Origin of the sequence: Pseudomonas sp. (assembly GCF_017744435.1) — a bacterium.
GTDB lineage: Bacteria > Pseudomonadota > Gammaproteobacteria > Pseudomonadales > Pseudomonadaceae > Aquipseudomonas.
In genome coordinates this window covers 1-55,345 of the sequence record NZ_JAGIBG010000005.1, presented here as the reverse complement: position 1 = coordinate 55,345, position 55,345 = coordinate 1, and the positions used below count along the sequence as shown (strand labels likewise).

The 55,345-nt window shown below is 62.6% G+C and carries 56 protein-coding genes (1 of these 56 cut by a window edge); 31 read left to right on the top strand and 25 right to left on the bottom strand.

Going from position 1 to position 55,345, the window contains the following annotated elements:
• The 4 genes in view from dnaA to gyrB are tightly spaced (at most 40 nt apart) and all read left to right on the top strand, a layout consistent with a single transcriptional unit that may run on beyond the window.
• Positions 1-431 carry the 3' portion of a chromosomal replication initiator protein DnaA gene (gene dnaA, locus J7573_RS05580; protein ID WP_294326960.1) on the top strand. The gene continues 1,108 nt to the left of window position 1, outside the view, so only the last 431 of its 1,539 coding nucleotides appear in the window; its start codon lies beyond the left edge, outside the window; the stop codon is at positions 429-431.
• A gap of 40 nt (positions 432-471) precedes the next feature.
• Positions 472-1,575, top strand: a complete 1,104-nt coding sequence (gene dnaN, locus J7573_RS05575; RefSeq protein ID WP_294326959.1) for a DNA polymerase III subunit beta — start codon at positions 472-474, stop codon at positions 1,573-1,575.
• Between the two features lie 15 nt (positions 1,576-1,590).
• Positions 1,591-2,694, top strand: coding sequence for a DNA replication/repair protein RecF (recF, locus tag J7573_RS05570; protein ID WP_294326957.1), 1,104 nt, complete (start codon positions 1,591-1,593; stop codon positions 2,692-2,694).
• A 4-nt stretch (positions 2,695-2,698) separates the two neighbouring features.
• Entirely contained in the window at positions 2,699-5,119 is a 2,421-nt protein-coding gene (gyrB, locus tag J7573_RS05565) for a DNA topoisomerase (ATP-hydrolyzing) subunit B (protein WP_294326955.1), read from the top strand.
• Positions 5,120-5,237: 118 nt separating this feature from the next.
• On the opposite strand, the gene J7573_RS05560 is transcribed toward gyrB, so the two are convergent.
• From J7573_RS05560 to J7573_RS05550, 3 genes are all read right to left on the bottom strand, one after another.
• The gene (locus tag J7573_RS05560) at positions 5,238-5,984 is read right to left on the bottom strand and encodes a carbonic anhydrase (RefSeq protein WP_294326954.1); all 747 of its coding nucleotides are present in this window, start codon (positions 5,982-5,984) and stop codon (positions 5,238-5,240) included.
• Positions 5,985-6,244: 260 nt separating this feature from the next.
• On the bottom strand, positions 6,245-6,649 hold the full coding sequence (locus J7573_RS05555) for an RcnB family protein (RefSeq protein ID WP_294326952.1): 405 nt from the start codon (positions 6,647-6,649) through the stop codon (positions 6,245-6,247).
• Positions 6,650-6,776: 127 nt separating this feature from the next.
• The gene (locus J7573_RS05550; RefSeq protein ID WP_294326951.1) at positions 6,777-8,066 is read right to left on the bottom strand and encodes a sigma 54-interacting transcriptional regulator; all 1,290 of its coding nucleotides are present in this window, start codon (positions 8,064-8,066) and stop codon (positions 6,777-6,779) included.
• A gap of 223 nt (positions 8,067-8,289) precedes the next feature.
• Between J7573_RS05550 and J7573_RS05545 the strand changes: the two genes are divergently transcribed.
• The 3 genes from J7573_RS05545 to J7573_RS05535 are packed head-to-tail and all read left to right on the top strand — an operon-like array spanning position 8,290 to position 11,286.
• On the top strand, positions 8,290-9,174 hold the full coding sequence (locus J7573_RS05545) for an MBL fold metallo-hydrolase (RefSeq protein WP_294326949.1): 885 nt from the start codon (positions 8,290-8,292) through the stop codon (positions 9,172-9,174).
• 22 nt (positions 9,175-9,196) lie between these two features.
• The gene (locus J7573_RS05540; protein WP_294330347.1) at positions 9,197-10,471 is read left to right on the top strand and encodes an FAD/NAD(P)-binding oxidoreductase; all 1,275 of its coding nucleotides are present in this window, start codon (positions 9,197-9,199) and stop codon (positions 10,469-10,471) included.
• On the top strand, positions 10,468-11,286 hold the full coding sequence (locus tag J7573_RS05535) for a sulfite exporter TauE/SafE family protein (RefSeq protein ID WP_294326947.1): 819 nt from the start codon (positions 10,468-10,470) through the stop codon (positions 11,284-11,286). The genes J7573_RS05540 and J7573_RS05535 overlap by 4 nt, the downstream gene beginning before the upstream one ends.
• Here J7573_RS05535 and J7573_RS05530 read toward each other — a convergent pair.
• Positions 11,275-12,162 (bottom strand): LysR family transcriptional regulator, encoded by an 888-nt coding sequence (locus J7573_RS05530; RefSeq protein ID WP_085676566.1) that lies wholly within the window; start codon positions 12,160-12,162, stop codon positions 11,275-11,277. The genes J7573_RS05535 and J7573_RS05530 overlap by 12 nt on opposite strands.
• 119 nt (positions 12,163-12,281) lie before the next feature.
• On the opposite strand from J7573_RS05530, the gene J7573_RS05525 reads away from it, so the two are divergent.
• Together J7573_RS05525 and J7573_RS05520 are read left to right on the top strand one after the other, a co-directional pair.
• Positions 12,282-13,928 (top strand): GMC family oxidoreductase N-terminal domain-containing protein, encoded by a 1,647-nt coding sequence (locus tag J7573_RS05525; protein ID WP_294326945.1) that lies wholly within the window; start codon positions 12,282-12,284, stop codon positions 13,926-13,928.
• A gap of 97 nt (positions 13,929-14,025) precedes the next feature.
• Positions 14,026-15,645, top strand: coding sequence for an MFS transporter (locus J7573_RS05520; protein WP_294326944.1), 1,620 nt, complete (start codon positions 14,026-14,028; stop codon positions 15,643-15,645).
• 177 nt (positions 15,646-15,822) lie between these two features.
• Here J7573_RS05520 and J7573_RS05515 read toward each other — a convergent pair whose 3' ends face one another.
• From J7573_RS05515 to glyQ, 4 genes are all read right to left on the bottom strand, one after another.
• Complete coding sequence (locus tag J7573_RS05515) at positions 15,823-16,593, bottom strand: lysophospholipid acyltransferase family protein (protein ID WP_294326942.1); 771 nt, start codon at positions 16,591-16,593, stop codon at positions 15,823-15,825.
• Between the two features lie 63 nt (positions 16,594-16,656).
• On the bottom strand, positions 16,657-17,184 hold the full coding sequence (gene gmhB, locus J7573_RS05510; protein WP_294326940.1) for a D-glycero-beta-D-manno-heptose 1,7-bisphosphate 7-phosphatase: 528 nt from the start codon (positions 17,182-17,184) through the stop codon (positions 16,657-16,659).
• Between the two features lie 3 nt (positions 17,185-17,187).
• A complete protein-coding gene (gene glyS / locus J7573_RS05505) occupies positions 17,188-19,239 on the bottom strand; it encodes a glycine--tRNA ligase subunit beta (protein WP_294326938.1) in 2,052 nt (683 codons plus the stop codon).
• Entirely contained in the window at positions 19,236-20,183 is a 948-nt protein-coding gene (gene glyQ / locus J7573_RS05500; RefSeq protein ID WP_060507781.1) for a glycine--tRNA ligase subunit alpha, read from the bottom strand. Before glyQ ends, glyS begins: the two co-directional genes overlap by 4 nt.
• 83 nt (positions 20,184-20,266) lie before the next feature.
• On the opposite strand from glyQ, the gene J7573_RS05495 reads away from it, so the two are divergent.
• Together J7573_RS05495 and J7573_RS05490 are read left to right on the top strand one after the other, a co-directional pair.
• The gene (locus J7573_RS05495) at positions 20,267-20,818 is read left to right on the top strand and encodes a DNA-3-methyladenine glycosylase I (protein WP_294326936.1); all 552 of its coding nucleotides are present in this window, start codon (positions 20,267-20,269) and stop codon (positions 20,816-20,818) included.
• Positions 20,819-20,858: 40 nt separating this feature from the next.
• Positions 20,859-21,746 (top strand): lysophospholipid acyltransferase, encoded by an 888-nt coding sequence (locus J7573_RS05490; protein ID WP_085676573.1) that lies wholly within the window; start codon positions 20,859-20,861, stop codon positions 21,744-21,746.
• 152 nt (positions 21,747-21,898) lie between these two features.
• On the opposite strand, the gene J7573_RS05485 is transcribed toward J7573_RS05490, so the two are convergent.
• From J7573_RS05485 to def, 5 genes are read right to left on the bottom strand one after another with little or no spacing between them, the layout of a single operon-like run.
• Positions 21,899-22,213, bottom strand: a complete 315-nt coding sequence (locus J7573_RS05485) for a tetratricopeptide repeat protein (protein ID WP_294326933.1) — start codon at positions 22,211-22,213, stop codon at positions 21,899-21,901.
• Between the two features lie 11 nt (positions 22,214-22,224).
• Complete coding sequence (gene trkA, locus J7573_RS05480) at positions 22,225-23,598, bottom strand: Trk system potassium transporter TrkA (protein ID WP_294326932.1); 1,374 nt, start codon at positions 23,596-23,598, stop codon at positions 22,225-22,227.
• A gap of 23 nt (positions 23,599-23,621) precedes the next feature.
• Entirely contained in the window at positions 23,622-24,932 is a 1,311-nt protein-coding gene (rsmB, locus tag J7573_RS05475; protein ID WP_294326930.1) for a 16S rRNA (cytosine(967)-C(5))-methyltransferase RsmB, read from the bottom strand.
• Positions 24,929-25,861, bottom strand: coding sequence for a methionyl-tRNA formyltransferase (gene fmt / locus J7573_RS05470; RefSeq protein WP_294326929.1), 933 nt, complete (start codon positions 25,859-25,861; stop codon positions 24,929-24,931). The genes rsmB and fmt overlap by 4 nt, the downstream gene beginning before the upstream one ends.
• A 60-nt stretch (positions 25,862-25,921) precedes the next feature.
• Positions 25,922-26,428, bottom strand: a complete 507-nt coding sequence (def, locus tag J7573_RS05465; protein ID WP_003260000.1) for a peptide deformylase — start codon at positions 26,426-26,428, stop codon at positions 25,922-25,924.
• Between the two features lie 207 nt (positions 26,429-26,635).
• On the opposite strand from def, the gene dprA reads away from it, so the two are divergent.
• The 4 genes from dprA to J7573_RS05445 all read left to right on the top strand — a co-directional run bounded on the left by dprA (position 26,636) and on the right by J7573_RS05445 (position 29,835).
• A complete protein-coding gene (gene dprA / locus J7573_RS05460; protein ID WP_294326912.1) occupies positions 26,636-27,733 on the top strand; it encodes a DNA-processing protein DprA in 1,098 nt (365 codons plus the stop codon).
• Between the two features lie 42 nt (positions 27,734-27,775).
• The gene (locus J7573_RS05455) at positions 27,776-28,333 is read left to right on the top strand and encodes an L-threonylcarbamoyladenylate synthase (protein ID WP_011953122.1); all 558 of its coding nucleotides are present in this window, start codon (positions 27,776-27,778) and stop codon (positions 28,331-28,333) included.
• Positions 28,334-28,608: 275 nt separating this feature from the next.
• Positions 28,609-29,052, top strand: coding sequence for a hypothetical protein (locus J7573_RS05450; protein ID WP_294326898.1), 444 nt, complete (start codon positions 28,609-28,611; stop codon positions 29,050-29,052).
• A gap of 465 nt (positions 29,053-29,517) precedes the next feature.
• Positions 29,518-29,835: a hypothetical protein gene (locus tag J7573_RS05445; protein ID WP_294326896.1), complete on the top strand. Its 318-nt coding sequence runs from the start codon at positions 29,518-29,520 to the stop codon at positions 29,833-29,835.
• A 142-nt stretch (positions 29,836-29,977) separates the two neighbouring features.
• Here the strand turns inward: J7573_RS05445 and J7573_RS05440 are convergent, their stop codons facing one another.
• A complete protein-coding gene (locus J7573_RS05440; RefSeq protein ID WP_294326894.1) occupies positions 29,978-30,955 on the bottom strand; it encodes an NADPH:quinone reductase in 978 nt (325 codons plus the stop codon).
• A gap of 135 nt (positions 30,956-31,090) precedes the next feature.
• On the opposite strand from J7573_RS05440, the gene hemF reads away from it, so the two are divergent.
• The gene (hemF, locus tag J7573_RS05435) at positions 31,091-32,002 is read left to right on the top strand and encodes an oxygen-dependent coproporphyrinogen oxidase (protein ID WP_294326893.1); all 912 of its coding nucleotides are present in this window, start codon (positions 31,091-31,093) and stop codon (positions 32,000-32,002) included.
• Between the two features lie 25 nt (positions 32,003-32,027).
• Positions 32,028-32,852, top strand: a complete 825-nt coding sequence (gene aroE / locus J7573_RS05430; protein ID WP_294326891.1) for a shikimate dehydrogenase — start codon at positions 32,028-32,030, stop codon at positions 32,850-32,852.
• A gap of 136 nt (positions 32,853-32,988) precedes the next feature.
• Here the strand turns inward: aroE and choX are convergent, their stop codons facing one another.
• Together choX and betC are read right to left on the bottom strand one after the other, a co-directional pair.
• Positions 32,989-33,924 (bottom strand): choline ABC transporter substrate-binding protein, encoded by a 936-nt coding sequence (choX, locus tag J7573_RS05425; protein ID WP_294326889.1) that lies wholly within the window; start codon positions 33,922-33,924, stop codon positions 32,989-32,991.
• A gap of 14 nt (positions 33,925-33,938) precedes the next feature.
• Entirely contained in the window at positions 33,939-35,456 is a 1,518-nt protein-coding gene (betC, locus tag J7573_RS05420) for a choline-sulfatase (RefSeq protein WP_294326887.1), read from the bottom strand.
• Between the two features lie 108 nt (positions 35,457-35,564).
• Here betC and J7573_RS05415 point away from each other — a divergent pair, with 108 nt between their 5' ends.
• On the top strand, positions 35,565-36,464 hold the full coding sequence (locus tag J7573_RS05415) for a LysR family transcriptional regulator (RefSeq protein WP_294326885.1): 900 nt from the start codon (positions 35,565-35,567) through the stop codon (positions 36,462-36,464).
• 124 nt (positions 36,465-36,588) lie between these two features.
• On the opposite strand, the gene J7573_RS05410 is transcribed toward J7573_RS05415, so the two are convergent.
• A complete protein-coding gene (locus J7573_RS05410) occupies positions 36,589-37,134 on the bottom strand; it encodes an NAD(P)H-binding protein (protein WP_294326883.1) in 546 nt (181 codons plus the stop codon).
• A 55-nt stretch (positions 37,135-37,189) separates the two neighbouring features.
• On the opposite strand from J7573_RS05410, the gene J7573_RS05405 reads away from it, so the two are divergent.
• Positions 37,190-37,522: a DOPA 4,5-dioxygenase family protein gene (locus J7573_RS05405; protein WP_103448362.1), complete on the top strand. Its 333-nt coding sequence runs from the start codon at positions 37,190-37,192 to the stop codon at positions 37,520-37,522.
• A 58-nt stretch (positions 37,523-37,580) separates the two neighbouring features.
• Here the strand turns inward: J7573_RS05405 and trpA are convergent, their stop codons facing one another.
• Both trpA and trpB read right to left on the bottom strand, forming a co-directional pair.
• Entirely contained in the window at positions 37,581-38,390 is an 810-nt protein-coding gene (gene trpA / locus J7573_RS05400; RefSeq protein WP_294326879.1) for a tryptophan synthase subunit alpha, read from the bottom strand.
• Entirely contained in the window at positions 38,387-39,604 is a 1,218-nt protein-coding gene (gene trpB, locus J7573_RS05395) for a tryptophan synthase subunit beta (RefSeq protein WP_085676592.1), read from the bottom strand. Before trpB ends, trpA begins: the two co-directional genes overlap by 4 nt.
• Before the next feature lie 110 nt (positions 39,605-39,714).
• Here trpB and J7573_RS05390 point away from each other — a divergent pair, with 110 nt between their 5' ends.
• Positions 39,715-40,611: a LysR family transcriptional regulator gene (locus J7573_RS05390; protein WP_294326876.1), complete on the top strand. Its 897-nt coding sequence runs from the start codon at positions 39,715-39,717 to the stop codon at positions 40,609-40,611.
• On the opposite strand, the gene J7573_RS05385 is transcribed toward J7573_RS05390, so the two are convergent.
• Positions 40,608-40,931 (bottom strand): DUF883 family protein, encoded by a 324-nt coding sequence (locus J7573_RS05385; protein ID WP_027917148.1) that lies wholly within the window; start codon positions 40,929-40,931, stop codon positions 40,608-40,610. The two genes, J7573_RS05390 and J7573_RS05385, sit on opposite strands and share 4 nt — an antisense overlap.
• A 150-nt stretch (positions 40,932-41,081) precedes the next feature.
• Here J7573_RS05385 and J7573_RS05380 point away from each other — a divergent pair, with 150 nt between their 5' ends.
• Together J7573_RS05380 and J7573_RS05375 are read left to right on the top strand one after the other, a co-directional pair.
• Positions 41,082-41,297 carry a dodecin gene (locus J7573_RS05380; RefSeq protein WP_103448359.1) on the top strand — a complete coding sequence of 72 codons (216 nt, stop codon included), beginning with the start codon at positions 41,082-41,084 and terminating at the stop codon, positions 41,295-41,297.
• Positions 41,298-41,402: 105 nt separating this feature from the next.
• Positions 41,403-41,624 (top strand): DUF1161 domain-containing protein, encoded by a 222-nt coding sequence (locus J7573_RS05375; RefSeq protein WP_294326870.1) that lies wholly within the window; start codon positions 41,403-41,405, stop codon positions 41,622-41,624.
• A gap of 37 nt (positions 41,625-41,661) precedes the next feature.
• On the opposite strand, the gene J7573_RS05370 is transcribed toward J7573_RS05375, so the two are convergent.
• Entirely contained in the window at positions 41,662-42,666 is a 1,005-nt protein-coding gene (locus J7573_RS05370) for an LLM class flavin-dependent oxidoreductase (protein ID WP_294326868.1), read from the bottom strand.
• A gap of 154 nt (positions 42,667-42,820) precedes the next feature.
• Between J7573_RS05370 and J7573_RS05365 the strand changes: the two genes are divergently transcribed.
• Both J7573_RS05365 and J7573_RS05360 read left to right on the top strand, forming a co-directional pair.
• On the top strand, positions 42,821-43,246 hold the full coding sequence (locus J7573_RS05365) for an OsmC family protein (protein ID WP_294326866.1): 426 nt from the start codon (positions 42,821-42,823) through the stop codon (positions 43,244-43,246).
• Positions 43,247-43,319: 73 nt separating this feature from the next.
• Positions 43,320-43,553 (top strand): DUF1161 domain-containing protein, encoded by a 234-nt coding sequence (locus J7573_RS05360; RefSeq protein WP_027917153.1) that lies wholly within the window; start codon positions 43,320-43,322, stop codon positions 43,551-43,553.
• A 31-nt stretch (positions 43,554-43,584) separates the two neighbouring features.
• Here J7573_RS05360 and J7573_RS05355 read toward each other — a convergent pair whose 3' ends face one another.
• Both J7573_RS05355 and J7573_RS05350 read right to left on the bottom strand, forming a co-directional pair.
• The gene (locus tag J7573_RS05355) at positions 43,585-43,998 is read right to left on the bottom strand and encodes a hypothetical protein (RefSeq protein WP_294326862.1); all 414 of its coding nucleotides are present in this window, start codon (positions 43,996-43,998) and stop codon (positions 43,585-43,587) included.
• 55 nt (positions 43,999-44,053) lie between these two features.
• Positions 44,054-44,467 (bottom strand): hypothetical protein, encoded by a 414-nt coding sequence (locus tag J7573_RS05350; RefSeq protein WP_294326859.1) that lies wholly within the window; start codon positions 44,465-44,467, stop codon positions 44,054-44,056.
• 67 nt (positions 44,468-44,534) lie between these two features.
• On the opposite strand from J7573_RS05350, the gene J7573_RS05345 reads away from it, so the two are divergent.
• Positions 44,535-45,617 carry an aminopeptidase gene (locus J7573_RS05345; RefSeq protein WP_294326857.1) on the top strand — a complete coding sequence of 361 codons (1,083 nt, stop codon included), beginning with the start codon at positions 44,535-44,537 and terminating at the stop codon, positions 45,615-45,617.
• Positions 45,618-45,657: 40 nt separating this feature from the next.
• Here J7573_RS05345 and J7573_RS05340 read toward each other — a convergent pair whose 3' ends face one another.
• Both J7573_RS05340 and J7573_RS05335 read right to left on the bottom strand, forming a co-directional pair.
• Entirely contained in the window at positions 45,658-46,308 is a 651-nt protein-coding gene (locus J7573_RS05340) for an HAD family hydrolase (RefSeq protein WP_294326855.1), read from the bottom strand.
• Positions 46,309-46,328: 20 nt separating this feature from the next.
• Positions 46,329-46,877 carry a gamma carbonic anhydrase family protein gene (locus J7573_RS05335; protein ID WP_152958462.1) on the bottom strand — a complete coding sequence of 183 codons (549 nt, stop codon included), beginning with the start codon at positions 46,875-46,877 and terminating at the stop codon, positions 46,329-46,331.
• A gap of 102 nt (positions 46,878-46,979) precedes the next feature.
• Here J7573_RS05335 and prlC point away from each other — a divergent pair, with 102 nt between their 5' ends.
• From prlC to J7573_RS05305, 6 genes are all read left to right on the top strand, one after another.
• The gene (gene prlC, locus J7573_RS05330) at positions 46,980-49,031 is read left to right on the top strand and encodes an oligopeptidase A (protein ID WP_294326851.1); all 2,052 of its coding nucleotides are present in this window, start codon (positions 46,980-46,982) and stop codon (positions 49,029-49,031) included.
• On the top strand, positions 49,028-49,309 hold the full coding sequence (locus J7573_RS05325) for a YheV family putative zinc ribbon protein (RefSeq protein WP_294326850.1): 282 nt from the start codon (positions 49,028-49,030) through the stop codon (positions 49,307-49,309). The genes prlC and J7573_RS05325 overlap by 4 nt, the downstream gene beginning before the upstream one ends.
• 93 nt (positions 49,310-49,402) lie before the next feature.
• Positions 49,403-51,412, top strand: coding sequence for a M3 family metallopeptidase (locus J7573_RS05320; protein ID WP_294326848.1), 2,010 nt, complete (start codon positions 49,403-49,405; stop codon positions 51,410-51,412).
• A gap of 79 nt (positions 51,413-51,491) precedes the next feature.
• Complete coding sequence (locus J7573_RS05315) at positions 51,492-52,550, top strand: PA0069 family radical SAM protein (RefSeq protein WP_294326847.1); 1,059 nt, start codon at positions 51,492-51,494, stop codon at positions 52,548-52,550.
• A 293-nt stretch (positions 52,551-52,843) separates the two neighbouring features.
• The gene (locus J7573_RS05310) at positions 52,844-53,563 is read left to right on the top strand and encodes a carbonic anhydrase (RefSeq protein ID WP_294326845.1); all 720 of its coding nucleotides are present in this window, start codon (positions 52,844-52,846) and stop codon (positions 53,561-53,563) included.
• 189 nt (positions 53,564-53,752) lie between these two features.
• A complete protein-coding gene (locus J7573_RS05305) occupies positions 53,753-55,288 on the top strand; it encodes a SulP family inorganic anion transporter (RefSeq protein WP_294326843.1) in 1,536 nt (511 codons plus the stop codon).
• Positions 55,289-55,345 lie beyond the last annotated feature (57 nt).

The window sequence follows — 55,345 nt, the reverse complement described above, 5'->3', positions numbered from 1 at the left end:
TCGCCCAGCGCATTCGCTCCAACGTACGTGAACTCGAAGGCGCCCTGAAGCGGGTGATCGCTCACTCGCACTTCATGGGCCGTGACATCACCATCGAGCTGATTCGCGAGTCGTTGAAGGACCTGCTGGCGCTGCAGGACAAGCTGGTGAGTGTGGATAACATCCAGCGCACCGTGGCCGAGTACTACAAGATCAAGATCGCCGATCTGTTGTCCAAACGCCGCTCGCGCTCCGTAGCGCGCCCGCGTCAGGTGGCCATGGCACTGTCGAAGGAGCTGACCAACCACAGTCTGCCGGAGATCGGCGACATGTTTGGCGGCCGCGACCACACCACCGTGCTGCACGCCTGCCGCAAGATCAACGAATTGAAGGAATCCGACGCGGACATCCGCGAGGACTACAAGAACCTGCTGCGGACGCTGACGACCTGATGGTCGCCAGCGCAGCTAATTGAAGGCAAGGGACTAGACCATGCATTTCACCATTCAACGCGAAGCCCTGTTGAAACCCCTGCAACTGGTCGCCGGTGTCGTCGAGCGCCGCCAGACCTTGCCGGTGCTGTCCAACGTCCTGCTGGTCGTGCAAGGCCAGCAGCTGTCGTTGACCGGTACCGACCTGGAAGTCGAACTGGTTGGCCGCGTGCAACTGGAAGAGCCGGCCGAGCCAGGCGAGATCACTGTCCCGGCGCGCAAGCTGATGGACATCTGCAAGAGCCTGCCGAACGACGTCCTGATCGATATCAAGGTCGACGAGCAGAAACTCCTGGTCAAAGCCGGCCGCAGTCGTTTTACCCTGTCGACCCTGCCTGCCAACGATTTCCCTACCGTTGAAGAAGGCCCGGGCTCGCTGACCTGCAACCTGGAGCAGAGCAAACTGCGCCGCCTGATCGAGCGCACCAGCTTCGCCATGGCCCAGCAGGACGTGCGTTACTACCTCAACGGCATGCTGCTGGAAGTGTCGCGCAACACCCTGCGTGCGGTTTCCACTGACGGTCACCGCTTGGCGTTGTGCTCCATGAGCGCACCGATCGAGCAGGAAGATCGCCACCAGGTCATCGTTCCACGTAAAGGTATTCTTGAGCTGGCACGCCTGCTCACTGATCCGGAAGGCATGGTCAGCATCGTTCTCGGTCAGCACCACATCCGTGCGACCACCGGTGAGTTCACCTTCACCTCCAAGCTGGTCGACGGCAAGTTCCCGGACTACGAGCGCGTACTGCCGAAGGGTGGTGACAAGCTGGTGGTCGGTGATCGCCAGGCGCTGCGCGAAGCGTTCAGCCGTACCGCCATTCTTTCCAACGAGAAATACCGCGGTATTCGCCTGCAGCTGGCCGCTGGCCAACTGAAGATCCAGGCCAACAACCCTGAGCAGGAAGAAGCGGAAGAAGAGATCAGCGTGGACTACGAAGGTAGCTCGCTGGAGATCGGCTTCAACGTCAGCTACCTGCTGGACGTGCTGGGCGTTATGACTACCGAGCAAGTTCGTCTGATTCTGTCTGATTCCAACAGCAGTGCCCTGCTGCAGGAAGCTGGCAATGACGATTCTTCCTACGTTGTCATGCCGATGCGTCTGTAATCTGTAGCAGGCGAAATGTCCCTTCGACGTATCATGGTCACCGCGGTGCGCAATCTGCACCCGGTGACTCTCTCACCTTCCCCCCGCATCAATATCCTCTACGGCGCCAACGGCAGCGGCAAGACCAGTGTGCTCGAAGCCGTGCACCTGCTTGGCCTTGCCCGGTCATTCCGCAGTACTCGGCTGAACCCGGTCATCCAGTATGAGCAGCCGGCTTGCACCGTGTTTGGCGAAGTTCAGTTGGCTGAAGGTGGCACCAGTAACCTGGGTGTCTCCAGGGAGCGGGCGGGCGAATTCACTATCCGAATCGACGGGCAGAATGCCAAGAGCGCCGCTCAACTGGCTGAACTGCTGCCGTTGCAACTGATCAACCCGGACAGTTTCCGGTTGCTGGAAGGCGCACCGAAAATCCGCCGGCAGTTTCTCGATTGGGGAGTGTTTCACGTGGAACCTCGGTTCCTGCCGGCCTGGCAACGTCTGCAGAAGGCGCTGCGGCAGCGGAACTCATGGTTGCGGCATGGTACACTTGACCCAGCTTCGCAAGCCGCCTGGGACCGGGAGTTATGCCTGGCCAGCGCGGAAATAGATGAATACCGTCGCAACTACATCAAGGCCTTGAAGCCCGTCTTCGAGCGAACCCTGAGCGAGCTGGTCGAGCTGGACGGGTTGACCCTGAGCTACTATCGAGGCTGGGACAAGGACCGGGAACTGCAAGAAGTACTCGCCTCCTCTCTCCTTCGCGATCAGCAGATGGGCCATACCCAGGCCGGCCCGCAGCGTGCTGATCTGCGTCTTCGTCTGGCTGCCAATAACGCAGCCGACATCTTGTCGCGTGGTCAGCAAAAGCTGGTGGTGTGCGCGCTGCGCATTGCCCAGGGCCATCTCGTCAGTCAGGCTCGCCGCGGCCACTGTATTTATCTCGTTGACGACCTGCCGTCCGAGCTGGATGACCAGCATCGCCGCGCGCTGTGCCGCTTGCTTGAAGAATTACGCTGCCAGGTGTTTATCACCTGTGTAGATCACGAATTACTGAGGGAAGGCTGGCAGACGGAAACGCCAGTTGCCTTGTTCCACGTGGAACAAGGCCGTATCACCCAGACCCACGACCATCGGGAGTGAAGGCATGAGCGAAAATCAAACGTACGACTCCTCCAGCATCAAGGTGCTGAAAGGTTTGGATGCCGTACGCAAGCGTCCCGGCATGTACATTGGCGACACCGATGATGGTAGCGGCCTGCACCACATGGTCTTCGAGGTGGTCGACAACTCGATCGACGAAGCCCTCGCCGGTCACTGCGATGACATCACCGTCATCATTCACACGGACGAATCCATTAGCGTGCGCGACAACGGTCGTGGCATTCCGGTCGACGTGCATAAAGAAGAAGGCGTTTCCGCAGCCGAGGTCATCATGACCGTGCTGCACGCCGGCGGTAAGTTCGACGATAACTCCTACAAGGTATCCGGCGGTCTGCACGGTGTAGGTGTTTCGGTAGTGAACGCCCTGTCCGAGAAGCTGGTGCTGACCGTTCGCCGCAGCGGCAAGATCTGGGAACAGACCTACGTTCACGGTGTTCCTCAAGCGCCGATGGCCGTTGTCGGTGACAGCGAAACCACCGGTACCCACATCCACTTCAAGCCTTCGGCTGAAACCTTCAAGAACATCCACTTCAGCTGGGACATCCTGGCCAAGCGGATTCGCGAACTGTCGTTCCTTAACTCGGGTGTCGGCATCCTGTTGAAGGACGAGCGTTCGGGCAAGGAAGAGTTCTTCAAATACGAAGGCGGCTTGAGCGCATTCGTTGAATACCTCAACACCAACAAGACCCCGATCAACTCGCAGGTCTTCCACTTCAACGTCCAGCGTGACGATGGCGTGGGTGTCGAGATTGCGCTGCAGTGGAACGACAGCTTCAACGAAAACCTGCTGTGCTTTACCAACAACATTCCGCAGCGTGACGGCGGTACTCACCTGGTTGGTTTCCGCTCCTCGCTGACCCGTAGCCTGAACAGCTACATCGAGCAGGAAGGCCTGGCCAAGAAGAACAAGGTCGCCACCACCGGTGACGATGCTCGTGAAGGCCTGACCGCGATCATTTCGGTGAAAGTGCCGGATCCGAAGTTCAGCTCGCAGACCAAGGACAAGCTGGTCTCCTCGGAGGTGAAAACCGCCGTGGAACAAGAGATGAACAAGTACTTCGCCGACTTCCTGCTGGAAAACCCGAACGAAGCCAAGGCCGTGGTCGGCAAGATGATCGACGCTGCCCGTGCCCGTGAAGCGGCGCGTAAAGCCCGTGAAATGACTCGCCGTAAAGGCGCGTTGGATATCGCAGGCCTGCCGGGCAAACTGGCGGACTGCCAGGAGAAGGACCCTGCCCTCTCCGAGCTGTACCTGGTGGAGGGTGACTCCGCAGGTGGTTCGGCCAAGCAAGGCCGTAACCGTCGCACCCAGGCTATCCTGCCGCTGAAGGGCAAGATCCTCAACGTCGAGAAAGCACGCTTCGACAAGATGATCTCGTCCCAGGAAGTGGGCACGCTCATCACTGCACTGGGCTGTGGCATCGGCCGCGAAGAGTACAACATCGACAAGCTGCGTTATCACAACATCATCATCATGACCGATGCTGACGTCGACGGTTCGCACATCCGTACCCTGCTGCTAACCTTCTTCTTCCGTCAGTTGCCGGAGCTGGTCGAGCGCGGCTACATCTACATCGCCCAGCCACCGCTGTACAAGGTCAAGAAAGGCAAGCAGGAGCAGTACATCAAGGACGACGAGGCCATGGAAGAATACATGACCCAATCGGCCCTCGAAGATGCCAGCCTGCACCTGGACGAATCGGCGCCAGCCGTTTCCGGCGTACAGCTGGAAACCCTGGTGAACGAATTCCGCGCGGTGATGAAGACCCTGAAGCGCCTGTCGCGCCTCTACCCGGAAGACCTCACCGAGCACTTCATCTACCTGCCGGAAGTCACTCAGGAGCAACTGGGCGACCACGCCGTGATGCAAGCCTGGCTGGTGAAGTTCCAGGAGCGTCTGAGCAACAGCCAGAAATCAGGCCTGGTCTACCAGGCCAGCCTGCGCGAAGACAAGGAGCGCAATGTCTGGCTGCCGGAAGTGGAAGTTACCTCCCACGGTCTGGCCAGCTACGTCACCTTCAACCGCGACTTCTTCGGCAGCAACGACTACCGCTCGGTGGTCACCCTGGGTGCCAAGCTGTCTACCCTGCTCGGCGAAGGTGCCTACGTGCAGCGCGGTGAACGTCGCAAGGCAATCACCGAGTTCAAGGAAGCCCTCGACTGGCTGATGAACGAAAGCACCAAGCGCCACACCATCCAGCGATACAAAGGTCTGGGTGAGATGAACCCGGAGCAGCTGTGGGAAACCACCATGGACCCAACCGTCCGCCGCATGCTCAAGGTCACCATCGAAGACGCGATTGCCGCCGACCAGATCTTCAATACCCTGATGGGCGACGCGGTGGAACCACGCCGTGACTTCATCGAAAGCAATGCGCTGTCGGTATCGAACCTGGACTTCTGATCAGGTTGCAGCAGCCGTTCAAGCACTAAGGCCCGCTCAAGCGGGCCTTTTTTTGCGCACAGCCAGGCCCTGATGGCTGGATGGGGTAAGCGCGCGCAGACCCCACCCAGACACTTGCTCAGGCAATAAGCTCCACCTTCCCAGTGGCCAGCCGATACACGCCACCCACAACCTTCAACTTGCCTTTGCTGATTGCATCGGTAAGCAGCGGTGTGGCCTTCTTGAGCGCCTCGACAGAGTCCGTGACGTTCTGCGCGATGGCATTGTCCATCAGATTGCCAGGCTGTTTGATCACCTTCTCGATTGAGCCTTTGAGCGCATCCGTCAGCTTCGGAATATGCCCGGGGAACTTGGCGTTGTCCTTGACTGCTTTGATCCCTGCTTCAATGGCGCCGCAGCTTTCATGGCCGAGTACCAGAATCAGCGGCGCCCCCAGCACCGCCACGCCATATTCAATACTGGCCAGGCCCTCGCCAGTCACAAAGTTGCCTGCCACACGAATCGCAAACAAATCACCTCGCGCCGTATCAAACGCGTACTCAGGTGCAATACGCGAATCGGAGCAACTGAGCACGGCTACAAATGGGTTTTGCCCAGACACCAACGCCTCGCGCTCGTCCTTGAAATCGTGCGAGGTTGAATCACCGCTGATGTAACGCGCATTACCTGCCATCAGCCGTTTCAGCGCTTCGTCTGGGCTGATGGCGTTTTGCGGTTTAGGGGGCGCTGTCGACTTTTCTGCAGCCTGCGAAAGCCGTGCAGGAAGCGCACCGGCTAGCAGCAGGGCACCGGCTCCGAGTCCGGCAAACTGAAGAAATCGACGGCGATCTGTTGGGTGGGGAGTTGAATCACATGATTTACACATGATGGTGTGTCCTCAGGACACTTCGGTGGGAGTAACTACTGTTGGATGAACGAGTACCAAACAGAACGTCCGGTACTGGAACCATGGAGTTTAGTTGATCCCCAACATCAAGCGATTCGCGGCCTATACGCGCAGATGCGCGGCAGTCCTGGCGCCATGTTCCACGTGGAACCAACTTTTCATCCTTTGCTGAACACCTGAGTGGTCGGCTCGGCAGAAACAAGAAAGCCCGCTGACGCGGGCTTTTTTGGCTATCGGAATCAGTAACCGGAGAGCACGCTGACGACCACGCCAGAGGCAATCGCTACCAGCACATAGTCACCGTTCACGTACAACCAGCGGTGATCGCGTGGTGGTGCGTACAGATGACGCGCGCGCCAGTCGGTCACCCAGTAGCGGTCGGCGCGATAACGCGGTTCTACTACATAGCCACGATGCCACTGTTGATGTGGCATCGGCATACCCGCTTCAGGTCGGAAGTTCGGGTTGTGGTAGGCCGGGTAGTGACCGTTGTCATGGCGGTCATAGCGCTCGGGTTGGCCATGTGGCGGGTAGCCCTGATGGGATGGACCACCGTCGTAGTGGTCTGGGCCCGGTTGAGCGAAGCTGGCCAAGGGTGTGCTGAGCACAAGCGCGGCGCAGAGCACGGTTAGGGCTTTCTTCATTTGCGGATCCTCTGCCTGTTAACGCCCGGCAGGTAATACGGTCTGCCTGGTGCGGTTAACTGATCAGACCACAAACTTTTCCACATAATGTAAGGGTAGAGGTAAAGGTCCGGTAAAGGTCGGCGGACTACAAACCCAGCGCTTTCAGGCGGCGATACAAGGTTCGTTCACTCATGCCAAGGTGACGGGCCAGCTCGCTGCGTGATCCTTGGAACTGCTCCAGCGCCTGCGCCAGATCACTCAGGTCGTTTCGTCCTCTGCTCATGCCCAATGCTTGCTGTGGCCCAACCTCATCCGGCAGATGCTCAGGCCGGATCAACCCGTCATCGGCAAACAGCCGAGCCCTTTCCAGGATGTTGCGCAACTCGCGAATGTTCCCGGGGAACGCATGCAGCGTGAGTTGCTTCAGCGCTTCCTCGGTCAGACTGGGTGTCGGTTTGCCAGCCATGCGCTGAAGCAGGCTCTCAGCCAGCAAGGGCAAATCCTCCACGCGTTCGCGCAACGCCGGCAGGCGGATCGGGAAACCACTGATGCGGTAATACAGATCTTCACGGAAGGTACCCTCTGCCACCATCTTCTTCAGCGGTTTATGGGTTGCTGATACCAGGCGGAAATCCGAATGCACGGTGCGCAGGCTACCCACCGGACGGAAGCTGCCGGACTCGATCAGGCGCAGCAGTTTGACTTGCATCGCCAACGGCACCTCGCCGATTTCGTCGAGGAACAACGTGCCGCCATGGGCCGCTTCGGCCAGGCCGATCTTGCGCTGGTTGGCGCCGGTGAAAGCGCCCTTCTCGTAGCCGAACAGCTCGCTCTCGAACAGCGACTCGGTCAGGCCGGTGCAGTCGACCACGACCAGTGGGCCATTGGCCCGTGGGCTACCCATGTGAATAGCGCGGGCGAACAGCTCCTTGCCGGTGCCCGACTCGCCCTGAAGCAGCACCGGTATCTGCGCGGGTGCCGCTCGCTGCAGGCTGGCCAGCGCGGTCTTGAAAGCAGGTGCTCGCCCGACCAGCCCTTGCTCCTGCGGTTGCGCAGAGGCCAGGGTGATGCTGGTAAGCCTCTCGACGAAAGCCACCACCCTGCCCTGCTCATCGAGGATCGGCCGCAGCTCCACATCCACATGCTCTGGGCCTCGCGGCGTGTGATGAATGTGCAGCACACGCTCCGGCACTTTGCTGTCCCATGCCTTGCGCATCGGGCAGTGCTCGCCGGCCTGGTCACACGGGACGGCGTAGTGATGTGACACGCGATGGCATTTTTCACCCAGAGGGGCCTGCTTGTCTCGACCGAACTGCCGCCGATAAGCTGCGTTAGCCGCGAGGATGTTGTAGTCAGTGTCCAGCACGATGGTAGGCAGGGCATCGTGCTCAAGGTAGGAAACCAGAGCTAGGATGAGTGGATGAGATTCAGGCATGACGACACCGATTGGATAACCTGGCGCAGGGTAACAAGGACTGCCAAACACTGCCATTGGCTGACAGTCGACTGCCAAAGCCACTGCCACTGGCGCTTACCACTGTGATCGAGGGCCCCTGTTCATTGGGCCGGATGTAGAAAAATGCCTGGCATGCATCTTGATAAACCTCCACCCACTGCCTACGCCTGTACAAGGCGAGGCAGATAATTTGGAGAACGTGATGATCATCGGCAACAACCTTCACGTGGACGCCTTCTATGACAAGGCGACCTCGACCATCAGCTACCTGGTCATGGATCGTGAAACCCTTCAGTGCGCGCTGATCGACAGCGTGCTGGACTACGACCCCAAGTCCGGGCGCACCTGCACCGCTTCGGCGGATCGCCTGATCGAACGTGTGACCGAACTCAAGGCCAACGTGCAATGGGTGCTGGAAACCCATGTACACGCCGACCACCTCTCGGCGGCGGCTTATCTCAAGGGCAAGCTCGGCGGCCATACCGCCATCGGTGCACACATTACCCAGGTGCAGAAAGTCTTTGGCACGCTGTTCAACGCCGAGCCTGGCTTCGCCCGCGATGGCAGCCAGTTCGATGTGCTGTTCGAAGACGAAGAAGGTTTCCGCATCGGCAACCTGCATGCCCGTGCACTGCATACCCCAGGGCATACGCCGGCGTGCATCAGTTACATGGTGGTGGACGCTGGTGAGACCGCGGTGTTCGTCGGCGATACCCTGTTCATGCCTGACTACGGCACCGCCCGCTGCGACTTCCCCGGCGCCGATGCCCGGACGCTGTACCGCTCGATCCGCCGGTTGCTGGCATTCCCCGACCAGACCCAGTTGTTCATGTGCCACGACTACCTGCCAGGCGGGCGCGAGATGCAGTACGTCACCACGGTGGCCGAGCAGCGCGCCAGCAATATCCACATCCACCAAGGTATCGACGAGGACAGCTTCGTGGCCATGCGCGAAGCCCGCGACAAGACCCTCGACATGCCCGTGCTGATCCTGCCATCGGTGCAGGTGAACATGCGCAGCGGCCAGCTCCCGGAGCCTGAGGAAAACGGCGTGAGCTACCTGAAGATCCCGCTGAACAAGCTTTGACTTCCCTGCCCCATTACCAGAAATTCCAGGATTGACTGCCATGCCTGCCAATGCCGACCACCACAAGGTGGTCATCGTCGGTGCCGGTGCCGCCGGTATCGCCACTGCTTCCAGCCTGATCGCCCGTGACCCGTCACTGGACATCGCCCTGATCGACCCTGCCGAGGTGCACTACTACCAGCCAGGCTGGACCATGGTCGGCGCCGGCGTCTTCAGTGCGCCGAGTACCGCCCGCACCATGGCCTCGGCCATCCCGCGCGGCGTGCGCTGGATCAAGGCGCGCGTCCAGGGCTTCGACCCGTCTGCCCAGCTGGTGACCCTGGAGGGAGGCCGCGCCATCAGTTATGAACAGCTGGTGGTCTGCCCCGGCCTCAAGCTCGACTGGGACGCGATCGACGGGCTCAGCGAAACCCTTGGCCGCAACGGTGTCACCTCCAACTACCGCTACGACCTGGCACCTTACACTTGGGAGCTGGTGCAAACGCTCAAGCAAGGGCGTGCCCTGTTCACCCAGCCGCCGATGCCGATCAAGTGCGCTGGCGCGCCACAAAAGGCACTGTACCTGTCGTGTGACCATTGGCTGCGCAGTGGTCGGCTGGGCGATGTGAAAGCCAGTTTCTTCAATGCCGGTGCCGTGCTGTTCGGCGTTCCCGACTATGTGCCAGCCTTGATGGCCTACATCGACAAGTACGGTGTGAACCTCAATTACAGCCATCGCCTGGTGGCCGTGGATGGGCCCAACCAGCGTGCCACCTTCGTGCGTACGCTACCCGACGGCAGCAGTGAAACCCGTACCGAAGCCTTCGATATGTTGCACGTGGTGCCGCCGCAGGTTGCTCCGGACTTCATCCGCCAGAGCCCCTTGGCCGATGCCGCCGGCTGGGTCGACGTCGATCCGCATACCTTGCGCCACCGTCAGTTCGGCAACGTCCACGCACTGGGCGATGTGGCCAACACCAGCAATGCCAAGACTGCTGCGGCTGCGCGCAAGCAGGCGCCAGTGGTCGCCAACAATGTGCTGGTAGCGCTGGGCCGCCTTCCTACCCTGGCCCAATACGACGGCTATGGCTCCTGCCCGCTGACCGTCGAGCGCGGCAAGATCGTCCTGGCCGAATTCACCTATGGCGGCAAGGTCGCACCAAGCTTCCCTCGCTGGCTGCTCGATGGGCGCCAGCCGACACGCCTGGCCTGGCTGCTCAAGGCACGGGTGCTACCGCCGTTGTACTGGCAGGGAATGCTCAAAGGCCGTGAGTGGCTGGCGCGCCCGCAACCGCTGGTCACCGAGGCCGCACAGTGATCGAACATCAACTGCTGGGCGCTGGCCTGGGCGCGATCATCGGTGCGGTGCTGGCGCTGACCGGCGCCGGTGGTGGCATCCTGGCGGTGCCGCTGCTGGTGTTCGGGCTGGGCCTGTCGATGGTCGAAGCGGCACCTATCGGGCTGCTCGCCGTGGGGCTTGCGGCGGCGGTGGGTGCGGTACTCGGCTTGCGTGAAGGGCTGGTGCGTTATCGCGCCGCCCTCTTCATCGCCTTGATCGGTATCGCAGCGGCACCGTTCGGCCTGATGCTGGCGCACCGCTTGCCCAATACACCCTTGGCGCTGGTGTTCGCTGCCGTGCTGATCTATGCCTGCCTGCGCATCTGGCGCAAGGCGGCCAAAGAGCTGCGTGGCGAAGGCAGCGAAGCCCATCGCTACATCGAGCCCTGCGTGCTGAACCCATTGCAGGGGCGCTTGCGCTGGACGCTACCCTGCGCACGCGCCCTGGCGTTTACCGGGGCCATGTCTGGCTTGCTCTCCGGCTTGCTGGGGGTCGGCGGCGGCTTTGTAATCATCCCCGCCTTGAACCGCTACACCAACCTGCGCATGAAGAGCATCGTCTCGACCTCCCTGGCCGTCATCGCGCTGGTTTCCACGGGGAGCGTAGTCAGCGCCAGCCTGGCCGGTGTGATGCACTGGCGGATTGGCGCACCCTTTGCCATCGGCGCGGTGATCGGCCTGTTGCTGGCCCGACCACTGGCGGCAAAGATCGCCGGGCCTCGCCTGCAGCAGATGTTCGCTGTCGCCGGTTGGCTGGCGGCCGTGCTGCTGGCTGGCAAGGCGCTATTCGGCTAGCAGCTCGTCCTGTTCCGCCGCGCACAGCGCCAGCAGGTAGTCCCACACCACCCGCAGGCGCACCGACTTGTGCAACTCGCGGCGGGTACAGATCCAGTAGCTGCGCTGGATGGTCTCGCTGGGCAGCACGCGCACCAGTGTCGGGTCATGGCGAGCCATGTAGTTGGGCAGCACGGCGATGCCCAGCCCTGCGCGTGCGGCGGTTTGCTGGGCGATCACACTGGTACTGCGGAAGGCCACGTTCGGTGCGCGGCAGAAGCTGTTGAGAAACAGCAGCTCCTGACTGAACAGCAGGTCATCGACGTAGCCGATCCAGCTGTGCCGGGCCAGGTCCTCGCGGTTGCGCAGGGGCGGCGCCCGGTCCAGGTAGTCCTGGCTGGCGTACAGCGCCAGGCGGTAGTCGGTGAGCTTGCGGGTGATCAGCAGGTCGGCGTTGGGCCGCTCCAGGTGAATGCTGATCTCTGCTTCACGGTTGAGGATGCTGACGAAGCGCGGTACCGCCACCAGTTCCACCTCCAACCCCGGATAGCGGGCGAACAGCTCGCTCATGCGCGGGGTGAAGAACATGATGCCGATGCCTTCGGTGACGCCCAGGCGAATCTTGCCCAGCGGGGTGATGGCCTGGGTGATTTCTTCCTGCGCCAACAGGGCAACGTTCTCCATGGCTTCGGCGTGCTTGAGCAGCGCCTGGCCCGACGGGGTCAGTTCATAGCCCTGGGCGTGCTGCACGAACAGTGGCGTGCCCAGGCTCTTCTCGATGCTTTCGATATGCCGGGCGACCGTGCTGTGGGTGGTATTGAGGCGCTTGGCCGCGCTGAGCAGGCGGCCACTGCGCTGCAACTCGAGGAAAAACCGCAGATCGTTCCAGTCGAACATGTTGATCCTTAGGGCTGTGCTAAAACGCACAACGGCTGCGTGAAATCTCGTGTTTCCTTGGCGAAATTACTCACTAAGATGGATCGGGACAAGAATAATAATCAGGCGCGAGGTTGCACATGCCATCAGCCGATTCTGTCTTCGACTACGTGGTCGTAGGCGCTGGTCCCGCCGGCTGCCTGCTGGCCAATCGTTTGTCCGCCGACCCTTCCTGCCGCGTCCTGCTGCTCGAAGCCGGTGGCCGCGACAACTATCCCTGGATTCACATCCCCGTCGGTTACCTCTACTGCATCGGCAACCCCCGCACCGACTGGTGCTTCAAGACCGAAGCACAGCCCGGCCTGCTCGGTCGCGCCTTGGGATATCCACGGGGCAAGGTGCTCGGTGGTTGTTCGTCCATCAATGGCATGATCTACATGCGTGGCCAGGCCGCCGATTACGACCATTGGGCCGAGCAAGGCAACGAAGGCTGGGCCTGGAAGGACGTGCTGCCGTTGTTCAAGGCCAGTGAGAACCACTTTGCCGGCGCCAGCGAGCACCATGGCGGTGAGGGTGAATGGCGGGTCGAGCGCCAGCGCTACAGCTGGCCGATCCTCGATGCCTTCCGTGACGCCGCCGAACAGAGTGGCATCGGCAAGGTCGAGGACTTCAATACCGGCGACAACCAGGGCTGTGGATACTTTCAGGTCAATCAGCGCAGCGGTGTGCGCTGGAACGCCTCCAAGGCCTTTCTCCGGCCGATCAAGGACCGTCCCAACCTCACCGTGCTGACCGGCGTGCAGGTTGACCAGGTGCTGTTGAACAACACCCGTGCCCGTGCGGTCAAGGCGCAGTGGCAAGGCGCCTGGCACGAGTTTGCTGCGCGTCGCGAGATCATCCTCTGTGCTGGCGCCGTGGGTTCGCCCGGCATCCTCCAGCGCTCGGGCATCGGCCCGCGCAAGCTGCTCGAAAGCCTGGGCATCGGTGTGCGCCACGACATGCCTGGCGTCGGCGGCAACCTGCAGGATCACCTGCAACTGCGGCTGATCTACCAGATCCGCAACACCCGCACCCTCAACCAGATGGCCAACAGCCTGTGGGGCAAGCTGGGCATGGGCCTGCGCTATCTCTACGATCGCAGTGGCCCGCTGGCCATGGCGCCGAGCCAGCTGGGTGCCTTCGTGCGGTCAAGCCCGGAGCAGGCCACACCTAACCTGCAGTATCACGTGCAGCCGTTGTCACTGGAGCGCTTCGGCGAGCCGCTGCACTCGTTCCCGGCCTTCACTGCCTCGGTGTGCAACCTGCGCCCGGCCAGCCGTGGGCGCATCGATATTCGCAGTGCGAACATGAACAGTACGCCGCTGATCGATCCCAACTACTTGAGCGACCCACTGGACCTGCGCGTTGCCGCCGATGCCATCCGCCTGACCCGGCGCATCGTCCAGGCCCCTGCCCTCGCCGCTTTCGATCCTCAGGAATATCTGCCAGGCCCGTCCCTGCAAACCGAGGAGGAACTGTTCGACGCGGCCGGCAAGATCGGCACCACCATCTTCCACCCGGTCGGCACCTGCCGCATGGGCAACGGCGAGCTGGACGTTGTGGATAACCAGCTGCGCGTGCACGGCATCCCTGGCTTGCGTGTGGCCGATGCCTCGATCATGCCGCAGATCACTTCCGGCAATACCTGTTCCCCCACCCTGATGATCGCCGAGAAGGCGGCGCAGCTGATCCTCAAAGGAGCCGCAACCCAGACCTACCTGAACGAAGACGCAGTACCGACCCCCTGACCCGGGAGCGTGCAACACCGGCAGCTCGCGGTCACAAGCTGCCGACAGTGGAACAACAAGAATAATCACTGTGGCCTGCGGGCCGAGGACAGCAACGATGTCGGATTACATCCAAGAGCAGGGTGCAGCGGCGAGCACCTCCAGCCGTCGTGAAGAACGCAAGATCATTTTCGCGTCTTCCCTCGGGACGGTGTTCGAGTGGTATGACTTTTTTCTCTATGGGGCGCTGGCCGCAGTCATCAGCAAGCAGTTCTTCGCCGGGGTGAATGACACCACGGCGTTCATCTTCGCCCTCATGGCCTTTGCCGCCGGCTTCCTGGTGCGGCCGTTCGGTGCGCTGGTGTTCGGTCGCCTGGGTGACATGATCGGGCGCAAGTACACCTTTCTGGTGACCATCGTCCTGATGGGCCTGTCGACGTTCGCCGTCGGCCTGCTGCCCACCTACGCCAGCATCGGCATCGCGGCACCGATCATCCTGGTGATCCTGCGCATGCTCCAGGGGTTGGCACTGGGGGGTGAATACGGTGGTGCCGCCACTTACGTGGCCGAGCACGCACCGCCTGGCAAGCGTGGCTTCCACACCGGTTTCATCCAGTCCACTGCGACCCTGGGCCTGCTGCTGTCATTGCTGGTGGTACTGGGCAGCCGCTACATCAGTGGTGACCAGTTCGAAACCTGGGGCTGGCGCTTGCCGTTTCTGCTGTCGATCATCTTGCTGGCGATCTCCACCTGGATCCGCATGAGCATGCACGAGTCGCCGGCCTTCGTGAAAATGAAGGCCCAGGGCAAGGTCAGCAAGTCACCGATCCGCGAGTCGTTCACCTCCTGGCCCAACCTCAAGGTCGTGCTTACGGCGCTGTTCAGCATCAACGCCGGGCAAGCCGTGACCTTCTACACGGCGCAGTTCTACGTGCTGTTCTTCATGACCCAGATGCTCAAGATGGACCCGGCCCAGGCCAACACCTTGCTGATCATCAGCGTGGTCATCGGTGCGCCATTCTTCGTGTTCTTCGGGTGGCTGTCCGACCGTATCGGCCGCAAGCCGATCCTGATGCTCGGCCTGCTGCTGGCCACCGTGCTGTACTTCCCGCTGTTCAAGGCCCTGAGCCATTACGCCAACCCGCAGATCGACGCGGCCAGCCGTCAGGCGCCGATCGTGGTCACGGCCGACCCACAAGGCTGTACCTTCCAGTTCGACCCGGTTGGCAAGGCGCGTTTCGACAGCCCGTGTGACAAGGTCAAGACCTTCCTGGTCAAGCAGGGCCTGCCGTACAGTTCGGTGAGCGTGGCCGGCAGTGAAGTGGTGGTGAACATTGGCGACAAGACCATCAACGGCTTCGATGAAACGGCCATGCGCACGGCGATCAATCAGGCGGGCTACCCGGCCAAGGCCGAACCGGGGCAGGTCAACCAGGTGATGGTGGTGGTGCTGATCGTGGCCATGATCCTGATTGCGACCATGACCTACGGGCCGCTGGCGGCGGTGATGGTCGAGCTGTTCCCGACCCGAATCCGCTACACCTCGATGTCGCTGCCCTACCACATCGGCAATGGCTGGTTCGGCGGCTTCCTGCCAACCGTGTCGTTCGCGCTGGTGGTGTATACCGGGGATATCTTCTACGGCCTGTGGTACCCGGTGCTGGTGACCGGCATCAGCCTGGTGGTGGGAATCTTCTGCCTGAAAGAAACCAAGGACGTGGATATCGACAAGGTCTGACGCTATCACCACGCCATAAAAAAACCGGCTGTAAAAGCCGGTTTTCTTATGCCTCGAAAAAACTTATGCACGTTTTTCAGAAAAATGTAACACCAAGAAATAAACAGCTAATTCATACACTTAGCTTCGTATCTGGGCGCTTCAAGAAAAAACTGTTCACAAGTTATCCACAGATGGTCAGGCCATCTGTTCCTGCGGTTTTTCATCCACTGGCGGCAGCGATCCCATGGCCCGCTGGGTGGCTTCGTTCCACGCCGCAGCACGGTCGTTGAGCTCGGCAATGGCCCGTGGTCCGCTGCCCTCGGCGTACATCGGCTTGCCGATCACCACCTCGATGGTGCCCGAGCGCTTGCCCCAGCCCGTCTTGGGCCAGAACTTGCCAGCGTTGTGGGCGATCGGCAGTACTGGCAACCCGGCGTTCACGGCCAGCGCGGTACCACCTCGGGAGAACTTGCCCACGGTACCGAACGGTACACGGGTACCTTCCGGGAAGATCAGCACCCAGGTTTTCTGCTTCAGCAACTCGTCACCCTTGCTGGCCACCTGGCGCAGGGCTTCCTTGGGGTTGTCGCGGTTGATCGCGATCGGCCGCAGCATGGCCATGGCCCAACCAAAGAACGGCACATACAGCAGCTCGCGTTTGAGCACCTGGCTCAGCGGCGAGAAGTACTGGGAAAGGAAGAAGGTTTCCCAGGTGCTCTGGTGGTTGGACAGGATCACGCAGGGCTCAGCCGGCACGTTCTCGGCGCCAGTGACCTTGTAGTTGATGCCGAGGATGGTGCGCACCAGGAACAGTGCGCAGCGGCACCAGTACACGTTGATGAACTTGTAGCGCTTGGGGAACGACAAGAACGGCGCGACGAAGAAGCTCAGCGAGCACCACAGCAGCGAACTGGTGCCCAGCAGCAGGTAAAAAAGAAAGATTCTGATCGCCTGCAGGATCGACATAGTGGCAAGTACCGTTGCGGGGCGTGCCCGCCTGGGAAAATGCGCCCGAGGGCGCATTGTTGTTTAAATAAGTTCTCTGGCGATGGCTGCCAGATCGTCGAAAATCAGTGTAGTTTCCGCGACGCCTTTTTCCAGGGTCCGCTCACCCTTGCCGGTTTTCACCAACACGGGTTGTGCACCGACGGCCAGGGCGGCCTCCAGGTCACCTTTGCTGTCACCAACAAACCAGACGCCTTCAAGGCCCACCTGGTAATGCTCGGCGATCGCCCGCAGCATGCCAGGCTTGGGCTTGCGGCAATCGCAGCCTTCGTCCGGCCCGTGCGGGCAATACACGATGTGGCCCACCTCGCCGCCCTGCTCGGCCACCAGCGCGCGCAGGCGCGCGTGCATGGCCTCGAGGGTTGCCAGCGAGTAATAGCCACGGGCGATGCCGGACTGGTTGGTGGCCACGGCCACCGTCCAGCCCGCCTTGCTCAACTGCGCGATGGCCTCGACCGAGCCAGGGATCGGGATCCACTCTTCCAGCGTCTTGATGTAGGCGTCGGAGTCTTGGTTGATCACCCCGTCACGATCGAGAATCAGCAGTTTCAAGGCTTACCCCAGCAGCGAAATGTCAGCCACGCCCAGGAACAGGCCGCGCAGGCGGCTGAGCAGGGCATAACGGTTGGCGCGTACCTTGGCGTCTTCGGCGTTGACCATCACCGCCTCGAAGAAGGCGTCGACCGGGTCACGCAGGGCCGCCAGGCGGGCCAGCGATTCGCTGTACTGGCGCGCAGCTGCCATCGGTTGCACAGCCAGGTCGGCCTGCTGGATGGCCGAGTACAGGGAGAACTCGTTGGCGTTGTCGAAGTACTTCGGCTCGACCTGGTCGGCGATGGCGCCTTCGGCCTTGCTCAGCAGGTTCGACACACGCTTGTTCACCGCAGCCAGGGCTTCGGCTTCCGGCAGCTTGCGGAAGGCCTGCACTGCTTGCACGCGCTGGTCGAAGTCCAGGGCAGAAGCCGGCTTCAGGGCACGTACCGACAGGTAGGTGGCAACATCGATGCCTTCGTCTTCGTAGCGTGCACGCAGGCGGTCGAAGATGAACTCCAGCACCTGCTCGGCCAGGCCAGCGGCCTTGACCTTGGCACCGAACTGCTTGACCGCGAACTCGACCGCAGCGCTCAGGTCGAGGTCCAGCTGCTTCTCGATCAGGATGCGCAGCACGCCCAGGGCGGCACGACGCAGGGCATATGGGTCCTTGCTGCCGGTGGGCAGCATGCCGATGCCGAAGATACCGACCAGGGTGTCGAGCTTGTCGGCGATGGCCACGGCAGCACCGGTGAGGGTCTGCGGCAGCTCGGCGCCAGCACCGCGCGGCATGTACTGCTCGTTCAGGGCCAGGGCGACGTCTTCCGGCTCACCGTCGTTGAGCGCGTAGTAGTAGCCGGCAACACCCTGCATTTCAGGGAATTCACCGACCATCTCGGTGGCCAGGTCGCACTTCGACAGCAAACCGGCACGGCCGGCGCGCTGGGTGTCGCCGCCGATCAGCGGGGCGATGAAGGCTGCCAGTTTGGAAACGCGCTCGGCCTTGTCGTAGACAGTGCCCAGCTGGGCCTGGAACACAACGTTCTTCAGGCGCTCGTTGAAGGTTTCCAGCGGCTGCTTCTTGTCCTGCTTGAAGAAGAACTCGGCGTCGGTCAGGCGCGGGCGCACGACCTTTTCGTTACCCTGCACGATCTGCTTGGGGTCACGGCTCTCGACGTTGGCCACGGTAATGAAGCGCGGCAGCAGCTTGCCTTCGCTGTCCAGCAGGCAGAAGTACTTCTGGTTGTCCTGCATGGTGGTGATCAGGGCTTCCTGCGGCACTTCGAGGAAACGCTCCTCGAACGAGCACACCAGCGGCACCGGCCATTCGACCAGGGCAGTCACTTCGTCCAGCAGCGCCGGCGGCACGATGGCGCTGCCTTCCTGCTGCATGGCCAGCTCGGCGGTGCGCTTGCTGATCAGCTCGCGACGCTCGGCGAAGTCGGCCAGCACGTAAGCCTTGCGCAGGTCTTCGACGTAGTTGGCCGGGGTGGTGATGACCACGTTTTCCGGGTGGTGGAAGCGGTGGCCACGGGATTCACGGCCGGCCTTCTGCGACAGGATGGTGCAGTCGACCACCTGGTCGCCAAGCAGCATCACCAGCCACTGGGTCGGGCGCACGAACTCTTCACGGCTGGCGGCCCAGCGCATGCGCTTGGGAATCGGCAGGTCGTTGAGCGAATCCTCGACGATGGTCGGCAGCAGGCTGGCGGTGGCCTTGCCCGGGATGTGCTGGGAGAAGCGCAGCTTGGCGCCGCTCTGGTCGATTTCCGACAGCTCTACGCCGCACTTCTTGGCGAAGCCCAGGGCAGCCTGGGTCGGCTCGCCGTCTTTGAAGGCCGCCTGCATGGGCGGGCCATCGATGTTGATGCTGCGGTCAGGCTGCTGCACGTCCAGCTGGCGGATCAGTACGGCCAGGCGACGCGGCGCGGCGTACACCTGTTTGCTGGTGTAGTTCAGGCCAGCGGCCTGCAGGCCCTTCTCGATGCCGGCCAGGAAGGCGTCGCCGAGGCTGGCCAGGGCTTTCGGTGGCAGCTCTTCGGTGCCCAGTTCTACCAGGAAATCTTGAGCACTCATTGTGCAGCCTCCAGCTTCGCCAACACTTCGTCACGCAGTTCAGGGGTGGCCATCGGGAAGCCCAGGCGTGCGCGGGCTTGCAGATAGCTTTGCGCCACGTCCCGGGCCAGGGTACGTACGCGCAGGATGTAACGCTGGCGCTCGGTTACCGAGATGGCGCGGCGGGCGTCCAGCAGGTTGAAGGTGTGCGAGGCCTTCAGGACCATTTCATAGGTCGGCAGCGGCAGCTCCAGCTTGATCAGGCGGTTGGCTTCGCTTTCATAGAAGTCGAACAGTTCGAACAGCTTCTCGACGTTGGCGTGCTCGAAGTTGTAGGTCGACTGTTCCACCTCGTTCTGGTGGAACACGTCGCCGTAGGTGACCTTGCCGAACGGGCCGTCGGCCCACACCAGGTCGTAGACCGAATCCACGCCCTGGATGTACATGGCCAGGCGCTCGAGGCCGTAGGTGATTTCACCGGTGACCGGGTAGCACTCGATGCCACCAACCTGCTGGAAGTAGGTGAACTGGGTGACTTCCATGCCGTTCAGCCAGATTTCCCAGCCCAGGCCCCAGGCGCCCAGGGTCGGCGACTCCCAGTTGTCTTCGACGAAGCGGATGTCGTGGACCAGCGGGTCGATGCCAATGGCTTTCAGCGAGCCGAGGTACAGCTCCTGGAAGTTGGCCGGGTTCGGCTTCAGGACCACCTGGAACTGGTAGTAGTGCTGCAGGCGGTTGGGGTTTTCGCCATACCGCCCGTCGGCAGGGCGACGGCTAGGCTGCACATAGGCGGCGTTCCAGGTTTCTGGACCCACGGCGCGCAGGAATGTAGCGGTGTGGAAAGTGCCGGCGCCTACTTCCATATCGTAGGGCTGAAGCACCACACAACCTTGAGCTGCCCAGTAGTTTTGCAGGGCGAGGATCAGGTCTTGGAAGGTACGCACGGCTGGCGTAGGCTGGCTCACGAAATTCACCTGTATCTGGGGATGCGGATGTAAAGAGCGGGAGTATAACCTGATTCGCCTCGCCCTCTACTCATTGGAGCCTTATGCCACGCTGCTTTTGGTGTACCGACGATCCGTTGTACCAGGCCTACCACGACCAGGAATGGGGAACGCCACAGCGTGACCCGGCGTTGCTGTTCGAGATGCTTTTGCTCGAAGGGTTCCAGGCGGGGCTTTCATGGATCACCGTTTTACGTAAACGCGAGCGTTATCGCGAGGTGATGCACGGCTTCGATCCGGTGAAACTGGCGGCCATGAGCGACGAACGGATCGAGGAGCTGATGCTCGACGCCGGCATCATCCGCAACCGCCTCAAGCTCAAGGCTGCCCGGCGTAACGCGCAGGCCTGGCTGGCTGTGGATAACCCCGCCGAGTGGCTCTGGTCGTTCGTGGGCGGCGCGCCGAAGATCAACCACTTCCAGGGCCGTGGCGATGTGCCGGCGGTCACCGACGAAGCCAAGGCCATGAGCAAGGCCCTGCAAAAAGCCGGCTTCACCTTCGTCGGCCCGACCATCTGCTACGCCTTCATGCAGGCCACCGGCATGGTCATGGACCACACCACCGATTGCGATCGCTACGCCGCCTTGTTGCGCTGAGGGGTTACAATGCGCGCCTTGCTGAAATAAGGAATTGCCTGTGGAAAAGTTCAAGGGCGCCCTGATGGTCGGGGTGCTGCGTCTGTTTGCCAAGCTGCCCTGGGGCGCTGTGCAGCGCGTCGGCGCCGGTATCGGCTGGCTGATGTGGAAAGTCCCCAACGGCTCGCGAAATGTCGTGCGCATCAACCTGGCCAAGTGCTTCCCGGAGATGGATCCGGTCGAGCGCGAGCAACTGGTCGGCCGTGCACTGAAGGATATCGGCAAATCCTTCGTCGAAAGTGCCTGTGCCTGGATCTGGCCGCCGCAGCGTTCGCTGGAGCTGGTCAAGGAAGTGCACGGCCTGGAAGTGCTGGAGCAGGCCCTGGCCTCGGGCAAGGGCGTGGTTGGCATCACCAGCCACCTGGGCAACTGGGAAGTGCTCAACCACTTCTACTGCAACCAGTGCAAGCCGATCATCTTCTACCGCCCGCCGAAGCTCAAGGCAGTGGATGACCTGCTGCGCGAGCAGCGGGTGCAGATGGGCAACCGCGTGGCGCCTTCGACCAAGGAAGGCATCCTCAGCGTGATCAAGGAAGTGCGCCGCGGTGGCCAGGTGGGGATTCCTGCCGACCCGGAGCCGGCGGAATCGGCGGGGGTGTTCGTGCCGTTCCTGGGCACCCAGGCGCTGACCAGCAAGTTCGTGCCGAATATGCTGGCCGGTGGCAAGGCGGTGGGGGTGTTCCTGCACGCGCTGCGGCTGCCGGACGGGTCGGGCTTCAAGGTGTTCCTGGAAGCGGCGCCGGAAGAGATGTACAGCACTGACGTGAACGTGTCGGCAGCGGCCATGAGCAAGGTGGTCGAGCGTTATGTGCGCGAGTACCCGAGCCAGTACATGTGGAGCATGAAGCGCTTCAAGAAGCGCCCGGCTGGCGAGCCGCGCTGGTATTGAGTTATCCACTGCTCTACTGCAGGCATGAATACCTGTCTGTCAAATTTAGCAGGGGCTCTGTGGGAGCGGGCTTGCCCGCGAAGAAGGCACCGCGGTGCATGGCACCGGCTTCGCCGGTGTTCGCGGGCAAGCCCGCTCCCACAGGGATCGCGTCAGCTTGAAGTTTTGTTGAGCTTTTTCAGGAACACGGTCATCTCTTTCTCGGCCTGTTTGTCACCATGGGCCTGGGCCGCCACGATCCCGTCTTCCCAGGCCTTGCGCGCCGCCGGCAGGTCGCCGACCAGCTGATACGCCTTCCCCAGCAGCTTCCAGGCCGCCGAGTACTTCGGGTCCTGCTCCACGCACCGCGCCAGGTGCACAGCTGCTTCCGCGCCATTGCCCTCGTCCAGCCAGGCCTTGCCCAGGCCAAACCTCAGCAGCGGGTTATCCACACCCTTGGCCAGCATTTTCTCCAGCGATTCACGCATGCCGTCTTCTCCTAGAAGAAACTCAAGCCGACGTGGAACAGCTTCTCCACATCGCGAATGTGCTTTTTATCCACAACGAACAGGATCACATGGTCGCCCGACTCGATCACCGTGTCGTCGTGGGCGATCAGCACTTCCTCGTCGCGGATGATCGCGCCGATGGTGGTGCCCGGTGGCAAGGCGATGTTTTCCACAGCCTTGCCGACCACCTTGCTCGACTTCGAGTCACCGTGCGCCACCGCCTCGATGGCCTCGGCCGCACCGCGGCGCAGCGAGTGCACGCTGACGATATCGCCGCGCCGCACGTGCGCCAGCAAGGTGCCGATGGTGGCCAGCTGCGGGCTGATGGCGATGTCGATATCGCCGCCCTGCACCAGGTCGACATAGGCCGGGTTGTTGATGATGGTCATGACCTTGCCCGCGCCAAGGCGCTTGGCCAGCAGCGACGACATGATGTTGGCTTCGTCGTCGTTGGTCAGGGCCAGGAAGATGTCGGCGTCGGCGATGTTCTCTTCGAGCATCAGGTCCTTGTCCGAGGCGCTGCCCTGCAGTACCACGGTGCTTTCCAGGGTATCGGAGAGGTGCCGGCAGCGTGCCGCGCTCATCTCGATGATCTTCACCTGGTAGCGGCTCTCGATGGCTTCGGCCAAGCGCTCGCCGATCTGCCCGCCGCCGGCGATGACAATGCGCTTGTTGGTCTCGTCGATGCGCCGCAGCTCACCCATCACGGCGCGGATGTCCTTCTTCGCGGCGATGAAGAACACTTCGTCATCGGCTTCGATCACCGTGTCGCCCCGTGGGGTGATCGGCCGGTCGCGGCGGAAGATCGCCGCCACGCGGGTATCGACGTTGGGCATGTGCGCGCGGATCTGGCGCAGCTGCTGGCCCACCAGCGGGCCACCGTAGTAGGCCTTTACCGCCACCAGCTGGGCCTTGCCCTCGGCGAAGTCGATCACCTGCAGCGAGCCTGGGTGTTCGATCAGGCGCTTGATGTAGTTGGTCACCACCTGCTCGGGGCTGATCAGCACGTCGACCGGGATATGGTCGTTGTCGAACAGCTCTTCGCGGGTCAGGTAGGCCGACTCGCGCACCCGGGCGATCTTGGTCGGGGTGTGGAACAGGGTGTAGGCCACCTGGCAGGCGACCATGTTGGTTTCGTCGCTGTTGGTCACCGCCACCAGCATGTCGGCGTCGTCGGCACCGGCCTGGCGCAGCACCGTCGGCAGCGAGCCGCGGCCCTGCACGGTACGGATGTCCAGACGGTCGCCGAGGTCGCGCAGGCGGTCGCCATCGGTGTCGACCACGGTGATGTCGTTGGCTTCGCTGGCCAGGTGTTCCGCCAGCGTACCGCCTACCTGCCCTGCGCCGAGGATGATGATCTTCATCCGCTACTCCCTAACCTTTGTGCTTATCCGCGCGAGGCGGCGATCTTGATCAGCTTGGCATAGTAGAACCCGTCGTGACCGCCCTCCTGGGCCAGCAGCTGGCGGCCGTGGGGCTGGCGCAGGCCGGCTTCGGTGGCCAGGTCCAGCTCACGGGCGCCCGGGGTGCGGGCGAGGAAGGCATCGATCACTTCGGTGTTCTCGGTCGGCAGGCTGGAGCAGGTGGCGTACAGCAGCATGCCGCCCACCTCCAGGGTCGGCCACAGGGCATCGAGCAGCTCGCCTTGCAACGCGGCCAGGGCCGGAATGTCGTCGGCCTGGCGGGTCAGCTTGATGTCCGGGTGGCGGCGGATCACGCCAGTGGCCGAGCACGGCGCATCGAGCAGGATGCGCTGGAACGGCTTGCCGTCCCACCAGCTGGCGGTGTCACGGGCATCGCAGGCGATCAGCTCGGCATCCAGCTGCAGGCGGTCGAGGTTCTCGCGCACCCGGGTCAGGCGCTTGGCTTCGAGGTCGATGGCCGTCATGTGGGCCAGGCCCGGTTCGGCTTCGAGCAGGTGGCAGGTCTTGCCGCCGGGGGCGCAGCAGGCGTCGAGCACGCGCTGGCCGGGGGCCAGTTCGAGCAGGTCGGCGGACAGCTGCGCGGCTTCGTCCTGCACGCTGACCCAGCCTTCGGCGAAGCCTGGCAGGCCGCGAACGTCGCAAGCCTCGGCGAGGACGATGCCGTCACGGCTGTATTGGCAGGCGCTGGCGCCGACGCCGGCCTCGGCCAGCAGCGCCAGGTAGGCGTCGCGGCTGTGATGGCGGCGGTTGACCCGCAGGATCATCGGCGGGTGGGCGTTGTTGGCGGCGCAGATGGCTTCCCACTGCTCCGGCCAGAAGGCCTTCAGCGACTTCTGCAACCAGCGCGGGTGGGCGGTACGCACCACCGGGTCGCGCTCCATGCCGGCGAGCAGCTCCTCGCCTTCGCGTTGGGCGCGGCGCAGCACGGCGTTGAGCAGGCCCTTGGCCCACGGCTTCTTGAGCTTGTCTGCGCAGCCGACCGTTTCGCCGATGGCGGCATGGGCCGGAATGCGGGTGTAGAACAACTGGTACAGGCCGACCAGCAGCAGGGCCTGCACATCGGCATCGGCAGCCTTGAATGGCTTCTGCAGCAGCTGCGCGGCCAGCAGATCCAGGCGTGGCTGCCAGCGGGCAGTCCCGAACGCCAGGTCCTGGGTCAGGCCCCGATCGCGTTCTTCGACCTTGTCCAGCTGTGCCGGCAGCGAGCTGTTCAGCGAAGCCTTGCCACTGAGTACAGCGGCAAGGGCACGGGCGGCGGCGAGGCGTGGGTTCATTGGCCCAGCACCTTGCCGGCGGCGAACATCTCACGGCGGCTGTTGAACAGGTCGCTGAAGTTCAGTGCCTTGCCACCAGGCAGCTGCAGGCGGGTCAGGCTCAGGGCCTGGTCACCGCAGGCGACGACCAGGCCGTCCTTGCTGGCGGAGAGGATCTCGCCCGGGGCGCCCTTGCCTGTGGAGACGTTGGCAGCCAGCACCTTCACGCTCTCGCCATCGAGCGTGCTGTGGCACACCGGCCAAGGGTTGAAGGCACGGATCAGGCGTTCCAGCTCGACGGCCGGGCGGCTCCAGTCGATGCGGGCTTCGTCCTTGTTCAGCTTGTGTGCATAAGTGGCCAGGGCATCGTCCTGGACCTCACCCTGCAGCGAACCGTCTGCCAGGCCGGCGATGGCCTGGACGACAGCGGGTGGGCCCATTTCGGCGAGGCGGTCGTGCAGGCTGCCGCCGGTATCGTCGGCGCTGATCGGGGTGACCACCTTGAGCAGCATCGGCCCGGTATCCAGGCCGGCTTCCATGCGCATCACCGTCACGCCGCTCTCGGCATCGCCGGCTTCCACGGCGCGCTGGATCGGCGCCGCACCGCGCCAGCGGGGCAGCAAGGAGGCGTGGCTGTTGATGCAACCCAGGCGCGGGATGTCGAGGACCACTTGCGGCAAGATCAGGCCGTAGGCGACCACCACCATCAGGTCCGGCTTGAGCGCGGCCAGTTCGGCCTGTGCTTCGGCATTGCGCAGGGTTGGCGGCTGGAACACAGGGATGTCATGGGCCACGGCCAACTGCTTGACCGGGCTCGGCATGAGCTTCTGGCCACGGCCGGCGGGGCGGTCGGGCTGGGTGTAGACGGCCACGATCTCGTACGGGCTGTCGAGCAGGGCCTTGAGGTGTTCGGCGGCAAACTCTGGAGTGCCAGCAAAGACGATGCGCATGGAGTTCTCGCTTGCAAAAAGAAAAAGGCTTGCCGGAGCAAGCCTTCTGGGAGGTGGGGATCAGGCTTGCTGGCGGTGCTGCTTTTCCAGCTTCTTCTTGATCCGGTCGCGCTTGAGCTGCGACAGGTAGTCGACGAACAGCTTGCCGTTGAGGTGATCGAACTCGTGCTGCACGCACACTGCCAGCAGGCCTTCGCATTCCAGCTCGTACGGCTTGCCGTCGCGGTCCTGGGCCTTGACCCGCACACGCAGCGGACGGTCGACGTTCTCGTAGAAGCCCGGGACCGACAGGCAGCCTTCCTGGTACTGGCCCATGTCGTGGGTCAGCTCTTCGACAGTCGGGTTGATGAACACGCGCGGCTCGCTGCGGTCTTCGCTGAGGTCCATGACCACGACCTGCTGATGCACGTTGACCTGGGTGGCGGCCAGGCCGATGCCGGGGGCTTCGTACATGGTTTCAAACATGTCGTCGATCAGCTGACGCAGGGCGTCGTCGAACACCGTTACCGGTTTGGCAATGGTGCGCAGGCGCGGGTCCGGGAATTCGAGAATGTTCAAGATGGCCATAAGGTCAGGCAGTCACTGTGCGGTCGGTTGAAAACTGAGCACACATAATAAAGGGAAACGGCGATTTCAGCACCTGTGAAAGCTCGGCTAGGGTCTTTATAGGCTTGATAGCCGGCAAACGATGGACAGCTTTTCAAAGTGTTACCCACAAACTTATCCACAGGTTGTGCCACGTAGATGGCCCTGTTTCGATCAAGGATGATCCCCATGCCGAATTACCATTCGTCGCCTTGTCCACCTGCCGAACTGGAGGCGCGATTACGCCTGCATCGCTTGCCCGAGACCGGATTGCGACGTTTTCGGACCTTGCTGGAGGCCTTTGGCAGTGCGTCTTCTGCGCTCAGCGCACCCGGCCCTGCCTGGCGCGCGCTGGGTATTCCACAAGCCACCATCGATGCGCGGCGCAGTGCCGAAGTACGTGACGGTGCATTGGCTGCAATGGCCTGGCTAGAGCGTCCGGGCCAGCATTTACTGATGTGGGACGGCCCTGACTACCCGGCACTGCTGGGGGAAATCGACGATGCTCCACCGCTGCTTTTCGTAGCTGGCAATCCGGCACTGCTCGATCGACCCCAGTTGGCCATTGTGGGCAGCAGGCGTGCCACACCCCCCGCGCTCGACACGGCCAGGGCATTTTCCCGCTGCCTGGCGCAGGCCGGTTTCACCATCACCAGCGGGCTGGCCCTGGGCATTGATGGTGCCGCTCATCGGGCGGCACTGGAGGTTGGAGGGGGCACCATTGGGGTGCTCGGCACAGGCTTGCAAAAACTTTATCCACAGCGCCACCGCGACCTTGCGCGGATGATGACCGACATGGGCGGAGCCCTGGTGTCAGAGTATCCGCTCGACGCCGGGCCGTTGCCGGGCAACTTCCCGCGGCGCAATCGCATCATCAGCGGCCTGTCGCTCGGTGTGCTGGTGGTCGAGGCCAGCCTTGCCAGCGGCTCGCTGATCACCGCCCGCCTGGCGGCTGAGCAGGGCCGCGAGGTATATGCGATTCCTGGGTCGATCCACCACCCGGCAGCCAAGGGCTGCCACCAGCTGATCCGCGATGGCGCGCTGCTGGTGGAAAGCGTGGAGCAGATTCTGGAAAGCCTGCGCGGCTGGCAGAACCTGCCACCAGCTGCTGTGGATAAACCGGCACATCCGCTGCTTGCCCTGCTGCATGCCGCACCACAGACTAGCGAGAACCTGGCCCACTTCAGTGACCGGCCGCTGGCCGAGGTGCTGGCGCAGCTGACGGAACTGGAGCTTGAAGGGCGGGTCAGCAATGTCGCCGGGCGTTGGTTTGCCCGCGCCGGCTAAGTACACTGCGCGCAAGCAAGGTTAAAAGGCGGAGAGACGCAAATGGTGAGCAGTTTTCGTGTGCAACAAGCCGCACGTGAGATCCGGGCGGGCGCAGTGATCGCCTACCCGACGGAAGCGGTCTGGGGCCTGGGCTGCGACCCTTGGAACGAGGACGCGGTGTATCGCCTGCTGGCGCTGAAGTCGCGGCCTGTGGATAAAGGGCTGATCCTGATCGCCGACAACATCCGCCAGTTCGACTTTCTGTTCGAGGACTTCCCTGAGGACTGGATCGACCGCATGGGCAGCACCTGGCCCGGGCCGAACACCTGGCTGGTGCCGCACCAGGACCTGTTGCCCGAGTGGGTGACCGGGCAGCATGACACCGTGGCGCTGCGGGTCAGCGATCACCCGGTGGTGCGCGAGCTGTGTGCCTTGGTCGGGCCGTTGATTTCCACCTCCTGCAACCCGGGCGGGCGCCCGGCGGCAAAGACCCGCTTGCGGGTGGAGCAGTATTTCCATGGCCAGCTGGACCTGGTGCTCGGGGGGGCGCTGGGCGGGCGGAAGAATCCGAGTGTGATTCGCAACCTCGCTACTGGTGAGGTCGTTCGTCCGGGCTGATACCGCTGGCGAGGGCTTCGCCCTCGTTTCGCGACACAAGGCCGCTCCTACAAGAACAGCGCAGCTCTCAGCCCTGGCGCTATGCCTGTAGGAGCGGCCTTGTGTCGCGAAAGGGCCGCAAAGCGGCCCCATCAATCGTCAGACGTATTTCTGATTTGCCCGGTCTTGCCAATTGGGAAACTTCCTACTGTCTCTGTCCTAAGTCATCACCTTCCCTGCCGGAACCCCTGCCTCTAGCTTGCTCCCGTCGCAACTCGGCGGGAGCATCCGAAACAATGCCGCTATTCGAAAATGCCGAATATCTGATAAGGGCGAATCTGCAGCAGCTTGCGTCCAACAACCGAGTTAGAGCGGTGGAGATAGGCAGGTTTACCGCAGATCAATTTGAAGCGATCAACAGGCAGAAAGAAGCGCAGGCATTACCGCTGCTTGAGGATCCGGGCATCGTATTCATCGGCAGCCATGCCTACAGAAGCCGGGTGATTCGAGATGGATACACCATTGATGACATGGTTGTGCAAATCAAGGCAGCACTGGCGACGACATCAATCTGGAAAAGCGCAACGCGCATGACCGCTCTTCGCAGCACAATTGGCCGTGATGATGGCTATGGCAATGAGATCTTTGATGAAGCGATCTTTGAACTGACGGCACGCAAACCCAAAGCAGAGCTCTATTCCATCATCCCTAAAGGGGACAGGAACAAGCCCAAAAAATAAAGGCCGCTTAAGCGGCCAAAAGGTAAGGATGCACTCGCCCGGATAACTTGAAACTCAACCGGCGCACCAGTACAACCTCACGAAGAAAGGCTACGCTTCCGAACCCGCGCGGTCAAGCTGGTGGCTTCCCTGCCACATTCCGCTTTCGCTGAAGTCAGGTTTTTCTGAATTTGTCGGAATGACTGTCCAGCTTGCGGTTTGGGAAATATCCTACGACCCGCGTCCCCTGCCATCACCTTCTCAGTGGGAATCTCTGCCTCTAGGCTTCATCCGTCGCCGAACAACTTGGCGATCGGGTGTGGTAACCCGGAGTACGAATTCTGAATGGCAGCCAATGGCGGCTGTGCGCGGGAGGCTTTCGAGCCTGCCGGGTTTGGGATTCGTCCGGTTTACCACCCTGCGTACAGCTGCCTCCCAAGTCGTGTGGTAACGAATTGAGGGCCAGCCTTTAACAGGTGAATCCCTATGATCAAGAAAATCGTCCCCGATCCACCCCTTCCCTGCACCTCTACTCGCTCCTTCGGCCGCTGCGACGCCGGCCATGACCCGCTGTTCACCGTCAACCCGAACATTTCCGCCGAGGACGCTCTGGTCCACGTAGCCCTGTACCTGCGCAGCGCCTACGAAACCGGCTACAAAGCCCTGGATTACATGCGCGAAGAAGGCCGCGGCATGTTCTGGTCGAACCTGCATGCGATTGAAATGGCAGAGGGAGTGGTTGAGGCAATACTCGATGGGATCGAGTCGACCCCGCCACCGACGAACCGATCCTCACAGGCATAGCGCAGCTTTCAGAGCCGACGCAGTACCTGTGGGAGCGGGCGCGTCGAGGCGTCGAACCGCCGCGAACACCGGCAAAGCCGGCGCCATCCACCGCGGTGGCTGCTTCGCGGGCATGCCCGCTCCCACAGGGAACGTGTGTGGCTCAGGGGATTAGTACAGTCGATCCCACAGTCCTGCGCGCCGACAGCTCCGCTTGGGCCTTCGCCGCCTCGCTCAACGGATACCGCTGCTGGATATCCACAACCAGCTTCCCACTGCCAATCATCGCAAACAGGTCATCCGCCATGGCCTGGGTGTTCTCGGCATTGTTGGCATAGGTCGCCAGGGTCGGTCGGGTCACATACAGCGAGCCCTTCTGCGACAGGATCCCCAGGTTCACCCCGCTCACCGCCCCCGAGGCATTGCCGAAGCTCACCATCAACCCGCGCGGCTGCAGGCAGTCCAGCGAGGTCAGCCAGGTGTCGGCACCGACGCCGTCATACACCACCGGGCACTTCTTGCCATCGGTCAGCTCCAGCACCCGCTTGGCCACGTCTTCGCGGCTGTAGTCGATGGTCGCCCACGCCCCCAGCGCCTTGGCCCGCTCGGCCTTTTCGGCGGAGCTGACGGTACCGATCAGCTTGGCGCCCAGGGCCTTGGCCCACTGGCAGGCCAGCGAACCGACGCCACCTGCTGCGGCGTGGAACAGGATCACGTCGCCCGGTTTCACCTCATAGGTCTGCTTCAGCAGGTATTGCACGGTCAGCCCCTTGAGCATCACCGCTGCCGCCTGCTCGAAGCTGATGTTGTCAGGCAGCTTGACCAGGTTGGCCTCCGGCAGCGTATGCACCTCGCTGTAGGCGCCCAGGGGGCCGCCGGCATGGGCCACGCGGTCACCGATCTTCAGCCGGGTCACGCCCTCGCCCACCGCCTCGACCACGCCCGCCGCCTCGGTACCCAGGCCAGAGGGCAAGGATGGCGGTGCGTACAGCCCGCTGCGGAAGTACGTGTCGATGAAGTTCAGGCCGATCGCATGGTTGCGCACACGTACCTGCTGCGGCCCGGGTGGGGCGGGGTCGAATTCCACAAGCTGCAGCACTTCCGGGCCGCCGTGCTGGCTGAACTGGATACGCTTGGCCATCTCGCACTCCTCTTGTCGGGATCGGGAAAAGGCCTTCTATCGGACGCCTTTGCTTGATCGCCGTCAACTGCGGCGCGCGCGCCGGCGGTGGTATGCTACGCGGCGAATTCTTCCCTGCCCGTTCCTGGTGACCCGATGACTAGCCGCACCGAGGCCGTGAAAGCCTACCTGCTCGACCTGCAAGACCGCATCTGCTCTGCCCTCGAAGCCGAAGACGGCGGCGCCCGCTTCGTCGAGGACGCCTGGGTGCGCGAAGCCGGTGGCGGGGGCCGCACGCGGGTGATCGGGGATGGCAAGCTGATCGAGAAAGGCGGGGTCAACTTCTCCCACGTGTTCGGTGCCGGCCTGCCGCCATCGGCCAGCGCCCACCGCCCCGAGCTGGCAGGCCGCGGCTTCGAGGCGCTGGGCGTGTCGCTGGTAATCCACCCGCACAATCCGCATGTGCCGACGTCCCATGCCAATGTGCGTTTCTTCATCGCCGAAAAGGAAGGTGAAGAGGCGGTGTGGTGGTTTGGCGGTGGCTTCGACTTGACCCCTTATTACGGCAACGAAGAAGACTGCATCCATTGGCACCGCGTGGCCGAGCAGGCCTGCGCACCGTTCGGTGCCGACGTGTACCCGCGCTACAAGGCCTGGTGCGACCGCTACTTCCACCTCAAGCACCGCGGCGAGCCGCGTGGCGTTGGCGGGCTGTTCTTCGACGACCTGAACGAGTGGGACTTCGACACCTGCTTTGCGTTCCTGCGTGCCATCGGTGATGCCTACGTCGAGGCCTACCTGCCGATCGTCCAGCGCCGCAAGAACACCCCTTTCACCCCGCAGCAGCGCGAGTTCCAGGAATACCGCCGCGGCCGCTACGTGGAGTTCAACCTGGTCTATGACCGTGGCACGCTGTTCGGCCTGCAGTCTGGTGGCCGTACCGAGTCGATCCTCATGTCGCTGCCGCCACAAGTGCGCTGGGGCTATGACTGGAAGGCTGCGCCTGGCAGCGAGGAAGCGCGCCTGACCGAATACTTCCTGCAGGACCGCGACTGGCTCGGCCAGTAAGCCTGTGGATAAACAAGGAATCGCCATGGACCAGTACGTTGTTTTCGGTAACCCCATCGGCCATAGCAAGTCGCCGCTGATTCACCGCCTGTTCGCCGAACAGACCGGTCAGGACCTGGAATACGCCACGCTGCTGGCACCGCTGGACGAGTTCAGCGATTGCGCGCGCGGCTTCTTCAAGCAAGGCAGCGGCGGCAACGTCACCGTACCGTTCAAGGAAGAGGCCTATCGCCTGTGCGACAGCCTCACCCCGCGTGCCCGGCGCGCGGGTGCGGTGAACACGCTGAGCAAGCTGGCGGACGGCACGCTGCAGGGCGACAACACCGACGGCGCTGGCCTGGTGCGCGACCTGACGGTGAACGCCGGGGTTGAACTGGCCGGCAAGCGCATTCTCATCCTCGGGGCCGGTGGCGCCGTGCGCGGCGTACTGGAGCCGATCCTGGCGCACCAGCCGCAGTCGCTGGTGATTGCCAACCGTACGGTGGAGAAGGCCGAGCAGCTGGCGCGGGAGTTCGATGAACTGGGGCCGGTGGTGGCCAGCGGGTTTGCCTGGTTGCAGGAGCCGGTGGACGTGATCATCAACGCCACCTCGGCGAGCCTGGCGGGTGAGTTGCCGCCGATTGCCGACAGCCTGGTCGAGGCAGGGCGCACGGTGTGCTACGACATGATGTATGGCAAGGAGCCGACGCCGTTCTGCCAGTGGGCTGAGAAGCTGGGTGCGGCCAAGGTGCTGGATGGCTTGGGGATGCTGGCTGAGCAGGCGGCTGAAGCCTTCTTCATCTGGCGCGGGGTGCGGCCGGATACGGCGCCGGTTCTTGCTGAGCTGCGCCGGCAACTCGCTCGGGGCTGATCTCTTCCAGGATTGCACGATACCTCTGTGGGAGCGGGCTTGCCCCGCGAACACCGGCGAAGCCGGTGCCATGCACCGCGTTGCCTTCTTCGCGGGGCAAGCCCGCTCCCACAGGAGATATACACAGGCTCGGTAATCAGAGCCTGGCTTTGACGGCCTCCAGGGCTTCGCCATCAGCCTTGGTGGTTACCCCCGCCAACCACCCTTCCAGCCTCTCGGGGTGCTGCTTCACCCAAGCCTTGGCCGCCTCATCGAAGCTGATCTTCTTGTCCACAACCTCGGCCATGATGGTGTTTTCCATGTCCAGGGTGAAACTCAGGTTACCCAGCAGCTTCGCTGCATTTGGGCAGGCTTGTGGATAACCCTTGCGGGTCAGCGTGTACACCTCGCCCTTGCTGCCGAACCACTGCTCCCCGCCCGTCAGGTAGTGCATCTTCAGCTTCACGTTCATCGGGTGCGGCGTCCAGCCGAGGAAGGTGATGAACTGCTGTTTCTTCACCGCCCTGTCCACCTGCGTCAGCATCGCCTGCTCGCTGGACTCCACCAGCTTCCACTGGCCCAGGTTGAACTCGTTCTTGTCGATGATTTCCTTCAGCGACAGGTTCGCTGGCGCACCGGAGCCGATGCCGTACAGCTTCTTGTCGAACTGGTCAGCGTGCTTCTGCAGGTCGGCAAAATCCTTCACCCCGGCATTCCATACGTAATCCGGTACCGCCAGGGTGAACTCGGTGCCTTCCAGGTTGCGCGACAGCTGCTGCACATCGCCATTGGCGATGAACTTGTCATGGAAGCCCTGCTGCGCTGGCATCCAGTTGCCGAGGAAGGCATCGACCCGGCCATCCTTGAGGCCGCCGTAGATGATCGGTACCGCCAGGCTGTCGATCTTCACCTGGTAGCCCAGGCTTTCCAGCAGCAGCCGGGCGACGGCGTTGGTCGAGGCGATGTCGCTCCAGCCGGGGTCGGCCATCTTCACGGTGCTGCATTGTGCGTCGCCGTCGGCGGCGTGGGCCGTGGCGGTGGCCAGACCCAGAGGCAGAGCCAGGGCGAATACGACGGTGGAGAATTTGTGCATGGCGGCCTCTCTTCTCAATCCATGGGGGCGGGCTGTGGATAACGTGCCTTGCGCTCGAGGTCGTCGAGATCGATGTGGTTGCGCATGTACTGTTGGCTGGCGTCCACCAGCGGTTGGTGGTCCCAGCTTTTCAGCTTGCCGATGGCCAGCGCCTCGGCCACCAGGCGGCGGCGGCGCTGGCTGGCCAGCACTTGCTGGCGCAGGCCGGGAATATCCCAACGCTGCTGTGCTTCATCGACAAATGCCTGCAGCAGCGCCTGGTGGTCCGGGCTGCCGGTGAGATTCTCCCGCTCGTGCGGGTCGCGGCTCAGGTCATAGAGTAGGCAAGGGTCGTCTTCGCTGTACACGAACTTGTACGGCCCACGGCGAATCATCATCAGCGGGCCGACGGTGCCTTCGGCCATGTATTCGCCGATCACCTCGTCGTGGCCGCCCTGCCCTTGCAGGTGGCCGAGCAGTGAGCGGCCGTCCAGGTGCAGATGGTTATCCACAGCGCCACCGGCCAGTTCGACCAGGGTCGGCAGCAGGTCGCAGGTCGACACCGAGGCAGCCACCCTGCTCGGTGCAAAGCGTTTGGGGGCGTGAACCAGCAGCGGGACGCGTGCCGACATCTCGAACCAGTGCATCTTGTACCAGAGGCCACGCTCGCCCAGCATGTCGCCGTGGTCGCCGGAGAACACGATCAGGGTGTCGTCGGCCAGGTTGCATTCCTCCAGGGTCTGCAGCAACTGGCCGATGTTGTCGTCGATGTAGCTGCAGGCGCCGAAGTAGGCGCGGCGGGCGTCGCGGATCTTGTCCACAGGCAGCGGCTTGTTCCACAGGTCATAGACCTTGAGCAGGCGTTGCGAGTGGGGGTCGAGTTCTGCCTGGCTGAACTCGGTACGGGGCATGGGGATATCCACAGCCTCGTAGCGATCCCAGTAGCGTTTGGGGATGGTGTACGGGTCGTGCGGGTGAGTCATGGACACGGTCAGGCAGAACGGCCGGCCATCGTTTTCGCGCACGTGGTCGTAGAGGTACTGGCGCGCCTTGAACACGACCTCCTCGTCGAAGTCCAGCTGGTTGGTGCGTACGCAGGGCCCGGCCTGCAGCACCGAGGACATGTTGTGGTACCAGCTCGGGCGCACGTCTGGCTCATCCCAGTTCACCGCCCAACCGTAGTCAGCGGGGTAGATGTCGCTGGTCAGGCGCTCCTCGTAGCCGTGCAACTGGTCCGGGCCGCAGAAATGCATCTTGCCCGACAGTGCGGTGCGGTAACCCAGGCGGCGCAAGTAGTGTGCATAAGTCGGCACGTCGGCGGGGAAATCGGCTGCGTTGTCGTAGGCGCCGATACGGCTTGGCAGCTGGCCGCTGACCAGGGTGAAGCGTGACGGTGCACACAGTGGGCTGTTGCAGTAGGCCGAATCGAACACCACCGCCTGCTCGGCGAGGCGGCTCAGGTGGGGCATCTGGATAGGCGAAGGACCATGGATTGGCAGCAAGGGCGCGGCCATCTGGTCGGCCATGATGAACAGGATATTCGGGCGCGTCATGGTGGCTTCCATCGTTGAGGGTTATGCGAACTGCTTGCCTACCAAGATGCGACTGTGGATAACATGGGTAAAGCCCATCGCGGGCAATGTCTGGGATTAGCTGAGCTTATGTTTGACCACCTTGCCGAGTTGTCGCTGGATGCGTTGCGCGTATTCGAGGCTGCGGCCCGCTTGCGTGGCTTTACCGCAGCGGCATTGGAGCTGGGCACCACTCAGCCTGCGGTGAGCCAGCAGGTGAAGCGCCTGGAGGCGCAACTGGGCACCCGCCTGTTCGACCGGATCTACCGTGGCATCGGGCTGACCGAGGCGGGCCAGCTGCTGTTCGAGCAGGTGCACCAAGGTCTGCAGGCCATGGATGACGGCATTGCCCAGGCCAGTGGCCGTGGCCAGCGTGAAGTACTGCAGGTGGCTACTGACTTTGCCTTCGCGGCGTTCTGGCTGATGCCACGGCTGCAGCGCTTTCACGAGGCTTATCCACAGGTCGATGTAAGCCTGGTGACCGGTGAGCGCAGCCAGGGGATGCTGCGCCCGGATATCGATGTGGCGGTGCTGTTTGGCGACGGACGCTTCCATCAGGGCGAGAGCCGCTGGCTGTTCGACGAGGAGGTTTTCCCGGTTTGCAGTCCGCGACTGATTCATGGCAAACCCTTGTCGGCCGAGGCTTTGCAACGATTGCCGTTGCTTCATTTGCGCGGTGAGCAGGCTAGCCGCTGGTTTGACTGGGCGGGGGTGTTTCGCGGGTTTGGTGTGGCCGCTGCGCCGCCGGCGGGGCAGCTGCGTTTCGACAACTACACCCTGCTGATCCAGGCGGCCATTGCCGGCCAGGGCGTGGCGATTGGCTGGGGGCATCTGGTGGATGGCCTGGTGGAGCAAGGGTTGCTGTGCAGGCCGCTGGAGGGCAGCTTGCGCTCGGCAAGGGGGTATTACGCGGTGCTGCCGCCGCGCAAGCGGCGTGGGGTGTTGATCGAGCGGTTTGTGGATTGGCTGGAGCAAGAGCGCAGCCTGTGACATCCCCGGGGCCGCTTTGCGGCCCTTTCGCGACACAAGGCCGCTCCCACAAAAGACCTGCGTACGCCGACCGATGTGGGAGCGGCCTTGCGTCGCGAAAGGGCTGCGCAGCAGCCCCGGCAATCTAGACCACAAAGTTCAGATGTTCGCCCTGGTGCAAGTCCAGCTCCAGCATATCAATCATCCCCGCCGCCACCCGTGCCGACCCAACCTCTGGCAGTGTTGGCGGCATGTTGATCAGGGTCCAGCGCAACGAGCTGCGCTGCAGCCTATCGACCACTTCATTCACCGCTTCACGCTGTTCTTCGCTGTACATCCCGGGCGCATCCAGCACATCAAAATCGCCTACCAGCAACAGCCGGCGTATAGTCGTGCGGGCCAGCCCGGCCACCAGCGCTCCGCTCGCCCGCGCTTGCGCCGGCAGATCACCCGGTGCCAGCAGGGCAATCACCGCCGAGCCCCCTGCCGCACCCTGTTCCGCCTGGTCGGCATCGTCCAGCCCGCCTATCTTGAAATGCAGGCCAGGGCGAGGCGCATGGCGGTTGAGGTCGTCGACCACCGCAATGACTTCATGCTGGCGCGCCAGCAGTTCGATCATCAGGGCATTGCCCAGGCTGCTTTCAGCCCCGAACAACACCAGTTTGAACACTGGGGTTTCGGCATTTTTCACCGCATCACTCCCTTTGCAGGTGGGGGTGAAGATTGGACCGCAATCAGGAGTTATCGTGCAGAGGATCAAGGGTTATCACGCCCACGTGTACTACGACGCATCCACTATCGAGCAGGCCCGTGAGCTTTGCGAGGAAGCGGCGCGGCTGTTTCCCGTGACCATGGGGCGCATGCACCAGAAACCGGTCGGACCGCACCCGGACTGGAGCTGTCAGCTGGCTTTCGAGCCGGAGTTCGTGGGGGTGGTGTTGCCTTGGTTGGCGCTGTATCGGAAGGGCTTGGTGGTGTTTCTGCATCCGCTGACCGGGGATGAGCTGGCGGACCACCGGGATCATGCGATCTGGATGGGGGCTGTGCGGCCTTTGAATTTGTCGATTTTTGGCGGGTAGAGCGCAGTAGCCTGTGCTGGCCTCTTCGCGGGCGCGCCCGCGAAAAAGGCGACGCGGATCAGCGGCGGGCGCCGCGCACGCCCTCAGCCAGTGCCGAGCACAGGCTCAATACATCGCTCACTGCCTGACCGGCATCCTTGGCCTGGGCAATCTTGTCGACCAGCGCCGAACCGACAACTACACCATCGGCCAAGCGGGCGATCGCGGCGGCCTGCTCCGGTGTACGAATACCGAAACCAACGCTGATCGGCAGGTCGGTATGCCGACGCAGGCGGGCAATTGCCTCGGTCACGTGTTCGGTAGTCGCGGAACCGGCACCGGTCACACCCGCCACCGACACGTAGTAGACGAACCCGGAGCTGCGCTCCAGCACACGCGGCAGGCGCGCATCGTCGGTGGTCGGGGTGGTCAGGCGGATGAAGTCGATGCCTGCGGCCTGTGCCGGGGTGGCCAGCTCGGCGTCGTGCTCAGGTGGCAGGTCGACGATGATCAGGCCATCGACGCCGGCAGCCTTGGCCTCGGCAACGAACTTGTCCACACCGAAGCGGTGAATCGGGTTGTAGTAACCCATCAGCACGATCGGCGTGGCGTGGTTATCCACACGGAATTCGCGAACCATCTGCAGGGTCTTGGCCAGGGTCTGGCCGGCCTCCAGGGCGCGCAGGGTGGCGAGCTGGATGGCCACGCCATCGGCCATCGGGTCGGTGAACGGCATGCCCAGTTCGATCACATCGGCGCCGGCTGCCGGCAGGCCCTTGAGGATCTGCAGCGAAGCGTCATAGCCCGGGTCGCCAGCAGTGACGAAGGTGACCAGCGCGGAGCGGCCTTCGGCCTTCAGTTCGGCGAAGCGTTGTTCAAGACGGCTCATGCCTGTTTCTCCTGGGCTGCCATGTGGTTCATCACGGTTTGCATGTCTTTGTCGCCGCGGCCGGACAGGCAGATCACCATCAGGTGGTCTTTAGGCAGGTTCGGTGCGCGCTTGATCGCTTCGGCCAGGGCGTGGGAGCTTTCCAGGGCCGGGATGATGCCTTCCAGGCGGCAGGTGGCGTGGAACGCATCCAGTGCTTCGTCGTCGGTGATGCTGACGTACTCGACGCGCTTCACTTCGTGCAGGTAGGCGTGCTCCGGGCCGATGCCCGGGTAGTCGAGGCCGGCGGAAATCGAGTGGGCGTCGGTGATCTGGCCGTCTTCGTCTTGCAGCAGGTAGGTGCGGTTGCCGTGCAGCACACCGGGTACGCCGCCGTTCAGGCTGGCGGCGTGCTTGTCGGTGTGCACGCCGTGGCCGCCAGCTTCGACGCCGATGATCTGCACGCTCGGCTCTTCGAGGAACTCATGGAACAAGCCCATGGCGTTGGAGCCACCGCCGACGCAGGCGATCAGGCTGTCCGGCAGGCGGCCTTCCTTCTCTTGCAACTGGGCGCGGGTTTCCTTGCCGATGATCGACTGGAAGTCGCGGACCATTGCCGGGTACGGGTGCGGGCCGGCCACGGTGCCGATCAGGTAGAAGGTGTCGTCGACGTTGGTGACCCAGTCGCGCAGGGCTTCGTTCATGGCGTCTTTCAGGGTGCCGGTGCCGGCGGTGACCGGAACGATTTCGGCACCCAGCAGTTTCATGCGGAACACGTTGGCCTGCTGACGCTCGATGTCGGTGGCGCCCATATAGATCACGCAAGGCAGGCCGAAGCGCGCAGCGACAGTGGCGGTGGCCACGCCGTGCATGCCGGCGCCGGTTTCGGCGATCAGGCGCTTCTTGCCCATGCGCTTGGCCAGCAGCACCTGGCCGATGCAGTTGTTCACCTTGTGCGCGCCGGTGTGGTTGAGCTCTTCACGCTTGAAGAAGATCTTCGCGCCGCCGCAGTGCTCGGTCAGGCGCTCGGCGAAGTACAGCGGATTCGGGCGGCCGATGTAGTCGCGCTGGAAGTAGGCGAGTTCTTCGAGGAACTTGGGGTCGGCCTTGGCCGCTTCGTATTCGCGGGCCAGGTCCAGCACCAGCGGCATCAGGGTTTCAGCCACGTAGCGGCCGCCGAACGAGCCGAACAGGCCGTTGGCGTCGGGGCCGGGACGGTATTGGGACTGGGTCATGGGGCGCTCCAGGGCGTAATCGATGAGTGATGGGCTTTACTCTAACCACGGCAAGCCCGGCTGAAAACCGATAAGATTGCGCAAACTTGTCAGAAAAACTCACAGGTAAAATGGCCCACGACCTCCCTCCCCTCAACGCCCTGCGGGCCTTCGAGGCCACTGCCAGGCTCAACAGCGTCAGCCAGGCGGCCGAAGCGCTGCACGTCACCCATGGCGCCGTCAGCCGACAGATCAAGGTGCTTGAAGAGCACCTGGGCGTGGCCCTGTTCGTCAAGGACGGGCGTGGCATCAAACTCACAGATGCCGGCATGCGCCTGCGTGACGCCAGCGGCGAGGCGTTCGACCGCCTGCGCAGTGTGTGCGCCGAGTTGAGCCGGGATGTGAGCGAGGCGCCGTTCGTGCTGGGGTGTTCCGGAAGCCTGCTGGCGCGCTGGTTCATCCCCCGGTTGGGGCGCTTGAAGGCTGACCTGCCCGAATTGCGCCTGCACCTGTCGGCGGGTGAAGGTGACCTCGATCCGCGTCGGCCTGGGCTGGATGCGTTGCTGGTGTATGCCGAACCGCCATGGCCTGCGGACATGCAGGTCCACGTGCTGGCGCAAGAGCGCATCGGCCCGGTGCTGAGCCCGCACTTCGCCGGCTTCGACCGCTTGCAGGCGGCACCCGCCAAGGCTCTGCTGGACGAAGCCCTGCTGCATACCACCTCACGCCCGCAGGCTTGGCCAACCTGGGCTTCTGAACAAGGACTGGAAGCTAGCGCGTTGAAATACGGCCAGGCGTTCGAGCATCTGTATTACTTGCTGGAGGCGGCGGTTGCCGGCCTGGGGGTTGCGATCGCCCCACAACCCTTGGTTGCCGACGACCTGCGAGCCGGGCGTCTGAGTGCGCCGTGGGGCTTTTCGCCAACCCCGGCCGCGCTGGCGTTGTGGGTGCCTCGGCGCGCCGCAGACGGGCGCGCCGAGCAACTGGCGCAGTGGCTACGCGCCGAACTGGCCAGGCAGAGCGCTTAGTTGCGCTTGCACAGCAGGTACGCCGCCAGCAGGCCCAGCGCGCCAATGGCAACGCCTGCGGTGGTGTACGGGTGCTCCTGGGCGTAGTCGCGGGTGGCGATGCCGGTCTGGCGGGTGCGCTCTTTCACTTCCTCATAGGCATCGCTGATCAGGCTGCGCGAATGGCGCAGCGCGCTTTCGGCGTTGCTGCGCATCGCCTTCACTGACTTCTGGGTTTCCTCGGAGGCATCGTGCTTCAGGTTCTCCAGGCTTTTCAGGAGGCTTTCGATCTCCGCTTCCATGCTTTCCAGGGACGTTTTACGCAGCGAGTTGCGGTGCATGTTGACTCTCCTTTGCAGTATGGACTGTAAGGATTGCGACCCCCCGGCTGCGGGAAAGTGCGATCGAACTTTACCGAACGGCGGTGGCTCGCAGGTAAACCGGGCTTGCGCTGCTAGGCTCAATCTCACTGTCACCCAAGGAGAGCGCTCATGACCGATCATCACACTTACAAGAAGATCGAGCTGGTGGGTTCGTCCCACACCAGCATCGAAGAGGCGATCAACAATGCCTTGGCCGAAGCCGGCAAGAGCATCAAGCACCTGGAGTGGTTCGAAGTGGTCGATACCCGTGGCCATATCCGCGACAACAAGGCGGCACACTTCCAGGTCACGCTGAAGGTTGGCTTCCGCATCGCCAACAGCTGAAACATTCCCGGGCTGGAATAGCCTGGCGTGATGGCGTTATAACACCGGAGGGCGCCTTGGCGGCGCCCTTCTGGTCTTTTCTCATCTGTACAAGGAATGCGATCGATGAAGAAACTGTTGCTGGCGTTGGGTTTGATGGTACTGGCCGGTGGGGCGATGGCCGCCGGCAAACCCTGTGAAGAGCTCAAGGCCGAGATCGCCTCGAAGCTCGATGCCAAGGGCGTGAAGGGCTACAAGCTGGAAATCGTCAAGAAAGGCGAGCCGGCTGGCAAGGTAGTTGGCAGCTGTGAGGCGGGTCGCAAGGAGATTGTCTACCGCCGCAGCTAAGGTGCTGGATTCTTCGCGGGCAAGCCCGCGAAGAAGCTCACTCGGCCTTGAGGGCCTGCGCCATCAGCTCATAGGACCGAATCCGGTCGGCATGCTCATACAAGTCACAGGTAAAGATCAGCTCATCCGCCCCGGTCTGCTCCAGCAGCACTTCTACCTTGGCCCGCACCTTCTGCGGGCTGCCGATCATCGCCAGGCCCAGGAAACTCCCCACGGCATCGCGCTCATGGGGCAGCCATAGCCCGTCCATGCTCGGTACAGGCGGTTTCTGCATCAGGCTCTGGCCACGGATCAGCGCCAGAATGCGCTGGTACACCGAGGTCGCCAGGTATTCGGCCTGTTCGTCGGTTTCCGCCACCACCATCGGAATCCCCAGCATCACATAGGGCTTGTCCAGCGTGGTCGATGGCTTGAAATGGTCGCGGTAGATGCGGATTGCCTCATGCATGTAGCGCGGGGCGAAGTGCGAGGCAAAGGCGTACGGCATGCCGCGCATACCGGCCAGTTGGGCGCTGAACAGGCTGGAACCGAGCAGCCACAGGGGCACGTCGGTGTCGTGGCCGGGTACCGCGATCACTTTTTGATCATCGGTGCGTGGGCCAAGGTAGCGCGACAGCTCCTCGACATCATCCGGGAAGTCATCGGCGCTGCCGGCGCGGTCACGGCGCAGGGCGTAGGCAGTCATCTGGTCGGAGCCTGGCGCACGGCCCAGGCCCAGGTCGATACGCCCCGGATACAGGCTGGCCAATGTCCCGAACTGCTCGGCGATGACCAGCGGCGCATGGTTGGGCAGCATGATGCCACCGGAACCGACGCGGATGGTCGACGTGCCGCCGGCCAGGTAGCCGATCAGTACCGAGGTGGCCGAGCTGGCGATGCCGTCCATGTTGTGGTGTTCGGCCACCCAGAAGCGGTTGTAGCCAAACCGCTCGACATGCCGGGCCAGGTCCAGCGAATTGTGCAGCGATTGCGCCGGGCCTTTGTCGGCGCGCACCGGCACCAGGTCGAGGGTGGATATCTTCAGGTCACGCAGCTGCGTCATCGGAGCCTCCGCAAGAGTGGTTGGCCCGGAGGCCTTTTGGACTCTGTATGGGCAGATTCGAAGGATTCAATGCTCACCGGGCGATTGCTCTGAACTTGCCGCAGGACACTGACCTCGAAAATGTAGGTAAGTAACCCTATGACCAGGAGGCATCATGAAGAAGACAGCATCGGCGATCTGGCAAGGTGGCCTGAAGGATGGCAAAGGCCTGCTTTCCACCGAAAGCGGCGCGCTCAAGCAGAACCCCTATGGTTTCAACACCCGTTTCGAGGGCTCGCCGGGGACCAACCCGGAAGAGCTGATCGGCGCGGCCCATGCCGGCTGCTTCTCGATGGCGCTGTCGATGATGCTCGGGGAGGCAGGGTTCACCGCAGACCGCATCGATACCATTGCCGAAGTCACGCTGGACAAACAACCCGACGGCTTTGCCATCACCGCCGTGCACCTGATCCTCAAGGCCAAGGTGCCGGGGGCCAGCGAGGCGCAGTTCCTCGACATCGCCAACAAGGCCAAGGCTGGTTGCCCGGTGTCGAAGGTGCTCAACGCAAAGATCAGCCTGGACGCCGCATTGGTGGGCTAGGCGGCGCAACGGTGACGGTTTGCTGTAGTCTAAACAGCGTCGGCAGCGCAGCTGCCTTGCCAGGAGCCGTTCCATGATTCGCGTAGCAATCGCCGTGCTGGCTTCACTTGTGGCCACTTCTGCATTGGCGGCGGTGAAACCGTGCGAAGAACTCAAGGCTGAGATCGAAGCCAAGATCCAGGCCCAGGGTGTGACGTCCTACACCCTGGAAATCGTGCCCAACAGCGAGGTCAAGGATCAGAACATGATCGTCGGCACCTGTGATGGCGGGACGAAAAAGATCATTTACCAGAAGAACGACCGGTAAGTGATTGGGGCCGCACTGCGGCCCCAATGCTTTACGGGATGCAGAACACGTCGCTCGGCTCGTTCACCACCACCTTGCGGCTGGCGTCGTACAGCAGCACCTGCGGGTCCATCACCGGTGCCCGCGCCTCCAGGCGATAGCGCTCGCCGGCCTTGAAGTCGTCGAAGCGCACGGTCAGGTAGCAGGTCCGGTCCTTGGGGCTGGTGAGCATGCCGCCGGCATAGATTTCATAGTCGAACCGCACCACCAATTCATGCTTGCCAGGGGTCAGCTGGAAGTAACGGCCGTCGTCCAGGCGCTGGCCATCGAGGCGGTCGGCCATGAGCAGGCGGCCAGGGGTCACGGTGTAGAGGTCGACCCAGGCCTTGGCGGGGTCTACGGGCGGCAAGGGGCTGGCGCAAGCCCCCAGTGCACTGAGGGCGATCAGCATCATGGGCTGGCGCATGGCAAAACTCCCACTCGCGATACACGAGTTACAAGCATAGCGCCGTTTGTGCGGTTCAGGTGCGTTGGCAACCTGCTGGCAGGCCCTGCCCGACCAGTTTCTGCTGGTGGTCGTAAAGCTTGATCCATGGGCGGAAGCCGATACTGCCGGCCTGCAGCTGGTAGCGCTGGCCGGCGCTGAAGTCCTTGAAGGTCAGCTTGACCTGGCAATCACGCCACAATGGCTCGTCGACCGGGCCGATATTGCTCGGCGTGACCGGGAATTGATAGCGCACGGTCAGCTCGTGGCTGCCAGGTGGCACTTCGAAATAGCGCGTGTCGGCCCAGTCGCGCTCGTCCACCTGCTTCGCGTCCAGCGAAGTATCGTCATAGGGGGTGAGGTCGACCCAGGCCAGGTTCGGGTCCGGGTCGGGCAGGGTTGAACAGGCAGAAACCAGCAGCAGTGAGCCGGTGACCAACAGTGCACGCATGGCGAAACTCCCCCTTGGCGAGATAGTCTTGGAGCGCATTGGCCATGAGCACGTTGGATAGCCCCAGATGGATCTCTTTGTTCTTCTCAAGCGCTCAGGCCCTGGGCCACTCGACTGCGTTTTCAGGCGTTTGGTTCCCCTGCTGGCTGCCTTTCTGCTGAACGGTTGCAGCACCGTGGGCTATTACGGCCAGTTGGCCGAGGGGCAATGGCAGCTGTTGCGGGCGCGCCAGCCGGTGGACAAGGTGATCGCCGACCCGGCCAGCAGCCCGCGCTTGCGCGCTCGCCTGGCACATGCCGAAGCGGCGCGGGTATTTGCCAGCGAGCAGCTCAAGCTGCCGGACAACCAAAGCTATCGGCTCTACGCCGATTTGCAGCGCCCCTACGTGGTGTGGAACGTGTTCGCCACACCTGAGTTGTCGTTGCAACCGGTGACGCATTGTTTCCCCATTGCCGGCTGCGTCGCCTACCGTGGCTATTACCGCCAGGGCGCTGCGCGTGGCGAGGCGGCGCTGATGCGCGAGCAAGGTCTGGACGTGTACGTGAGCGGCGTCGAAGCGTATTCGACGCTGGGCTGGTTCGATGACCCGATTCTTTCTTCCATGGTCGGTTGGGGGGATGAGCGGCTCGCCACGTTGATCTTCCATGAGCTGGCCCATCAGCGCTTTTATGTGCAGGACGACACCGAGTTCAACGAGTCGTTTGCCACCTTCGTCGAGCAGGAAGGCACGCGGCAATGGCGCACTGCCCGTGGGCTTGCGGCGACTGGGGAGGATCAGTCGCAGCAGCGCGACCAGTTCACCCGGTTGGTGCTGGCCAGCCGTGAGCGGTTGCAGGCGATTTATGCAGGGCCCTTGGATGACGCGCACAAGCGGGCGGCCAAGCAGGCGGAGTTCGAGCGCTTGCGGGCTGAATACAAACAGGTGCGGGACAGCCAGTGGAACGGCGACAAGCGCTATGACGCCTGGATCTATGCGCCATTGAGCAATGCCAAACTGTTGCCGTTCGGGCTTTATGACCAGTGGGTGCCGGCGTTTGCGGCTGTATTCCGAGAGGTGGGTGGGGATTGGGCGCGGTTTTATGAGCGGGTCGAGCAGCTTGGGCGGTTGCCGGCTGTCGAGAGGAAAGCGGTGTTGCAGCGGTTGATGTGAGCCTGTGAAATTTTGGGGCTGCAAAGCAGCCCCGTGGTCCTCAGCCCTGGATAAAGGCCTGATGCAACTCGGCCACAGTAGCGAAATGGAAGGCCGGCGCCTCAGCCACCAGCTCTTCCCGGCTACCAAACCCATACCCCACCGCCACCGCCTGCAACCCATTGCTGCGAGCCCCGATCAGGTCATGCTTGCGGTCGCCAATCATCAGCGTCTGCGCTGGATCCAGCCCTTCCTCATCCAGCAGATGACGGATCAGCTCGACCTTGTTGGTCCGCGTGCCATCCAGCTCGCTGCCGTAGATCACCTTGAAGTGGTGATCGAACGCAAAGTGCCGGGCAATTTCCCGGGCGAACTCCCACGGTTTGGACGTGGCGATATACAGCGTCCGACCTTGCCCATTCAGGGCTTCGAGCAGCTCCGGCACGCCTTCGAACACCAGGTTCTCGTACAAGCCAGTGACACGGAAGCGTTCCCGGTAGAAGTTCACCGCTTCCCACGCCTTGGCTTCATCGAAGCTGTAGAACTGCATGAAGGCCTGCAGCAGCGGTGGGCCGATGAAGTGTTCGAGGCGGGTCAGGTCCGGCTCGTCGATGCCCAGCTTGGCCAGGGCGTACTGGATCGAGCGGGTGATGCCCAGGCGCGGGTCGGTCAAGGTACCGTCGAGGTCGAAGAGGATGTTCTGCTGGTGCATGTTCGTCTCGGTAGTCGGGTTCATTGCGGTTGGTCGTAGCCTTCGGCCAGGTGCTGGTCCTTGAGCTTGACGTAGTTGCCGGCGCTGTAAGGGAAGAAGGCGTGCTCCTGGTCGTTCAGCGGTCGCACCTGCTTCACTGGGCTGCCCATGTACAGGTAGCCACTGACCAGGCGCTTGCCGGGCGGCACCAGGCTGCCGGCACCGATGATCACTTCGTCTTCGACGATGGCGCCATCCATGATGGTGCTGCCCATGCCGACCAGGATGCGGTTGCCCAGGGTGCAGCCATGCAGCATGACCTTGTGGCCGATGGTCACCTCGTCACCGATGATCAGCGGGAAACCGTCGGGGTTGAAGGGCCCGGCGTGGGTGATGTGCAGCACGCTGCCGTCCTGCACGCTGGTGCGCGCGCCGATGCGGATGCGGTGCATGTCGCCACGGATCACCGTCAGCGGCCAGACAGAGCTGTCTTCGCCGATCTCCACGTCGCCCAGGACCACCGCCGAACGGTCGACAAACGCCCTGAGTCCCACTTTCGGAGTGTGTTGCTGGAAGCTGCGGATGGCCATGATAGCGTCTCTCATCTTTGCCGATAGGCAGGCTGCCTGCTGCGGTCGGCGTCGATTGTAATTAAGATGGGGCAGTGTTTCTCCTGCCAAGGTATCCGAACCGTGAGTGCGAACAACCCGCTTCTGCAGTCCTACGATCTGCCGCCCTTCTCGCAAATCCGTGCCGAACACGTGTTGCCGGCGATCGAAGCGATCCTGGCCGACAACCGTAAAGCCATTGCCGAGATCCTCGAACAGCAGGGCGAGACCCCTACCTGGGCCGGCCTGGTGCTGGCCATGGACGAACTGAACGACCGCCTGGGTGCCGCCTGGAGCCCGGTCAGCCACCTCAACGCGGTGTGCAACAGCCAGGAACTGCGCGAGGCCTATGAGTCCTGCCTGCCGGCGCTGAGTGCCTACTCTACCGAACTGGGCCAGAACCGCGCGCTGTTCGAAGCCTATGAGGCACTGGTCAACAGTCCGGAAGCCGCAGGCTTCGACGTGGCGCAGAAGACTATCCTCGACCACGCCCTGCGTGACTTCCGCCTGTCGGGCATCGACCTGCCGGCCGACCAGCAGCAGCGTTATGCCGAAGTGCAGAGCAAGCTGAGCGAGCTGGGCAGCCGCTTCTCCAACCAGCTGCTCGACGCCACCCAAGCCTGGACCAAGCACGTCACCGACGAAGCCGCACTGGCCGGCCTGACCGATTCTGCAAAGGCGCAGATGGCCGCTGCCGCCCAGGCCAAGGGCCTCGACGGCTGGCTGATCACCCTGGAATTCCCCAGCTACTACGCGGTGATGACCTACGCCAGCGACCGCGCCCTGCGCGAAGAGCTGTATGCCGCCTACTGCACCCGTGCTTCGGACCAGGGCCCGAATGCCGGCCAGTTCGACAACGGCCCGGTGATGCAGCAGATCCTCGACCTGCGCCAGGAACTGGCCGGGCTGCTGGGCTACAAGAATTACGCCGAGCTGAGCCTGGCGACCAAGATGGCCGAGTCCAGCGACCAGGTGCTGAGCTTCCTGCGCGACCTGGCCAAGCGTTCCAAGCCGTTTGCCGCACAGGACCTGGAGCAGCTCAAGGCCTACGCCGCCGAGCAGGGCTGCCCTGAGCTGGCCAGCTGGGATGCCGGTTATTTCGGCGAGAAGCTGCGCGAGCAGCGTTACAGCGTGTCGCAGGAAACCCTGCGCGCCTACTTCCCGATCGACAAGGTGCTCAGCGGCCTGTTCAGCATCGTCCAGCGCCTGTACGGCATCGAGATCGCCGAACTCAAAAGCTTCGACAGCTGGCACCCGGACGTGCGCCTGTTCGAGATCAAGGAAAACGGCCAGCACGTCGGCCGCTTCTTCTTCGACCTCTATGCCCGTGCCAACAAGCGTGGCGGTGCCTGGATGGACGGTGCCCGCGACCGTCGTCGCACGGCTGGCGGCGAGTTGCAGAGCCCGGTGGCCAACCTGGTGTGCAACTTTACCCCGGCCGCACCTGGCAAGCCCGCGCTGCTCACCCACGATGAAGTCACCACCCTGTTCCACGAGTTCGGCCACGGCCTGCACCATATGCTGACCCGCATCGAGCATGCCGGTGTGTCCGGCATCAACGGTGTGGCCTGGGACGCCGTCGAACTGCCGAGCCAGTTCATGGAAAACTGGTGCTGGGAGCCGGAAGGCCTGGCATTGATTTCCGGCCACTATGAAAGTGGCGAAGCCCTGCCCCAGGACCTGCTGGACAAGATGCTCGCAGCGAAAAACTTCCAGTCGGGCATGATGATGGTGCGCCAGCTGGAGTTCTCGCTGTTCGACTTCGAGCTGCACGCCAGCCACGGCGACGGCCGCAGTGTGCTGCAGGTCCTCGAAGGCGTGCGCGATGAGGTTTCGGTGATGCGCCCGCCGGCGTACAACCGCTTCCCCAACAGCTTCGCGCACATCTTTGCTGGCGGTTATGCGGCAGGCTACTACAGCTACAAGTGGGCTGAAGTGCTGTCGGCCGACGCCTTCTCGCGCTTCGAGGAAGAAGGCGTGCTGAATGCCGAGACCGGCCGTGCGTTCCGTGAAGCGATCCTGGCCCGCGGCGGCTCGCGCGAACCCATGGAACTGTTCGTGGACTTCCGTGGGCGTGAACCTTCCATCGATGCATTGCTGCGCCACAGTGGCCTCACCGAGGACGCTGCGGCATGAGCGAGGTAGCTGTGAACAAGACCAAGAAGCGCTTCATCGCCGGGGCGATCTGCCCGGCGTGCAGCGAGCCCGACAAGCTGATGATGTGGAGCGAAGACGACGTCCCGCACCGTGAGTGTGTGGCTTGCGGCTTCACCGACACCCTCAACGAACAGGGCCTGTCGGTGCCCAAGGAGCTCGGTACCCGGGTCAACCAGCTGGCGCCGAAAGCGGTGCCGGCCAAGGTGCAGACCGTGCAGTTCTTCCCGAACCCGAAGCTGAAAAAGCCGAGCGAATAATCCGGGTCGAAAAGGTGTTAGATAATGCCTGCCGCGGGAGTGGAGGGAGTGCGGATAGTTCTGCTCTTCTTCCGCATCCCGTCAGGTACTGTCATGACACTCTCACATGCTGCAAATTTGCTGGATTACCGGCAGGTCTCTCCCGACCAGGCCCTGCAGGCTATTGAAACCAGCATTGCCAACTATCGACTGGGCATCGAAGCGGTTGTCGAGCATCAGGCCACATTACCCACCTGGGACGATCTCGTCCTTGCCATCGATGCGCTCGATGCCGATCTTCAAGGCACTTTCTATGACTTCGCGCCGATGGCCAACCACAGCGATGAGTGGGGGCAGGTGTTCCAGAAGACTTATGTTGAGGCCGATGGGTGCTTCAAGGACAAGCTGCGAAATGTCGAGCTCTATCAACTCTATGATCGTTTGGCCAACAGCGCAGTGGGTCAGCATCTGGATTCGCGCAAGCAAGCGACGCTGGCGCTGATCCTTCAGGAATACAAGAACGGCGGCGTACACCTGAGCACGGATGACAAAGCCCGCCTGCAACAACTGGAAAAGCGAATAGGCGAGCTCTCTACACGGTTCCTGGCCAACGTCAATTCCTCCGTTGCATCCCTTGCCGTTCACATTACGGATGAAAGCCGACTTGAAGGCATTGCCGTTCAACAACAGGGGCAAATGCGCTCGGCTGCGCAGGCCGCAAAGCTCTCCGGTTGGCTGATTGCCTGCGACGAAGCCAATTTCACCCACGTCCTCAAATTTGCAAAAGATCGATCGCTGCGTGAACAGGTTTATCGCGCCTACCATTTGCAGGGTGTCAGCGACGACCCTGCGCTCGACAACGGTGAGGTGATTCGGGAGCTCGCTGAACTGAGAAATGAAAAGGCGCGCTTGCTGGGGTTCGAGGATCATGTGCAGCTGAGCGTGCAGACCAAGAGTATCGGCACTGTTGCCCGGCTGGAGGCGTTTCTGCAAAGTCTGGAAGATCGGGTGAAACCGGCCATGTCGGCCTTTAGAGGCACGATCGAGCCGCTAGCGGCAGCACATGGCATTGATACCCTCGAACCTTGGGATATCGAGTATCTGCACGCCAATGCCCGCAGCTCCGAGACCCAGCTTTCGGAGGCAACGATGCAGGAATACTTCACGTTCGAAGGTGTGGTGGCGGCGCTGCGCGAGATGGCCAGGCGGCTCTTTGGCGTTGAGTTGCAGAAGTTGAATGACTCAAACGCCTGGCATCCCAGCGTGCTCATCTTTGAGGTGATCAAGGATCATGCAACGATCGGTTACCTTTACCTGGATGCCCTGCAGCACGATGGCAAAGCACCTGACACGGTCCAGACCGTGACCCATTGGCATCGACGAGTAGATGCCGAGGGGCGTTACCACCGTGTCGTGGTTGCCGTGTACAGCGACGTACCTCAGGGGATTGATGGCCACCCGCCGTTACTGGACCACCTGGCACTCAGAAAGCTCTTCCACGAGTTTGGTCACGCCCTGCACAGTCTGCTGGTCAGCACGAACAGTCACCTGCTCTCCGACACGCGTCAGCTGGGCACCGATGGGGTGGAAGTGCCATCGAAACTCTTCGAGTGCTGGGTCTGGGATGCCGATTATCTGGCAAGTATCTGTGCTCACTACCAGGATGGTCGAAAGTTGAGCAGCGCTGAACTGAAGCCGGTGTTGAACAAGCTGCAAGCCGACAATGGCCGGTCAAGCGCGATGCTCCTGGGCCGAGCGTTTCTCGACCTGGGCTTGCACCGGTCGGCCAAGAACGCGCTGGACCTTTCCCGGCTCGTGACTGACAGCCATCAGCGCACCGGGCTCTGGCCGTTGAACGGTTTCGAGAAACCGCTGCACGGTTTCACACATCTGGTGACGGGTTACGATGCCGGCTTTTTCGGTTACCTGTGGGCGGATGTCCATGGGTGGGACCTGTTCAGCCGGTTCGAAGCGGCAGGCTTGCTGGATCAGCCTACCGGTCGAGCATTGATGGATGAGATTTTCGCACCATCCGTATCTCGACCGTTCTTGCAGAGTATCGAATCGTTCCTGGGCCGACCGACGAATGCCAACCGATTCCTGGAGTGGACAGGGCTGGCCTGATGCCGTTTCGGTGACCAGCGGCGCTGGTGTGATTCGCGCGAAAACTATACTGTATATAAATACAGTCTAGGTAGCGTCCATGATGATTCCTGCGTCGCAGAAAGGGCGTGGCACTGTCCTGCAACCACACAACCGTTTTGCTTCGTCCCGCTCCGTGGTCGAGGACGATGGTTGGTATCAGGAAGTGCCACTCACCCAGAGCACCGAGGTGCGCATCGAGAGGGCCAAGTCCGTCATCAGTCGCAATACCTCGCCCGACTTGCCCTTCGACCGCTCGATCAACCCTTATCGCGGCTGCGAGCATGGCTGCATCTACTGTTATGCCCGCCCCTCCCATGCATACTGGGACCTTTCCCCGGGGCTGGATTTCGAAACCAAGCTGATCGCCAAGACCAATGCTGCCGAAGTGCTTGCGCAGCAGTTGAGCAAGCCGGGTTATGTCTGTGCGCCGATCAACCTGGGCTCCAACACCGATCCTTACCAGCCAATCGAGCGCGAGCAGCAGCTGACGCGTCGATTGCTGGAAGTCCTTTTGCGCTTTCGCCACCCGGTAATCATCGTCACCAAGGGCGCGCTGGTGTTGCGCGATCTGGACCTGTTGGCCGAAATGGCCAGCCAGCGTCTGGCTCGGGTAATGATCAGCCTCACTACCCTGGACGACGATCTCAAACGCGTGCTCGAGCCCCGCGCGGCTTCACCCAAGGCCAGGTTGCGGGCCATTCGCGTCTTGCGCGAAGCCGGTGTGCCGGTGGGTGTCTTGTGCTCGCCGATGATTCCGATGATCAACGACAGCGAGCTTGAGCACTTGTTGGAGGCGGCCAAGGAAGCGGGCGCACAGAGTGCTGCCTACATGATGCTGCGCCTGCCGCTGGAAGTGGCGCCGTTGTTCGAGCAGTGGCTGCAGGACCATTACCCGCAGCGGGCGGCCCATGTGCTCAGCCTGATTCGCCAGAGCCGGGGTGGCGAGCTGTATGACAGCCGCTTTGGTGCGCGCATGCGTGGCGAAGGGATCTTTGCCGAGCTGTTGGCTCAGCGTTTTTCCAGGGCAATGAAGCGCCTGGACTTCGAGGGGCGGGAAGCGCAGGCGCTGGATTGCTCGGCCTTTTGCCCGCCAGGTGGTCAGATGGCGTTGTTCTGACAGCAGGTGGCGCTTGTAGACATCCCCAGTGTTACTCATTCAAGCAAATAATCTGAGTAATGACGCTTGGCAGTTGATGCTTTTTTGCTATTATTCAGCTCCCGCCTTATAGATCTGGAACGCCTGTTCTAGAGCCTTCGAATTAAGTTTCAGTTAAGTTTTCCCCGCTAGCGTAGGAAACCAGTCAGCGAAGACTGTGATCTATCGCCTGTGCGCGTCATCTAACTCTGCGCATAGCCAGAATCTTTCACCGGTAAAATGGATTTACCTACACACCGTCAAGAGGATGAATCATGCCCGTCAAGGACCCATCCAAGGTCGTTCCGCCAGCTCCAGCGGAGAGCGCCGATGCCGCCCTGAAGCACATCGTCGACGGCTTCCTGCGCTTTCACCATGACGTCTTCCCCGAGCAGCAGGAGCTGTTCAAGAAGCTCGCCACCGCGCAAACCCCGCGCGCCATGTTCATCACCTGTGCCGACTCGCGCATCGTCCCCGAGCTGATTACCCAGAGCTCGCCAGGCGACCTGTTCGTGACCCGTAACGTCGGTAACGTGGTACCGCCGTATGGCCAGATGAACGGTGGTGTTTCCAGCGCTATCGAATACGCCGTGCTGGCGCTGAAGGTGCACCACATCATCATCTGTGGTCACTCCGACTGTGGCGCGATGCGTGCCGTGCTCAACCCGCATTCGCTGGACAAGATGCCTACCGTCGGTGCCTGGCTGCGTCACGCCGAAGTGGCCCGCACCGTGGTCGAGAACAACTGCTCGTGCGGCAGCGAACACGAAAGCATGCAGGTGCTGACCAAGGAAAACGTCATCGCCCAGCTGCACCACCTGCGCACTCACCCGTCGGTGGCCTCGCGCCTGGCCGCTGGCCAGCTGTACATCCACGGCTGGGTCTACGACATCGAGACCAGCAAGATCGAAGCCTATGACGCCGCCAGCGACAGCTTCCTGCCCCTGGCCGCTGGCCAGCCGGTGCCTAGCGCCACTCCGAGAGGCCGCTACTAAGCGACTCGTCCACAGCTGAACCTTGAATAGCCAGCTGCACCCCATGGGGTGTGGCGCGGCCTTCGGCTGCCTTGAAAATGCCCTGACTACCTGCCGGCGATCGCGCTGGCGGCCCGCGCCTGCGCGCTCGTCAGGGGCCAAACGTGCCCACGGCCAGAGGAATGGCCGTGCGACAGAGAAAGGAGAACGATGGTGAACATGACACAGTTGAAAGCGGCCCTGCCGCGTGAGTTGCTGGCGTCGGTGGTGGTCTTTTTGGTCGCCCTGCCGTTGTGCATGGGTATTGCGATCGCCTCGGGCATGCCGCCAGCCAAGGGCCTGATCACCGGTATCATTGGCGGCATCGTGGTCGGCTTCCTGGCGGGTTCGCCATTGCAGGTCAGCGGCCCGGCGGCGGGCCTGGCGGTGCTGGTGTTCGAGCTGGTTCGCCAACATGGCATGGCGATGCTCGGGCCTATCCTGCTGCTGGCGGGGATCCTGCAATTGCTGGCCGGGCGCTTGCGCCTGGGGTGCTGGTTCCGTGTCACCGCGCCAGCGGTGGTGTACGGCATGTTGGCCGGTATCGGTGTGCTGATCGTGTTATCCCAGGTACATGTGATGTTCGACACGACGCCACAACCATCGGGCCTGCAGAACCTCCTGGAGTTCCCCTCCACCGTGGCTGCGGCCCTGCCTCAGGAGAGCGCCGGCTCCGGCTGGATGGCTGGCGCACTGGGGTTGGGCACCATCGCGATCATGTGGGGCTGGGAGCGCGTGCGGCCGCAGAAGCTGCGCTTCGTGCCAGGTGCCTTGCTCGGTGTGGCGGCGATGACCGCCATCGCCATGTGGCTGGCGCTGCCGGTGAATCGTGTGCAAGTACCGGCCGACCTGTCCGAAGCAATCGACTGGATACGCCTGGACGACCTGATGAAGCTCGCCGACCCAACTCTGCTGGTGGCGGCTTTCGCCCTGGCCTTCATCGCTAGTGCCGAGACGCTGCTGTCGGCAGCCGCCGTAGACCGCATGCACAGCGGCCAGCGCTCGGACTTCGACCGTGAGCTGTCGGCGCAGGGCATCGGCAACATGCTCTGCGGTGTGCTCGGCGCGCTGCCGATGACCGGGGTGATCGTGCGTAGTTCTGCCAACGTGCAAGCGGGCGCGCAAACTCGTGCCTCGGCGATCCTGCATGGCCTGTGGTTGCTGGCATTCGTGGTGGTGCTGAGTAGCGTACTGCAGCAGATCCCCGTGGCAAGCCTGGCCGGGGTGCTGGTGTTCACCGGCGTGAAACTGGTGGATTTCAAGGCGTTTCGCGGGCTGGGCCGTTATGGGCGGATGCCGATGTTCACCTACGCGGCCACCGCACTGGCGATCATCTTCACCGACCTGTTGACCGGTGTGCTGCTGGGCTTTGCCCTGACGCTGCTGAAACTGGCGTTCAAGGCGGCGCGGCTGAAGATCAACCTGGCGAGCCTGGAGAAAGACGGGCACATGGAGCTGCGACTCAGTGGTGCGGCAACCTTCCTCAAGGTGCCGGCACTGACCCAGGTGCTGGATAGCGTGCCAGCCGGGACCACCTTGCATGTGCCGTTGAGCAACCTGAGCTACATCGACCATTCGTGCCTGGAATTGCTCGAGGACTGGAGCCGGAGCAACGCGGCCAATGGGGCGCGGTTGGTGATCGAGCAGCGGCGATTGAAGCGGCGGATCGAGGGGCGGATGCGCACTACCGCAGGTGTGGGCGCTTGAGCTGAATAGCGCTGTTGCCTGTCCCGGCCTCTTCGCGGGCACGCCCGCTCCCACAGG

What these genes read in the sequence shown, in the direction of transcription:
- dnaN (WP_294326959.1), top strand. Translation starts at nt 472, where the DNA reads ATGCATTTCACCATTCAACGCGAAGCCCTGTTGAAACCCCTGCAACTG.
- recF (WP_294326957.1), top strand. Translation starts at nt 1,591, where the DNA reads ATGTCCCTTCGACGTATCATGGTCACCGCGGTGCGCAATCTGCACCCG.
- gyrB (WP_294326955.1), top strand. Translation starts at nt 2,699, where the DNA reads ATGAGCGAAAATCAAACGTACGACTCCTCCAGCATCAAGGTGCTGAAA.
- J7573_RS05560 (WP_294326954.1), bottom strand. Translation starts at nt 5,984, where the DNA reads ATGTGTAAATCATGTGATTCAACTCCCCACCCAACAGATCGCCGTCGA.
- J7573_RS05555 (WP_294326952.1), bottom strand. Translation starts at nt 6,649, where the DNA reads ATGAAGAAAGCCCTAACCGTGCTCTGCGCCGCGCTTGTGCTCAGCACA.
- J7573_RS05550 (WP_294326951.1), bottom strand. Translation starts at nt 8,066, where the DNA reads ATGCCTGAATCTCATCCACTCATCCTAGCTCTGGTTTCCTACCTTGAG.
- J7573_RS05545 (WP_294326949.1), top strand. Translation starts at nt 8,290, where the DNA reads ATGATCATCGGCAACAACCTTCACGTGGACGCCTTCTATGACAAGGCG.
- J7573_RS05530 (WP_085676566.1), bottom strand. Translation starts at nt 12,162, where the DNA reads ATGTTCGACTGGAACGATCTGCGGTTTTTCCTCGAGTTGCAGCGCAGT.
- J7573_RS05525 (WP_294326945.1), top strand. Translation starts at nt 12,282, where the DNA reads ATGCCATCAGCCGATTCTGTCTTCGACTACGTGGTCGTAGGCGCTGGT.
- J7573_RS05520 (WP_294326944.1), top strand. Translation starts at nt 14,026, where the DNA reads ATGTCGGATTACATCCAAGAGCAGGGTGCAGCGGCGAGCACCTCCAGC.
- J7573_RS05515 (WP_294326942.1), bottom strand. Translation starts at nt 16,593, where the DNA reads ATGTCGATCCTGCAGGCGATCAGAATCTTTCTTTTTTACCTGCTGCTG.
- glyS (WP_294326938.1), bottom strand. Translation starts at nt 19,239, where the DNA reads ATGAGTGCTCAAGATTTCCTGGTAGAACTGGGCACCGAAGAGCTGCCA.
- J7573_RS05495 (WP_294326936.1), top strand. Translation starts at nt 20,267, where the DNA reads ATGCCACGCTGCTTTTGGTGTACCGACGATCCGTTGTACCAGGCCTAC.
- J7573_RS05485 (WP_294326933.1), bottom strand. Translation starts at nt 22,213, where the DNA reads ATGCGTGAATCGCTGGAGAAAATGCTGGCCAAGGGTGTGGATAACCCG.
- trkA (WP_294326932.1), bottom strand. Translation starts at nt 23,598, where the DNA reads ATGAAGATCATCATCCTCGGCGCAGGGCAGGTAGGCGGTACGCTGGCG.
- rsmB (WP_294326930.1), bottom strand. Translation starts at nt 24,932, where the DNA reads ATGAACCCACGCCTCGCCGCCGCCCGTGCCCTTGCCGCTGTACTCAGT.
- fmt (WP_294326929.1), bottom strand. Translation starts at nt 25,861, where the DNA reads ATGCGCATCGTCTTTGCTGGCACTCCAGAGTTTGCCGCCGAACACCTC.
- def (WP_003260000.1), bottom strand. Translation starts at nt 26,428, where the DNA reads ATGGCCATCTTGAACATTCTCGAATTCCCGGACCCGCGCCTGCGCACC.
- dprA (WP_294326912.1), top strand. Translation starts at nt 26,636, where the DNA reads ATGCCGAATTACCATTCGTCGCCTTGTCCACCTGCCGAACTGGAGGCG.
- J7573_RS05455 (WP_011953122.1), top strand. Translation starts at nt 27,776, where the DNA reads ATGGTGAGCAGTTTTCGTGTGCAACAAGCCGCACGTGAGATCCGGGCG.
- J7573_RS05450 (WP_294326898.1), top strand. Translation starts at nt 28,609, where the DNA reads ATGCCGCTATTCGAAAATGCCGAATATCTGATAAGGGCGAATCTGCAG.
- J7573_RS05445 (WP_294326896.1), top strand. Translation starts at nt 29,518, where the DNA reads ATGATCAAGAAAATCGTCCCCGATCCACCCCTTCCCTGCACCTCTACT.
- J7573_RS05440 (WP_294326894.1), bottom strand. Translation starts at nt 30,955, where the DNA reads ATGGCCAAGCGTATCCAGTTCAGCCAGCACGGCGGCCCGGAAGTGCTG.
- hemF (WP_294326893.1), top strand. Translation starts at nt 31,091, where the DNA reads ATGACTAGCCGCACCGAGGCCGTGAAAGCCTACCTGCTCGACCTGCAA.
- aroE (WP_294326891.1), top strand. Translation starts at nt 32,028, where the DNA reads ATGGACCAGTACGTTGTTTTCGGTAACCCCATCGGCCATAGCAAGTCG.
- choX (WP_294326889.1), bottom strand. Translation starts at nt 33,924, where the DNA reads ATGCACAAATTCTCCACCGTCGTATTCGCCCTGGCTCTGCCTCTGGGT.
- betC (WP_294326887.1), bottom strand. Translation starts at nt 35,456, where the DNA reads ATGACGCGCCCGAATATCCTGTTCATCATGGCCGACCAGATGGCCGCG.
- J7573_RS05415 (WP_294326885.1), top strand. Translation starts at nt 35,565, where the DNA reads ATGTTTGACCACCTTGCCGAGTTGTCGCTGGATGCGTTGCGCGTATTC.
- trpA (WP_294326879.1), bottom strand. Translation starts at nt 38,390, where the DNA reads ATGAGCCGTCTTGAACAACGCTTCGCCGAACTGAAGGCCGAAGGCCGC.
- trpB (WP_085676592.1), bottom strand. Translation starts at nt 39,604, where the DNA reads ATGACCCAGTCCCAATACCGTCCCGGCCCCGACGCCAACGGCCTGTTC.
- J7573_RS05390 (WP_294326876.1), top strand. Translation starts at nt 39,715, where the DNA reads ATGGCCCACGACCTCCCTCCCCTCAACGCCCTGCGGGCCTTCGAGGCC.
- J7573_RS05385 (WP_027917148.1), bottom strand. Translation starts at nt 40,931, where the DNA reads ATGCACCGCAACTCGCTGCGTAAAACGTCCCTGGAAAGCATGGAAGCG.
- J7573_RS05380 (WP_103448359.1), top strand. Translation starts at nt 41,082, where the DNA reads ATGACCGATCATCACACTTACAAGAAGATCGAGCTGGTGGGTTCGTCC.
- J7573_RS05375 (WP_294326870.1), top strand. Translation starts at nt 41,403, where the DNA reads ATGAAGAAACTGTTGCTGGCGTTGGGTTTGATGGTACTGGCCGGTGGG.
- J7573_RS05370 (WP_294326868.1), bottom strand. Translation starts at nt 42,666, where the DNA reads ATGACGCAGCTGCGTGACCTGAAGATATCCACCCTCGACCTGGTGCCG.
- J7573_RS05365 (WP_294326866.1), top strand. Translation starts at nt 42,821, where the DNA reads ATGAAGAAGACAGCATCGGCGATCTGGCAAGGTGGCCTGAAGGATGGC.
- J7573_RS05360 (WP_027917153.1), top strand. Translation starts at nt 43,320, where the DNA reads ATGATTCGCGTAGCAATCGCCGTGCTGGCTTCACTTGTGGCCACTTCT.
- J7573_RS05355 (WP_294326862.1), bottom strand. Translation starts at nt 43,998, where the DNA reads ATGCGCCAGCCCATGATGCTGATCGCCCTCAGTGCACTGGGGGCTTGC.
- J7573_RS05350 (WP_294326859.1), bottom strand. Translation starts at nt 44,467, where the DNA reads ATGCGTGCACTGTTGGTCACCGGCTCACTGCTGCTGGTTTCTGCCTGT.
- J7573_RS05345 (WP_294326857.1), top strand. Translation starts at nt 44,535, where the DNA reads ATGGATCTCTTTGTTCTTCTCAAGCGCTCAGGCCCTGGGCCACTCGAC.
- J7573_RS05340 (WP_294326855.1), bottom strand. Translation starts at nt 46,308, where the DNA reads ATGCACCAGCAGAACATCCTCTTCGACCTCGACGGTACCTTGACCGAC.
- J7573_RS05335 (WP_152958462.1), bottom strand. Translation starts at nt 46,877, where the DNA reads ATGGCCATCCGCAGCTTCCAGCAACACACTCCGAAAGTGGGACTCAGG.
- J7573_RS05325 (WP_294326850.1), top strand. Translation starts at nt 49,028, where the DNA reads ATGAGCGAGGTAGCTGTGAACAAGACCAAGAAGCGCTTCATCGCCGGG.
- J7573_RS05320 (WP_294326848.1), top strand. Translation starts at nt 49,403, where the DNA reads ATGACACTCTCACATGCTGCAAATTTGCTGGATTACCGGCAGGTCTCT.
- J7573_RS05315 (WP_294326847.1), top strand. Translation starts at nt 51,492, where the DNA reads ATGATGATTCCTGCGTCGCAGAAAGGGCGTGGCACTGTCCTGCAACCA.
- J7573_RS05310 (WP_294326845.1), top strand. Translation starts at nt 52,844, where the DNA reads ATGCCCGTCAAGGACCCATCCAAGGTCGTTCCGCCAGCTCCAGCGGAG.
- J7573_RS05305 (WP_294326843.1), top strand. Translation starts at nt 53,753, where the DNA reads ATGGTGAACATGACACAGTTGAAAGCGGCCCTGCCGCGTGAGTTGCTG.